This window comes from Bradyrhizobium canariense (assembly GCF_018130465.1).
In the GTDB taxonomy this organism is placed as follows: domain Bacteria; phylum Pseudomonadota; class Alphaproteobacteria; order Rhizobiales; family Xanthobacteraceae; genus Bradyrhizobium; species Bradyrhizobium canariense_C.
This window is the reverse complement of the sequence record NZ_JAFCKJ010000009.1, coordinates 1-56,023: the sequence shown is the minus strand read 5'-3', so window position 1 is coordinate 56,023 and position 56,023 is coordinate 1. Positions and strand designations below refer to the sequence as shown.

Genomic DNA, 56,023 nt, shown 5'->3' with positions numbered 1-56,023 from the left:
CCTCGAAGGCCCGGTTTGCTGTTCGTTACTCATCTCACCTCGCCGGAGGACTGAGTTCCTAAGTGCCAAAGTGGACATTTGTTCCATTGCCGCGCGATAGATCGCCTTTAGTTCAAATGCAGCAAGGCAGATTTGGCAGGACGCAATTTGTTCGCGCCATGCTGGGAAATGTCCCTTGCGAAAGACGCAATCGGGAAAACTTCGGAGAGTCGTCGATGTATTACGTCGCCGCTGCGTTGCTGGTGCTGTCGGGACTGTTCTACTCCGCGAGCCATCACGAGATCGGCTCGTTCGGCGTCACGATGTGTACCTATGGCAGTGCGTTCTGCGACAACCCGCTGATCGTCTTTTCAGGCGCCGCGCTGGCTGGCGCCTGGGGCATGTTCGTCAGCATCAAATAGTCCCGACCGCACGCGCTGAGGGGACAAACACCTCACTGGTGTCCATGCGCACGTTGCGGACTGCGCGACAGCCGTCCATGGTCGCCCGGTTGCGCTCGGGCATGAAGCTCAGCAGCAGCGAACGTCGCCGCGCACCGGAGCGGTTGCGGGTTGCCCCATGCGGCAGATCGGCGTCGAACACCAGGATGTCCCCTGCCTCGCCCGCAATCGTCAGGGACAGAGTCTCGTCCGGCAAGACCTGATCAAGATCCGCTTGATGAAGATCGGCTCGAAGAGGATCGGCTTGATCGCAACGGCCTTGGTCGAGATGGCGCGGAACGAGTCGCGTCGCGCCATTGTCCGGCCCGTAATCGTCGAGGAAGACCAGGGCGGCGACGGCCTTCATGCCTGCGCCATCGCGATGCAGCCGCTGGTGGCCGCCGCCTTGGAGCGGCTCGCGGCCCTCGACCTGGGCGAGAAAGAAAGGTCCGCCCAGCATCTGCGCCCCCGCCGCCAGCAGCAACGGCAGCCGGCAGGTCTGGCGCACCGCCGGATCCAGATCGACGAGGGCGTGGCGCCAGCCGACGCCTCGGGGCGCAGCCCATTGGTCGCCGGCCCCCACGCCGGAATCGAAGGCGGCGCGCAGCGCATCGCGCCAGGCTTCGGGCACCGCGCCCCGCAGCAGCAGATAGCCGTCGCGGTCGAGCGCGGCAGCCTGCTGCGCGTCCAACGGATCGACCTTTGCAGGCGTCAGAAGCTCGCTCATGGCGCTCCCTACAACCTCAACGCGAGGTTCGCAAGGCCCGCCGTCACCGCAAACGGGTGCGAGGCCGGTCCGGACGATCTCGAAAGGAGCAGGACGCTTGAAAGGAGCAAGACGCGCGCAAAAGCCGGCATCGAGTATTGTTGCGATGATGCACTTATACAGGTGTTTTGCCCGACGAGTCAAAAGCGATTAGCATAATCAGAAATAGCACCGCGAGCCCGATCGAGAACCGGCGGGGAACCTTTGGTCCCTCACTAGCATTTGCCAAAAGACGCGCCCCCCCGATCGAGGTCCTTCTTCCATGAGCGACAGTGCCCTCACCCCCACGAAATCCGCGCCGACGTTGTTGCAAAGGCTGGGGCCGGGTCTCGTCACCGGGGCGGCCGACGACGATCCGTCGGGCATCGCGACCTATTCGCAGGCCGGCGCGCAATTCGGCTACGGGCTATTGTGGACGGTGTTTCTGACCACCCCGTTCATGATCGCCATTCAACTCGTCAGCGCGCAGATCGGCCGCGTCACCGGCAAGGGGCTGGCCGCCAACATCATGAAGATCGCCCCGCGCTGGGCGGTGCTGACGCTCGTCGCCATGCTCGTCGCCGCGAACACCTTCAACATCGCCGCCGATATCGCGGCGATGGCGGAGGCGCTTTCGCTGGTGATCGGCGGCCTCAACCACGAGCACGCGCTGATCTTCGCGGCCGGCTCGACCCTGCTACAGGTGTTCATGCCCTATCGGCGCTATTCGCCGGTGCTGAAATTCCTCACTTTGGCGCTGTTCGCCTATGTCGCAACCGCCTTCACGGTAAAGATCCCTTGGAGCACGGCACTGCTCGCGGCGGTGTGGCCGAAGACGAATGTCAGCGCCGACTATTTCATGATGGTCGTTGCCGTGCTCGGCACCACCATCAGCCCGTATCTGTTCTTCTGGCAGGCCTCGCAGGAGGTCGAGGAGATGAACCAGGGCAAGCGTGACAAGCCGCTGCGCGAGGAAACGCAGCGCAAGGGCGATCCGGAGCTGGCGCGCATCCGGGCCGACACCATCGCCGGCATGCTGCTCTCCAACGGCATCGCCTTCTTCATCATCCTCACCACCGCGTCGGTGCTGCACGCCAACGGCGTCACCAACATCGGTTCGGCAACGCAAGCCGCCGAAGCGCTGCGCCCGCTCGCCGGCGACTTCACCTTCGCCCTGTTCGCGCTCGGCATCATCGGCACTGGGCTGCTCGCGATCCCGGTGCTGGCAGGCTCGGCCGCCTACGGCGTGGCGGAGATATTCGGCTGGCGTGCGACGCTCGAGGCCAAGCCGGACGAGGCGGTCGGCTTCTACACCATCATCGCCGCGGCAACCATCATGGGCTTCGGGCTCGGTTTCACCGGGATCGACTCGATTCACATGCTGGTGTGGAGCGCCGTGCTCAACGGCATCGTCGCCGTTCCGATCATGGCGATGATGATGCTGATCGTGTCGAGCAAGGCAATCATGGGCCGCTTCAGGGCCCGGTCATGGCTCGTCGCGCTGGGCTGGCTCGGCACCGCCCTGATGGCGCTGGCCGTGCTCGCTCTGCTGGGCTCGTCCGCGATCGGCTGACTAACCTTGCGACAACCTGCGCATCATGGAAATCGATATCGATCGCCTGGCGTGGGACCGCGAGCTGTTCACGCATGAGCCGGAGATTCAGAACGGGTACCTGGTCATTCCAGACCGCCCGGCTGGGGAGCACCGAGCCGAACGAGGACGCCCTTCGCGCGCATCCGCCAAAGACCAGCGGCGGGCTCCTCAACTACGGTCGCAAGAACTGAGTTGACCAAGAACTGGGCTGACCAAAACTGATCTGACTACGGCGTCACTGGATTGACGGTCGGGGACGTCTTCGGCCCCGGCCGCTCCGGCTCGACCGGCGATTTCTGTTCGGTCGGGAGCACTGCGGCACCTGCGGCGCGCGCAGCTTCTCCCGTGGTCGCATACATCGCAACGTGAGCCGGCTGCGTCTTGGCCCGATTCCATGGCCCATGATCGACGATGAGCATCGCAGCAATCGTCACGCCGGCCACAATCAACGCAATCACGCCGGGATGGCGGAGCGCTGAGGACATGGAGTTTGCGAAGCGACCAGTTGCCATCGAATGACCCATACGTTTTTCCTCTCGCAGGTTAATTCAATGAGGTCCCGCGAGTTCCGCAGTTTGCCTAGGCAAGTTCCGAGCCACCGCGTGGAACCTGACCGCTTCAAGGCAATCACTTTTTGGTATCAGGCCGCGCGTCGCCGACGAACCTGTCGCGGTTCGGCATTTTGACGGCCGCAAGCGATTTTGCATCGAGCGCGGCATCGGCTCCCACCAACCCGTTCAGGTTCAGGATATAGGCGGACACCGCATAGACGTCCTCGTCACTCAGCGATTGCGGCGCGTTCTGCGGCATCGCGCGACGGATGTAGTCGAACAGCGTCGGCGCATAAGGCCAATAGCTGCCGACCGTTCGGATCGGCTTCGGAGTTCCGATCGTGCCCTGCCCTCCGACGAGCCGATCACCCAGTCCGCCCTCGCCTTGGTCGCCATGGCACGAAGCACATTGCTGGGCGAACACCTCGCGCCCATGGCTGACCGAGCCACTTCCCTTCGGCAGATTGCTGCCGTCGCGCCCGATATCGATATTCCAGCCCGCGATCTCCGCAGCCGTCGCGGGGCGTCCGATGCCGTACAGGCTTTGCGCCTGCGCTTCGACTGCAAAGACAGACACCACGATTGCGACGGCGATGCTGCAAATCTCACGCAAGCGCATTGGTCACCTCGCCGTCGGCCGCGATGCGCCAGGGCCAGATCGCGTTGTTGTGGTAGAAATAGTTCTCGCCGCGCACCGCGAGCAGCTCGGAGAGCGTCGGCTGCACATAGTCGGTCTCGTCGATGGCACGGCTCTGGATCACGGCTGGCTTGCCGTCCCATCGCCACGGCAAACGGAAGCGCGTGAGCGCGCGCGTCAGCACCGGCTCTTGCAATCGCGCATCCTGCCAGTTCTTGCCGTCATCGAGGGATACTTCGACGCGCGCGATCTTGCCATGCCCGCTCCAAGCGACGCCGGTGATCTCGTGGAAGCCGGGCGCGCTCAGACGTTGGCCGCCCGAGGGGCGCGTGATGATCGACTTCGCCTCCATGTAGAATGAAAATTCACGCGCGGTGCCGTCCGGCAGGAGGTCGGTGTATTTCGAGGTCTCCTCGCGCGAATAAACCGGCTCCGCCGTCACATGCAGGCGGCGCAGCCACTTCACGCTCATGTTGCCCTCGAAGCCCGGCAGGAACAGCCGCAGCGGATAGCCCTGCTGCGGACGCAGCCGCTCCCCGTTCTGGCTGTAAACCAGCATGGCGTCCTCGAGGCATTTCTCGATCGGGATGCTGCGGGTCAGCGCGGCCGCGTCGGCTCCCTCGGCGACGACCCATTTGGCATCCGGCTTCAACCCGGCCTCCTGGAGCACCAGCTTGAGGCTGACGCCGGTCCATTCTGCACAACTCACCAGCCCCACAAGGTCCGACGCTGTCTTGCCGTAAGGCTTGCTGTAGCCGGGATTGCCGGAGCATTCGAGAAAGTGGACGCGCGATTCCGACGGAAAGCGCCTGAGCTCGTCCATTGTGAAGATCAGCGGGCGCTCGACCAGCCCGTGCAGCATCAACCGGTGCTGGGCCGGATCGATGGTCGGAACGCCGCCATGATGCCGTTCGTAGAACAGTCCGTTCGGCGTGATGATGCCATCGAGCTCCTGCAATGGCGTCCGGCTGGAGGCCGATAGGTACTGCTTGAGAGTCTTCGAGATGTTCTTGACGACGCCCTTCTCGAACGGTGACGGCGCGCCATAAGGGTGGCTTCCCATCGGTTCGCCCGGAGCCTTCATCCATTCCGGGATGTTGGGTGGAAGGTTGTCGGTCTCGGCGGCAGCCGATGCGCCGGCGCCCAGGACAGTACCACCCGCAGCCGCAGCGCTCCCGCGCAGAAAGCGGCGGCGAGTCGTCCCCGCGGATTTGTCGTCGGCGTCGAACGTGCTGCTCATTTGCGGATCCTCGGCTGAAGCGCGACCCGCATGAAACATTCTGCGAAGTGCATTTGCAATTCGCCCCTGTTTCAAAAATAGGCGATTTCGATCTGGACTGACCTAAATCTGGCGGCCGCGACGGCAGTTCTCTTCTTCGCAACGCACAAACGGCTCGTCCGTCACTCGCCCGGGGCGATCGCATTGCTCGGGGTGGGCCGGTCGGCGATCTGCTGGCCGAACAGGCTGCCGATCAGCTCGACCGCGGTGCGCGCGGTGCGGCCCCGCTCGTCGAGGAACGGATTGAGCTCGACGATGTCGACTGATCCGACCACGCCGGAATCGTGCAGAAGCTCCATGATCAGATGCGCCTCGCGATAGGTCGCTCCGCCCGGCACCGTCGTGCCCACGCCGGGTGCGACGCAGGGGTCGAGAAAATCGACGTCGAAGCTGACATGCAGCACGCCGTTGCTGGCCCTGACGCGTTCGATGACCCGGCGGATCAGCACGGCGACCCCGAACTCGTCGATCTGGCGCATGTCGACAACCCTGATCCGGCGCGTGCGCATCAACTCCTTTTCGAGCTTGTCAATTGAGCGCGCGCCGAACAGGTCGAGCCTGTCGGGATCGATCGGGGCGCGCGGATCATCGCCGAGCAATCCGTCGAGGCCGGGTTCGCCGCACAGGAATGCCGCCGACATGCCGTGCATGTTGGCGGTGATCGTCGTCTCCGGCGTGTTGTAGTCGGCATGGGCATCGAGCCAGAGCACGAACAGCTCGCGTCCACGCTCCTGCCAGTGACGGGCCATGGCATTCACCGATCCCATCGACAGCGTGTGATCGCCGCCGAGGAAAATCGGCAGCGCACCGGTTTTTGCGATCTCGTAGCCTCTGCGGCTCAGCACGCGCGTCCAGCGCTGGATCTCGCGGTAGTGATTGGCTTTGTCGGGGGGCCTGTCTGCGAGGTCCCGGACCTCGGCCACCGAAAGATCGCCGTAATCGACGACCTCAAAATCCAAGCTCTCGAGCAGTGTCGCAAGGCCGGCGGTGCGGAGGGCCGCAGGGCCCATCAGGGTACCGCGCTGCGAAGCCCCCATGTCGATGGGAGCGCCGAGCAAGGCGATGCGCCGGGCTCGATCCGTCATGGTCCGGTCGGTCACAGCTGTCTCCCGAGATCAGCAAGATTGAGCCAGCCTAACAGAGATTCGCATCCGTCGTTTCACGGGGTAGGCTCGCGTAAGGGCGTCTCGTCTCGGAACAAAACCTCGCGCGCCGAATTGCTCATCCAAGGCCGGTACCCGCCGTAAAGCCACGGCGCCTGTCGCGGATAGCCAAAGGTCAACTGACCCGCTGTTCAGAACGAGCGCTCGCGCGGATAGCCAAAGGTACCGGCCTCCGTCACATGATCAGCCTGGAGGTCGCGCGCTTGAGCACGGAGATCCCGCAATCCCCTTCCCATCCCGGCATGGCCGAGCGCGCCATCGATGCCGCGACGGACGTATCCCGCACCGTCGGTGAAATCGCAGGTGGCCTGCATGCAGCTGTCGACCGCATGACCTCCGCAATCGACGAAGCGCGAAAGCCCGGAAAGCCCCTCGCGACCGTTGCGGCGATCACGCGCGAAGCGCCGCTTGCCAGCCTGTTCGTTGCTTTCCTGTTCGGCGTCGCGGTGGCGCGTCGGCGCTAGATCGCAAGGGGTGTTCAGGCCGCACTGACAGCGGCGCACTCGGACGCGAGGAATTGCCGCTCGAATGCTTCCGCCGGCATCGGACGGCCGAAGAAATACCCCTGGCCTTCCTCGCATCCCATGCTCACCAGGAAATCGGCCGTAGCGCGGTTCTCGATGCCTTCGGCCACCACCGTGAGTCCGAGCTGCTTGCTGAGACCGATGGTCGACCCGACGATCGCGGCATCGTCGGAATCCGCGAGCAGATCGAGCACGAACGACCGGTCGATCTTGAGCCCGTCGAGCGGAAACTTCTTCAAATAGCTCAGGCTCGCATAGCCGGTGCCGAAATCGTCGAACAGGACGCGGACGCCGAGCTGCTGGATGCGCTTGAACATGTCGAGCACGCGGCCCTCGTCGTGAAGCAGGATGTCCTCGGTGACCTCGAGCTCGAGCAGCGACGGCGTGAGCCCCGTCGCTTCGAGCAGTCCCGCAACCGAATGCGCGAGATCGCCGGAGTGGAGCTGCGAGGGCGACAGGTTGATCGCGACGCGCACACTGTCGCCGGACAATTCCCAGGCGCGTGCCTGCCGGCAGGCGGTCTCCATCACCCAGTTTCCGATCCGCTCGGACAGGGCTGAGCTATTGACCACCGGCATGAACTCTCCGGGCGAAACGTAGCCGCGCACGGGATGCCGCCAACGGATGAGTGCTTCGGCACCGACCAGGCTGGCGTCGATCAGGCGAACCTGGGGCTGGTAGAACAGCTCGAACTCGCCGCGATCCGCGGCAAGCGCCAATTCACTCTCCAGCGTCAGCCGGTTCTCCAGCTCCTGCCTGATCGCGCTCTCGAAGATCACATGGCCGCCTCGCCGCGTCAGCTTTGCCTTGCTCAGCGCGAGATGGCCATTGCTCAGGAGATCGTCCGCGTTGTGCCCGCCTTCCGGATGGACGGCGACGCCGATGCTGATCCTGACGCGATGCTGCCGCGCGCCGGTTGCAAGCGGCGCTTCGAACGCACGCGCAATTCGTTCGGCGAACTCTGCAATCGGCTCGCCGCCATCCGAGCCTTCACGCGCAATGGCGAATTCGTCTCCGCTAAGCCGGGCAACGATAGCGCCATCCCCCGCCTGGCCTTTCAGGCGACCAGCGACCGCCTGCAGCACGAGATCTCCGGCGGAATGACCCAGCATGTCGTTGATGCTCTGGAAGCCGTCGAGCCCGATCACGAGCAGCGCGACCTCGCAAGAGCGCCGCCCCCCATCCGCAATCATGTCGGCCAGTCCGGCATGCAGCGTGTTGCGGTTGGCAAGACCGGTCAGCGCGTCGTACTCGGCGAGATATCTGACGCGTTCGGCCTCGCGCTTGCGCACCGCGATGTCGCGCAGGATGGCCCCGTACTGGAAGCCGTCCGTTCCCTGCCAGCCCGAGAAGCTCGCCTCGACCGCGAAAGTTTCACCGTTCCTGCGCCGCCCTTCGAACTCGACGACGACCGCCCCGCCGGGGACGAGGAGGGCCTGGCGTGCGGCGTCGCGCATGGACGGCCGCGCGTCACCGTCGACCGGCACGGCACACAGCGTTTCGAACGGGCGGCCGATGATCTCGGCGGGCATATAGCCGAAGATCGCACTCGCGCCGGGATTCCACACCGTGATCAGCTGATCTTCGTCGGTGCAGACGAGGCCATCGCCGAGCGACATCGCGATACGATGAAAGCGGCTTTCGGCGATGCGCCCCAGGAGACTACGGAAATCGATTTCGTCCAGTGCGATCGCCGTCAGATAAGCGACAATCGCGATGTGGAACAGCGATGTGTCGATGATGAAGGGCCATCTTGCCTGCACGAGGACTGCGACCAGCTCGAAGGCCGCCCCGGCGGAGATCAGGATTGCGACGCGAATTCCCGGCGCGAAGCGGCGCCACGAATACATCATCAGCAGGCAGATCACACCGAGGCCCAGGATCATGCCGATATCTGACGTCCAGCGCAGCATCCGGTTCTGGAGGATCGATTCTGCTGCCAGCGCCTGGAGGACGGGTCCCGAGACGATGCGCCCGTTAGGAACGCTGAACCGATCACCGAGTTCAAGCGCCGTCGCACCAACGATGATCCTCTTGTCTCTCAGCTTGTCGAGAGTAGCGGTGTCGCCGCGGAGCACGTCGACATAGGAGACGCTCGGAATGGAGGCGGTGCGAATACTGAAATCGATTAGGAAAGGCGGCCGCCGATTGGCGTCCTGCCCGGCTAGCACGACGGCCATCGACGGCATCAAGGCATCGCCGAGCTTCTCGCCGAACGGATAGCGGCGAACGAGCCCGTCGGATTCGATCGCGACATTGACGAGCGCCGGCCACGACTGGTTGCTGAACGGCTTCAGAGGCCGATTGATGTGAGCCACGCCGCCATTCGGCGTCGGTTGCTTGAAGGACGGCAGGATCGTCGAGCCGCCGACGTCACGAAGCGCCGTGACCAACGCCTCGTCCGAGCCCGGATCAGATGGCGTGCTGAAATCGACGTCGAAGGCGACGTCCTGCGCCCCTGCCGCCTCGAGCCTGTGCAACAGCGCCGCATGCAGCCGGCGCGGCCAGGGCCACACCCCGATCCGGTCGATCGAGGGCGCGTCGATGGCGACCACGACGACATTGCCACTCGCGGCACGCGATTGCCATGCGAACCGCAGGTCGGTCAGCGCGTTGCGGAGCGCACCGTGCCACCCCGTGGACAGCACCACCGCGAGCGCGGTCACGACAAGAATATGCGGCCGGTAGCGTTTCACCCGATCCTCCTGCACACCCGCTTCGGCGAGTGCGCCCCCTCATCCCCTAGGAAATCGTCTCAGTGTCTGTTGTGGCCAAAGGCATTGCCGTGGCCATTGCCGCCGCCATTCCCGTTGCCGTTACCGTTGTTGCCCCTGCCGTTGCCGGTGGCGCCGTTGTTGCCGTTGCCGGAATTCCCATTGTCGGAATTGCCGTTGCCGGAGTTGGTCTTGCCACCGGAATTTCCGCTGCCGGCGCCAGAGCCGTCGCTGGACGCACCGGCCGTGGTCGCGGCTATTGTCGTGCTCGCAGCCGACGAGCTGGTGCTGCCAGCCGTCACGCCGCTGCTCGTCGTGATAGCAGTCTGGACGGTGTTGCTGGATGCCGTCGTGCTCGCTTTCGAGTCGCTCCAGACCGTCTCGGTGCTGACGTGCGCGTTGCGCACCTGTCCGGGGGCGCCGCCGCCGTGGGCGAGCCCGTGCGTGACCTTGTGGACGTTCAGCTTGACCTCGCCGAGCGAACTCGAGATGCGCACGACGCCGGCCTTGGCAACGCCAGCGTGGGAGACGTGACCTCCGGCCGCCTGATGCGATTGCCTCGGCGCGCCGGCCGCCTTGGTGCCCTTGTCGATCGGACCGAGCGCATGGATGGCGTGGCCGTTCGCGGCGTTGCGCGGGGCGGACAGGCCCGATTTCGGCACGGGGACGCGCTCGATGCTGGAGGCGCGCGGCTTGCCGTGCTCGATCGGATTGAACGTCCCGGCACCGCTCAGGCTGATACCGGGCTTGCCGTGCTCGAAGGCTGTAGCCGCTTGTCCCGGCATGACCTGAGCAATCTGTCCCGTCTTGAAGTCGGAGACCTCAACCTGGCCGCGGAGCACACCGACCTTGGTGCTGCCCGCATTCACGGTGACGGTGAACTGCGTTCCCTTGACCACGGCGGCGAGATAGGGCGTCTCGACCTCGAAATGCTTGACGTTGCGCTTCTCGACCTCGAGCAGGATCGAACCTGCCTGCTGGATGATAGTGGTCGAGAGACCCTCCTTCTGCTCGGCCGGCAAGCCGACCACCGAGTTGGGAGAGATCAGGATCGTTTCCTCGCCACGGACGAGCAGCACGCGCCCGTTACGTCCGGTGCGAATGGTATCACCGGGCTTGAGCGCCTCCTGCTGGTTCAACGAGACCTGCTGAGCGCCGTTGGTGGCGACCCAGACCTCGCCGGTGGCCTTGCCGACCGACCAGACGCCATCGTCCGCGGCGGATGCGCCGGCGGCCGTTCCCAGGATCAGCGCAGCCACGAAGGCGCACCGCATTCCAACTTTGAACAGCATGACGATCCTCAGTCCGCGTTACAGCCAGTCCTGAGGGGTATCCGAAATCACTCAACATAGAATTAGCGGAAAGCGGCGAGCGGAGCGGACGCGTTAACGGTTCATTGACCATAAAAAATTATGAAAAATCATGTGGCTAACGAATTTTTACCGCCTCACGGGCACGTCTCCGTCAAACTACGGGGATCGGCGCGTTGCGCGCGCTGCGAAGCGGCATCTCGTGGCCACGCTGGTGCTGTTGGCGCCGTTTTTTACGGGAGTTCCTCAGGCTTTCGCGCAACAGGCGAACCAGCCGGGTTTCGATCCGCGCCAACCTGAGAAGTATTTTGAAAACCAAACCGCGCGGGAATCGCTGAGCCGTCCTCCGGTCAGGCTGCCAACAGTCGGCCAGCCCAACACTGGAGGCGATACCAGGCCTCAGTTCGTGCTGCGTGGCGTCAATGTCAGCGGAGCCCAGGCCGTTTCCCCCGATCGCATCGCCGCGGTCTACCAGCCCTATGTCGGCAAGAAGGTTTCGCAGGCGGATCTCGCCGCGATCGCCGGCGCCATCAGCGATCTCTACCGCGCCGATGGATTTCACCTGAGCCGGGCGATCGTGCCGCCGCAGGACATTGCCGCCGGCCTGGTCCGGATCCAGGTGGTCGAAGGCGCCATCGTGCAGGCCGAGCTGAAAGGCGATGGCGCCGAGCAGTTCGGCGTGAGACCGATGCTTGGGCCGGTTCTGGCCGAGCAACCGTCGCGCCTGGCAACGCTGGAACGTCAGCTCTTTCTGATCAACGGCAGACCTGGCGTCCGGATCACCGATACCGCACTGGAGGAGATCGGCGGTGCAACCGGACGTTTTCGCCTCATCGTCTATTTGAAGACCTGGCACGTCTTCTCGTCGCTCGGTCTGGACAATCTCGGCTCATCGTCGGTCGGCCCGTGGCAAACCTACGCGACCGGCGCGTTCAACTCCTACCTCACGCCCGGCGACACGCTGGCGGTCAACCTGTCGACCATCGCCAACGACCCCCGCCAGCTTGGCTTCGCACGGCTGTCCTACGACGCACCGGTTGGCGTCGACGGCGTACGTCTCGGCGGGTCCGTCCTGTACAGCGCGGTCAGGCCGGGCGATGCCCGCCGCCTCGACAGCGACATCACCACGACCGAGGCGTTCGAGCTGCGTGCCAGCGTCGTCCCATTGCAGTCGCAATCCTCCTCGCTGACCCTGACCGCGGCGACGACCTTCAGCAACGTGTCCGAACATGACCTTTACGGGCCCTGGTACAACGACCACATCAGGACCGCGAGCCTGACCGCAGATTACCGGCTCCAGGATCATTTCGGCGGCACCAATTTCGCGACGCTGACCTACCGCCAGGGCCTCGACATCTTCGGTGCTTCGCATTTCGACGACGATCTGTTGTCGCGCGATGGCGCGTCATCGAACTTCTCGGTGCTTAACCTCTGGTTCACGCGCTACCAGACGCTCAATGACGTCTGGTCGCTCAAGCTCTCCGCTGCGAGCCAGACGGCGTCGCGGCCGCTGTTCACCTCGCAGCAATTCTATCTCGGCGGCGCGGCCTTCGGCCGCGGCTATGGCGCAGCCGAGATCAGCGGTGACAACGGTCTTGCCGGCTCGCTCGAGCTGCGCTTCGACCAGAAGCTCAATTTCCGCTACTGGAACGGCTACCAGCTCTACGCCTTCGGCGACGCCGGCGCAGTCTGGAACGACGGTTACCGCCTGAGCGACGGCCTGTCGCTGACCTCGGCCGGAGCTGGCGTGCGATTCTTCCTGCCGGACGATTTCCAGGCGGATCTCGGCGTGGCCGTCCCCCTGAGCTACCGGGCGCCCGACAACGAGCGCCGCAGCCCACGCTTCCTGTTTACTCTGTCAAGTGCGCTGCGGCTCTGCTCCGAACGCGGCAAGGGCGGCTGTCTGTAACCCCTCGGCCTCCGCGCTGCGGCCCCTGACATGCGGCCCTTTTTGGGGCGCGGCTCACAGACTTGCCTAAATTTAATCCCGTAACCTGCTCACGATCGCTCGATCCGGGAGTTCCCAATGGCCATGTTCAGTCAAAAGTGATTTGAGACGGAACCATGAAAAGGGTGTTTGCAATTCTGGCGTTTCTCTGCGTCCTCGGCGTCGGCCAGTATTTCGTCGTCAGCCGGTTCGCGATCCGCCACGAGGTTCTGACCCTGTTCGACGCCGCGCGCCAGCGGCCGATTGCGGTCGAAATCGCTGTACGACGCGATTACGAGACCAAGGCCAATCTCGGCCTCTGGAAGCTCCCGCTCGCCATCATCAGCAACGGCAACACCGTCAAGGCCACCGAGTATTCCTTCCTCGCCAACGTGCTCGCCGCACGCGGTTATCTCGTCGCCAGCATTCAGCAGGATCTGCCGAGCGATCCGCCGCTGATGACCCAGACCGGCCAGCAATATGTCGGCCGGCGCGAGGTCTATATCCGCTGCGAGGCAAACATCCTCTTCACCTTGGGCGAGTTGAAGAGGCGGCAGGAGAACGCCGACTACGACCACATCACGCTCGTCGGGCATTCCAACGGTGGCGACGTTTCGATGTATGTCGCCCATCAGCACCCGGAGCTGGTGTCCAAAGTGATCACGCTCGACAATCTGCGGGTGCCTTTCGTGCTCAGCGACAACATGAAGATCCTGTCGTTCCGTTCGAAGGATCCGCATTTCGTAACCGATCCCGGCGTGCTGCCGACGCCGGAAGAGGCCAAGGCGCGCGGCATCGACATTATCCACACTGGCGCACAGCATACCGAGATGAGCGATCGCGGTCCCGATGCGGTCAAGCAGAAGATCCAGGAGACACTCGACCGCTTCCTGCGCGACAGCGCCAGCAGCGCGCTCGCGCCGGCCGATACACGAAGCCCGATGATCATGAACCCCGGCGACTATTAGTCTGGCCCCCTTGCGGCAGATCAAGGCCGCCCCGAGCCGGCCACGATAGAAAGGGCCTCGCCATCTCGGAGAGGCACGTGTCGCACTCCATCGAAAGCCTTGATACGAAAAGACCCGATACGACAAGCTTGGGCCTGCCCGCGGCAAGGACGCCGAGATTCGCCCGGCATCTCTATCGTTCGGCCCGCAAGCTGCTGCGGTCGATCATCGCCCGCATCGACCTCTCGCAGTTTCCGGGTTCGTGTTGCGGATGAGCACGACGTCGCGAGCCAACACACAGGGTTGCCCTATGCACCGGCATTTGAGACGAATTTGCCTGCTGCTTGCAGTGGCCTCGAGCTTGGGCACGTCGTCCGCTCTCGCCGCCGATGCCGATCACGGCGCGGACCTTGCGAAGCGCTGGTGCGCCAGCTGCCATGTCGTGGCGAACGGCCAGACCCAGGCGAGCGCCGACGTCCCCTCCTTCGCGTCCGTTGCGCGCAGGCCTGACTTCAGTTCGGAGAGGCTCGCCTTTTTCCTGCTCGACCCGCACCCGAAGATGCCGAATTTCCCCTTGAGCCGGACCGAAGCCGGCGACATCGCTGCCTACATCGCATCGCTGCGTTAGCAGAGCGCCGGCCGGTCAAGACACCTGCGATAAATGCAAATCCCTGCCGGAGAACCGACAGGGATCAGCAGAAAGGATGATGGGCGGCGAATGAGGTCCATTCGGCAGCCCATCATGGACCTGCACCAGCATCGGCGTGCGGATCTTCACGCCGCGCAAGTCCAGTCTGTGGACGCGCCGTCAACACACCGAGAATCAGGACTTGCCCTTCCCCGGTTGCATGAGACTGCCCGTCATCTGGCGCATGTGGTCTCCGGCACTGGTGAACTGGCTGCGCAGGAAATCCGATTGGATTCGCATCGCCTCCTGAAGGTCGGTGGCATGAACGAGCTTGCGAGCATGCTCGAACGCCGACTTCATGTTCTGCTCGGTGAAAGCGAGGGCCTGCTTCGACACGTCCGCCCCCGCGCCCGGAACGGTCGTCATCGACTTGGTGGCGGCTTCGAAGAACATTCCGAATGCCTTTTCCGCCTGGTCAATCGTCTTCTCGGCCAGGTCGCGCAGTTCGGCCGGAACTTCGAGCTTCGGTTCGATCATGGTCGCACTCCTCCCTTTTTCTGAACTGAATACCACACTTGCCGGATCGGCTTCCAGCGTCCAGCCCGGGGCAAACGTCGCCCGGCGGCCGGCTTTGGCAGGAAAACGAGGGGCAAGGCGTAGGGCCGGCGCGCTGTCCGGCTCAGGACAGGGGGTGTTCGGGAAGGGTTTCTTCGGTGGCGAGGTCTTCGACGAGCTTGATGACCTCAAAACGCTGCCGGGGCGCGAGCTTCAGAAATGCGCGGAGCAGGCGCAGGCTTTCGACGGTGCCGCTCGCAGGCGCGCCGAGCTTGAGGTGCAGCTCAGCCGCGAAATTGAGGTTTTTCATCTCGCACCTATGACAAGCATCAGCCTTCGTGATCCAACATCGAGGTCCCAACTGACAACCGAACGCCATAACCTGATGCCATGGCGACGGCGAGCTTTCGGCCGGGGAAGCCCGGCGTGTGAGCACGCTGAGCTACATGTCCAAACGTTCGGGCTCAACCGAACAGGTTGCAATTATGCCAAGGAACAACCCTTCCGGCAAGCCCAACAGTTGGCGTAGCGATGCTTCGTCTGCATCGCGCTACGGCAATTCCGGATAACAGGAATATGGCCCTCCGTCACCCACCTGCGTCAAGAAGCGCCATCAATCAGGCACGCGGCCTCGATCGCTGTCAATCGGCGCTGCGTTTCGCCTTGTTTCGGATGTGAATGGACATTGGCGGGCGCGAACACGTGCTACTTCAGCGTATACACGTAATTGTTGAGTCCGACCTCGGCGGTTGTATCGTCGACGAAATAAACGTCGATCTCGCAGCCGATCTCCAGCGTCCGGATGGGGGGGCGGTGAAGCCGAACGAGATGGCAAGCGCTTTGGGATCGACCTCCTTGTCGCCGTTGGACGTGGACGCGGCTCCTCGCATCAGGGGTCATCGGGCGGCATTTTTTCCGGCCATGAACCGTTGTCGAGGAGCGAACGACAAAGCGGTGGCGAAACAGTCACGCAGATCACGGGCGCCATGGCCGATGGACTGATCGATTCGGGCGCGCCCCAGCACCAAAGGACGACGGCATGCTTTCTCGCTGCGATCTCATCAGGGGCGCCGCAGTCGCGCTTCTCACCCTCTCGACACAAGGCGCATGGGCGCAGGAAACCAGGATGAATCTATTCAAGATCGTCACCATCAAGGACGAAATCGTCGTCGGACTGTCGGCGGAGGAGCTTCAGGCGCTCGGCGGCAATGATGCCAGCGCCGTTGCACACGCCCTGGCGCAGAAGGGCGATCTCACCGTCTGGCAATACAACGTGCATCGCGGTCCGAACGGGGAATTGCAGCAGGCGCCGACCGCCAAAATCGGGCTTTTGGCCAACGCCTCGCTGCGCGTCGAGCCCTATACCACGACCTACCAGATCCTGCCGCATCCCTAAGCAGCAGACTGGCGCGCCTGCGGCCGAGGCCGCAGGCGCGCCGTTGTCATCTGCGCTGCCCTGCACGCTGTGTCCCCGTTTCCGTCGCAAAGCCATAGATCAGCGCCAGCCGGTCCAGGCATTCACGAAAACGCCGCGCAAAATAGTCGTTCCAGCGCTGCGTACGGACAGCGCGACGCTGGCCGATCTCGTCCATGGTCAGACCCAGCACCAACACGTCGTGCACCAGCGCGGCGCCGTCGGTGCCGAGTTCGCGCTCGACCCGGTTCAGCCGCAGCACCGCCTGGCGTTGGCTCTCGGTGATGGGCTCGCGCGTGCGCGCGCCATCGACATATTCGCGGGTCGGGTCCATCGCCTGAGGGCCTCGCTCGGCCCTCTCCCAATCGTTCTGGAAGGCGCGCCCGCCGCGATACTGCGCCTCGTCGATCTGATGGTGCGCGTGCAGCCGGCCGAGCGGATCGCTGCGGATCGAGCGCACGGCCACGATCTTCTCTCCGGGGTCGAGCGCCAGCGGATTGTCCACCTCGACTTCCGCCACCTCCGCATTGAACGGTACCTCGCGCGAGCGCCGGTCGTAGACCTTCGCCAATTTGTAGGACCTGTTGCGCCGGACACGTGCCACTCGGATACTCCTTGCAAAAATTGACGATTGAACGGGCGGTCGCCAGGAAGCTCGATGGACTCAGGCGGCAGAGACCAGCCTCAGCACGACGGGACCGGCGGCGCGGGCGGCTGACCCAGCTCCCGAGCGGCGCGTCAGGCGGGCATGCGGCGTGCAATAGCTCGAGCCCGGCTCACGCGGATGGCCGCAGAAGGCAATTTCCTCCCCGTCCTTGTCGCCGCCATAGGGATAGTGACAGTCGTCGCGAGCGAGTTGGACCAACGGCACCAGGCGCGGCTGGATGCCGACGCAGCGCAACTTGACCGGCGCGGCAGGCTTCATCGCGGATTTCGGCGGCAGGTTCAGGAACGCGGGACGGTGCGGGAGGATAAGACAGGCTCCAGACGGCAGCACCGGCACGATCGATGGACTGCTCGTCCGGACCTGCACGATCAGCCCTAGCCGCTTGGCGCGGCCGGCCACCGCGTTGCGCGTGTAAGCCGTTCCAAACCTTGCATTAATCTGTCTTCCGATCTCCGCGTAAGACATTCCCTTGAGAAAATAGTCGCGAAGCGCGTCGGAGTGCTCCGACGGCCAATGACCCGGTTCCATGCTGCTGTCCTGTGATACGCCTCCTCCGATCGCACGATCGCGAGGCGGAGCGCACATTCCGTTATTCCGAAGTCTAAGTCAAGCGATAATTCTGATATTCATAATTGCATCAATTCCGAATTTCGGATTACAAGAGGCGGAACGATGGACAATCGAGGGAATCACCATGTTGGACGCTGCAATGATCGAGCGGGGCCTGGAAAAGACGGGCAAGAGCAAGGGCGGCCTGGCGGCCGCCATGGGCGTACGGCCTGGCGCGGTCTCTGAGATCCTCGGCGGCGAACGCCTGGTGAAGGCCTCGGAAATTATTCCGATCATGGAATATCTCGAGCTCAATCTCGCGCCGATCATGGGCCGCGTCGGCGCCGGTGCCGTGATCGAGCCGGATTATGAGCAGGTTCCCCCGGAGGGGCTCGGCGACATTGCGTTGCCCTTCCCGATCATGGAGGAGACCGTCGCATTCGAGATCGTGGGCGATTCGATGCTGCCCAAATACGAGAGCGGCGACGTGATCGTGGTCTACAAGGAGCAGCGCCATCCGCTGTCGAGCTTCTACGGCGAAGAGGCCGTGGTCCGGCTCAAGACCGGCGAGCGCTATCTGAAGACCATCGAGCGGGGCAAAACCCCTTCCGTCGTCAATCTCACCAGCTTCAATGCCAAGCAGATCGTCGGCGTGAAACTGGAGTGGGTCGGCGAGATCTGCCTGTCCATGCCCAAGGGCCAGCTGGAGCGGCTGCGCGCCAAGTCGGCACGCCCTCGCAAGAAGAGCAGGTAGGCAGCAATTTCCGTTTTTTCGAAATCTACCTTGACTTGATTCCGTTTTTCGGAAATACTCTGCCGTGCCCCTGACCATAGGGCACGGCAGGATCCGTTTCATGCAGTATTTCGTCGTGATGATTGACTATGGGCGGCGCGGCCGCGAGGCGGTCGTCGACCCTGAAATCACCAGGCGCGAGGTCATTTCCCGCGTCGCGTCAGGTGAATATCAGAACATCTCGTTCATCCAGGAAGTCGTGGAGAATTCGGTCGAAGACGTCACCGAGGCGATCCTCGCTGAGGCCGCCCTGCCCCGGATCCCGCCCGACGAAGTCGACCTCCAGGCCATCCGCCTCGATCACGCCCGCGATCTGCGCAAGCACGAGCGGACGTGACGCAGGCCAAGCGGCCTGCGCCACGGCCCGGTCGGAGATCACACCGTGAGGACGGTCGATCCCGTGGTCTTGCGCGCGGCGAGATCGGCATGCGCCTTGGCGGCGTCCTTCAGTGGATAGGTCTGGTGCACCTCGATCTTGACCGCGCCGGACTTGACGACGTCGAACAGCTCGCCCGCCATCGCGACCAGGCTCTCACGCTTGGCGGCGTAGGTGAACAGCGTTGGTCGGGTGACGTAGAGCGAGCCCTTCTGCGCCAGCAAACCGAGATTGAGCGGCTCGACGGCACCCGAGGACGCACCGAACAGCGCGGCGACGCCGAGCGGCGCGAGGCAGTCGAGCGACTTCAGGAACGTATCCTTGCCGACGGAGTCATAGACCACCGGCACCTTCTTGCCGCCAGTGATCTCGTCCACGCGCTTCACGAAATCCTCGCGCGTGTAGATGATGACATGATCGCAGCCATGCGCCTTGGCGAGCTTGGCCTTCTCGTCGTTGCTGACGGTGCCGATCACGGTCGCGCCGAGATGCTTGGCCCACTGGCTCAGGATCAAGCCAACGCCGCCTGCCGCCGCATGGAGCAGGATGGTGTCGCCGGCCTTCACGCGATAGGTCTGCCGGATCAGATATTGCGTGGTGAGCCCCTTCAGCATCATCGCCGCCGCGGTCTTGTCGTCGACACCGTCCGGCAGCTTCAGCAGTCGGTCGGCCGGGATCAGCCGCGCCTCGGAATAGGCCCCGAGCGGCGAGGCGCCGTAGGCGACCCGATCGCCCGGCTTCAGATCGGTGACACCGGGCCCAACCTCCTCGACGACGCCGGCAGCCTCGCTACCAAGCCCGCTCGGCAGTTGCGCCGGGTACAGACCCGAACGGTTGTAGATGTCGACGAAGTTGAGACCGACGGCGGTGTGGCGGATTCGAGCCTCGCCCGGTCCGGGCTTGCCGACACTGACCTCCTCCCAGACCAGGACTTCCGGACCACCAGTCTTGTGAAAGCGAATGGCATGCGTCATGGGCGTTGCTCCCTTGTCGTTGAGGTAAAAGTCCGAAACCCGGATCGGCCTTTCGAAATAGGTATTTGGTCCGCCCGTCACAGTACAGAGACGTAACAAGAATGTCACAGCGAACGACAAACCTCCGCCGTTCCGTCTCTGTTCGAAAGAGTTGATGCCGGCCTTGCGCGGACCGGCAGTAGCCTTCGCGCGGGTTTGGTGGTCGTCTGCGAAGGAGAGCCGAGATGCCAGCTTATGTACAGCATCATCAGGATATCGAGATCGCGCCTGTGATTTGCCCTGCTTGCATGGGGTTCCTTCCGATGTATGTGCGCGAGGTCGAACCGCATTGGAGTCTCGCCAAGATCGACTTCGTCTATGAATGCGCCGATTGCGGCGCCGAGGTCAGGCAGACTATCCGCAAGCCGGAGCTGCTGCGGCACTGATCGCGCGGCCGGTGGGCGCTCAGCTATTTGCGTTGAGCGGAAAAAATCCATTCGCGCGGGTCTGGCCTCTCCCAAACGAGGCTTGTTCTTTGCCGTGAACGCAGGCAGAACAAGCCTCAACAAAGACCTCTTTGGGAGCGCCTTTTCGTGGCTGAACAGAAGCCCTCGACAGCGATCGAGGCAGTGGAGAGCGGCCTCGCGGCGCAAGGCTACATCGCGAGCCGGCAGATCGCGACCGCCGTCTATTTGTCGCAACAGATCGAGAAGCCGATCCTGGTCGAAGGCCCCGCGGGCGTCGGCAAGACCGAGCTTGCCAAGGCGATCGCGGCCTGGCGCGGCCTGAAGATGATCCGCCTGCAATGCTATGAAGGCCTCGACGAGGCCAAGGCGCTCTATGAGTGGAAATACGCCAAGCAGCTTCTCTATACGCAGATCCTCAAGGACAAGCTCGGCGAAGTCCTCGGCGGCGCGCAGACGCTGCACGCCGCACTTGATCAGCTCCACGATTTCGGCGACGTGTTCTTCTCCAAGGAGTTCGTCGAGCCGCGGCCGCTGCTGCAAGCGCTGGAGCAGCCGGGCGGCTGCGTGCTCCTGATCGACGAGATCGACAAGTCGGATGCGGAATTCGAATCGCTGCTGCTGGAGATTCTCTCCGACTTCCAGGTCACGATCCCCGAGCTCGGCACCGTCTCTGCGATCACGCCGCCAACGGTGATCCTCACCTCCAACAGCGAGCGCGATCTCGGCGACGCCCTGAAGCGGCGCTGCCTGCATCTGCACATCGGCTTCCCCGAGCAGCGGCTCGAGGAGCGCATCGTCGAGAGCCGCGTCCCCAACATCTCGCAGACGCTGCGGCGGCAGATGGTCGGCTTCATCCACGAAATCCGCTCGCTCGACCTGAAGAAGCTGCCTTCGGTCAGCGAGACCATCGACTGGGCGCGCGTGCTGGTGCTCTTGCAGGCCTCCGAGCTCGACACCGAGATCGTCAAGGACACGCTCAACGTGCTCCTGAAATACGAGGCCGACATCGAGGCGGCTCAGCCTCAGATTACGACCTTCATTGCCAAGGCAGCACGATCCAACGTCTTCGGTTGACGCCGATGCGCGAGAATATTCATCGTTTCTTCCGTGCGGCACGGGGCGCCGGCGTCCATGTCTCGCCTGCCGAAAGCATCGATGCGATGCGCGCGGTCGCGCAGGTCGGCGTTTCCGACCGGACTATCCTGCGCGATGCGCTCCTTCTGACGCTCGCCAAGTCGCAGGACGAGAAGCTCGCACTCGGTGACTGTTTTGATCTGTTCTTCAGCCAGCCGGAGCCGCGGCAGGAACAGCCTGAAGCCAACGGCAAAGATGCTTCGGAGGACACGGACCAATCGCCGTCGTCCGCCGCGACCAGCGATGCGAGCGGCGGTTCGCCTCCCGCAGAATTGGGGCCCCTCGCGCAGATGCTGCTGTCGCAGGATCGCAACGCGGTCGCCGCCGCGATCGCGAGCGCTGCCGGTGCGGCGTCCCTGTCCGACATCCGCTACTCCACCCAGCGCGGCATCTTCTCCAGCCGCATCCTCGACGCCATGGGGCTCCAGCGGCTACGCGACGATCTCGACGAGCTGACCGCGACCAATCCGGCACTGGCCGAGCGGCTTCGCGCCGCACTGGATGCGTTGCGCGAAGCCGTGCGCGACACCGTCGCGCAGGGGCTTGCGCTCTATGCCCGCGAAGAGGCTGAAAACCTCCGCAACGAGATTCTGCGCAACGCGCCGCTTGCCCGTATCGAGCGGCGCCACGTTGCGGAGATGCGCGCGCTCATCCGCCAGATCGCGCGGCGCCTGCGCGAGCGCTATTCGAAACCACGCAAGCGCCAACGGCGCGGTCATCTCGACGTCCGCCGCACGCTGCGCCGCAACGCCGCCTGGGGCGGCATCCCCTTTCTCACGGCCTGGAAGCGCAAGCATCGCGACCGGCCGAAGATCGTGGCGCTCTGCGACGTCTCCGGCTCGGTCGCGCAGGTCTCGGATTTCTTCCTGCTCCTGATCCACTCGCTGCACGAAGTGGTCGACGACGTCCATTCCTTCGCCTTCTCCTCGCATCTGATCGAAGTCAGCGACATCCTCGAAAAGAAATCGCCGGAAGAGGCGATGGCCGAGATCATGTCCAAGGTCGGCTTCGGCTCCTCCGACTACGGCTCGTCGCTGGTCGATTTCGAGAAGGAGTTTATGAGCACGTTGACACCGCAGACCACGGTGATCGTGCTGGGCGATGCCCGCAGCAACAATCTCGATCCGCGCGCCGACATCCTGCGCCGCATCTCCGAGCGCTCGAAGCGGCTGGTGTGGCTCAATCCCGAAGGACGTCTCGCCTGGGGCTTTGGCGATTCCGAGATGCCGCGCTATGCGACCTTCTGCAGCGTGGTGCGCCAGTGCGCCACCGCGCAGCAGCTCGAGCGCGCGGTGTCCGATATCGTGGCGACTTATCAGTAGCCCTTACCCCGCAGCCGACGTCAGTTCCGCGCCAGCTCCGTCTGAACCACATTGCACTCCCGGAAATGATAGGCGATCTCGTCGAGCGCGCGCTGCTCCCATTCCTGGGCTTGCGCAAGCCAGAAAACCCGGCGCTCGAAATCAAGCGCAGCGCGCTCCCGGCACAAGGATTCTTGACTGCGAATTTCGACCAGCCTGTTCATGCACTCCACTCCTGCCGTGTGAAGCCATTCCCCGCGAATCAGCGTAACAGAATCCCGATCCCTTCGTCTCATGATTTCTGTGCATATTGCGACGCAGAATGGGACAGCAGCGCTTCCCGTGCAGCGCGGTAGCTCGCGGACCAACATCAAGCCCACATCATCAATACGTGATCGAGGCCCGGGACGATATTCGTCATCCGGCGATCTTAACTCTTGTGGCGCAACGACGTGCAGCAATTTGTGAAGAGAAGTTCTAAACACCTCACCGGATTCCCGACTCATTGCCGTCGCACGGTCTTCATGCAGCGCCGCTAACAGAGGCGCACCAACGGCACCATGGCTTGAGGCAACATGAGCAACGACATCGATTTCGATCTTTCGCCGGACCAATGGGAGGTTCTGAAAGCGCTCCGCAATCCCGCGTCGCGTGGTCGCTTCAGGAAGGCCTACGTCGTCGAAGACCTCGTCAAGCTCGGCCTCGTCGCAATCAGGGACAGCGTTCCCGAGATGACATTGACAGGACGCAAGGTTCTGGTGCGAGGATCATGCCACCTGCTGGATCTGGCAGCCTAGGTCTTTCGCGACATCCGGACATCTCAGAAGATCTGTGAGATCACGACTGCATAAGCGATGAACACCACCCCGAGACCCCAGACCATCGCAGGAATCCGTGCTCGCCGGCCCACCGCAACTTCCAGCGCGATATAGCTCAGCGTCCCCAGCGCCATTCCATTGATGAGATTGTTGGTCAGCACGGTGACCAACAGCGTAAGCACGATGGGCACGGCATTGCCGAGATCGGTCATGTCAATGCGGGCGAGGCCTTGCATCATCAGCACGCCGACGAGCACCAGCGCGGGCGCGGTTGCTTGCGGTGGAATGATGACGAAGACCGGCCAGAAGAACAAGGCAAGGCAGAAGAACCCCGCGACCGTCAGCGAGGTCAGACCGGTGCGCCCCCCGGCCTGCACGCCGGTGATCGACTCGATATAGGCCGTCACCACCGACGTGCCGAGCAGCGGGCCGACGATGGACGCCGTCGCATCGGTGGCGAATGCTGCGGTGGCATTCGGGATCGAGCCGTCCGGGCGGCGCAGATTGGCGGCACCGGTCACGCCGATCAGCGTTCCCAGAGTCGAGAAGAATTCGGCGCACAGGAAGTAGAACAGCAGCGGCAGCGCCACGACGAAGTGACTGACGAGGTAGCCGACGTCGAGTGCCATGAAGGTGCTGGTGGGCCAGCGCGGCCATGACAGGATCGCCGACGGCATCGCGGTCACCATCTTGCCGTTTGCGCCGGGAACGAAGAAGCCGATCAGGGTCAGCACGGCGATCGACAGGATGAGTCCGCCGGGAACACGTCGCGCGACCAGCACCGGCGTGAGCAGCAGACCTGCGAGCGTCAACAGCACAGGCGGACTGCGCAGCGATCCCATCGCGATATAGGTCGAGGGGTTCTGCACCACGAAGCCCGCACCGCGCAACGCAATGAACACGATCAGGGTGCCGACCGCGGCCTGGATGCCGATCTTCAACGCTTCGGGAACGTCCCGTGCGACACGCTCGCGCAGCTTCGACAGGCTCAGGATCAGGAACAGCACGCCCGTAAAGGCGACCATGGCGAGCGCCCCTTGCCAGGGCATGCCCATCTGCTTGACGATCACATAGGTGAAGATGACGTTGGAGCCCATCGCGGGCGCAACGGCGAGCGGCAGGTTGGCCCAAAACCCCATCATCACCGAGCCGAAGATCGCCGCCAGCGCCGTTGCGCTGACGAGATCGGCGCGATCCATTCCGGCATTGGACATGATCGCCGGATTCACTGCGATGATATAGGCCATCGCCGCGAACGTGGTCGCACCGGCCATCACCTCGCGTCCAACGGTGGTGCCGCGCTCGGAGAGGCCGAAGAGGCGGTCGATCGGACCTTGCGGGCCCGACGGTCCGACGGATTTTGGTGCGGTGTCCGCGGGAGCCGTTTGCGGCAGCGTCATCTCGTTCATCACCGTTTCCCTCATCCCCGCGCTCACCAGACCACCGGGTGGGCTTCGCCGGTCTGGACGTTGATGAACCCGAGCGGCGCCTGCTCGCAGGGCGCGACCAGCACCCAGCTCCAGGGCGCACAGGTCAGCGTCGCGAACATCAGGCGCTCTGGAAATCCGGGATACCAGCGCGGCCGGAAGGTCGGCTCATACATCCAGTCCACCTTGCGGCCCTCCGCATAGAGCGCCTGCATCTCGGCATCGAGCGCCTGCGCCGAGCGACAGCTCATCAATCCCCCAACCTCGAAGCGCACGGTGGCGACCAGCTCGCCTTCGCGCACCAGCGCCCATCCGCCCTGGCGCTCGACCAGTGCGTTCACGGCCTTGGCCATCGCGGCGTCGGACGAGCCGACCACCCAGATGTTGTGCTTGTCGTGCGCGACCGAGCAGGCAACCGCGGTGTCCGGCGTGCGCGGTCCGCAGCCGCGCCAGAACATTTTTGCAACCCGGCCGTCGCCGGAGAAGCGATCGACGATGGCAAACTTGGTGATGGCCTCGCCCTCATCGCGCTGCACGGCGCCGTCACGGACCGGCAATTCGAGAGTGTAGAACTCCGGATGCCAATGGAACGGCCGGATCACGGCGGCTTTCATCGTGGTGCGGCCGGGTTCGGCCAGCAGCTCGAAGTCCTCCGGCTGGATCGCGCGCTTGATATTCACCGTCCTGGTCGCCCAATCGGGCCAGGAGATTTCAGGGACCTTCCCCAGGTAGCGCTCGCCTTCGGATACTTGCGCGCCGTCGGCCCAGACCTCGGCGATGGTCAATTTGGCGACGTCCGAGAGCAGCACGACATCGCCAAAACGCCCCGGAGCGAGACTGCCGACGAACGGCGTGATGCGCATGTGCCGCGCGGGATTGATGGTGAGACATTGAATCGCGATTTCCGGCGCGAGACCGGCTTCGATCGCGACCCGCGCGTTGTGATCGCTGGCGCCGAGCTCGAGCGTATGGCTGGCGCTGCGGTCGTCGGTGGTGAAGGCGATTTGCGACCAATCCTGCAAGCCCTTGGCGAGCAGCCAGGCGACGATCTCGGGCATGGCGTAGACGCGCAGCTCGATGAAGAGGCCGCGCGTCAGCTTGTCCCAAGTCTCCTCCGGCGTCTGCACTTCATGGTCGGAGGCGAGCCCAGCCGCGGCAAAGGCGTTGATGGATGGCAAGTCCCGCAGACCGGAGGCATGGCCTTCGACGACACCGCGGGCCGCGAACGTGGCCTCGATCATGCCCCAGAGCCGCTTGTAGGACGGATTGTCAGGATTCCAGACCGCCGGCCAGTCCATGACTTCGTCGAGACCGGTGACCATCAGGCTCTCGCTCATGAAGCGCGCCTGCTCGTCGCGACCATACCAGCCGCCGCCCCACTCATAGGCCGTGGGTGGCACCGCTGATCCGGGTTGCGGAAAGATTTTCAACGGCGATCCGCGACGGCGTGCCTCGAACCAAAATTCAAGATTGCGTGCGCCGTTGACATTGGAGAATTCGTGGCTCGCCTCGCACGTCCAGGTATTGCCATGCGGCAGCACCAGCGCGGCCTCCCATTCCGGCGTCAGATGCGAGCTTTCGATATGCTTGTGCACTTCACCGAAGCCGGGAACGGCCGCAAGATCCGGGCGATGCACGCGTTCGCGAACCTCGCCCGGATAGCTCCCGGCAGGTCCGACCCACGCGATCCGACGGCCCTTGAACACGATCTCCTGATCCTCGCTCCAGGTGCGGCTGTGCACGTCAAGCAGCCGGCCGACCCGCAAGCTCCGGTCGGCCGGGCGGCGGCCGAGTGCCGTCAGCACCAGGTCCTGGCGGATGCGAACCTCGTCGGGCGCGTTGATCAGGAGATCGTCGGGTATCGCATTCATGACCTGCCTCACTCTACGCCGGCTCTTTTGGAGCCGTGGTTCGCTTTCGCGGCGATTTGCCGGCTTTGCCGCTGCGCGCCGCGGCGGCATCACGCTGCCGGACATCGTTCAGGAGGGTCGTGAGCGCCCACTCGATCGTGTCAGCAATCTCGGCGCTGGACATACCAAAGTCCTCGCGCATCGCATTCCAGGCCAGCACGTTGTTGAGATAGGACGCCAGCGCTTCCGCCTGGCGGACCTCCTTCGCGGGAAGATGCTGCACCAGCGGCGCCATCGCCTTGCGATGCTGCTCGATCAGGTGACGCCGAAAGCCCGCGCGCACCCTTCGGCCCGCCCGCGTGACTGCAATGGCGCGCGCCAGATGCGGATGACGGTCGAACCGCTTGCACAGCTTGCGGAAGATCTCCGGCAGCTCATCGGGTGACGTGAAGGGAATGTAGCTGAAGACGTTGTCCTCGATCCACTCGCCGGCCGCAGCGGACAGCTCCGCGCGGGTCTTGAAGTGCCGATAGATGGTTCGCTCGGCCACCTTCGCGCGCTTGGCCACCGCAGCCATGGAGATGTCGTCGGCCGCCTCATCCTCCAGCGTCGCGACGAAAGCGGCAACGATGCGCTGCCGCGTCATCTCGGCATATTCGTCACGAAGGCTGGTGATATGTCGCTTTGCTGCACTCATGTCATAAGCCTGACACCAGACGATTTGGGGGGCAAGCCGAGACTTGAGGCACGCCGCGCCGTAACAATAGGCGTCAACCGCCTCTGGGAACGCCCAAGATCCTCGCGCGACCGACTTTCGCCCGCCGCCTGAAAAATGGACTTTTGCGCGTCGCCAAAATCGGATTTGCTCTGCCGAGAACCGCGCGCAACGGCGCCGCGCGGACGGCAAGGGAGCTGATCATGAACGGACTTGGCGGATTGAACAAATCGCCTGAGGGCGTGGTCATCGGGCTCGTTCAACTACAACTGCCGAACGTCGTGACACGGGCCGATCTGACCAGGCAGACCGAACGCATCGTCTGGATGGTCGGCAAGGCGCGCCGCAACCTTTCCACCATGGATCTGGTGGTGTTCCCCGAATACTCGCTGCACGGCCTCTCGATGGACAGCAATCCCGAGATCATGTGCCGGCTCGACGGACCGGAGGTCGCGGCTTTCAAGAAGGCCTGCATCGACAACCGGATCTGGGGCTGCTTCTCCATCATGGAGTTCAACCCGCACGGCAACCCCTACAATTCCGGCCTGATCATCGACGACCACGGCGAGATCAAGCTCTATTACCGCAAGCTCCATCCCTGGATTCCGGTCGAGCCTTGGGAGCCCGGCGACGTCGGCATCCCCGTGATCGAGGGCCCGAACGGCGCGAAGATCGCGCTGATTATCTGCCATGACGGCATGTTCCCGGAGATGGCGCGCGAATGTGCCTACAAGGGTGCGGAGATCATGATCCGCACCGCCGGCTACACCGCACCGATCCGCGACGCATGGCGCTTCACCAACCAGGCCAACTCGTTCCAGAACCTGATGGTGACGGCGAATGTCTGCATGTGCGGATCCGACGGCTCGTTCGATTCCATGGGGGAAGGCATGATCGTGAATTTCGACGGCACCGTGCTGGCGCATGGCACCACCGGGCGCGCGGACGAGATCATCACCGCCGAGGTACGGCCCGATCTCGTGCGCGAGGCCCGCATCAATTGGGGCGTCGAGAACAACATCTACCAGCTCTGGCGCCGCGGCTATGTCGCGGTGAAGGGCGGCGCGATGGATTGCCCCTACACCTTCATGCAGGACATGGTCGCGGGCACCTATCGGTTGCCGTGGGAAGACCAGGTCAAGGTCACCGACGGCACCTCCTGCGGCTTCCCGGCGCCGACACGGATGTTCGGCAGGACAGCGAAGGCGGCCGAATAGGCGATTTTCAGCGAAAACCGCGACAATCTGGCACGGTTGTTGCTCCTTTTGGCGACCGAGACGTCGTTGAAACGGGGGAATCATCATGTCGACCATTGCCGCGGCCCCGGCCGCTGAGCGCAAGCCGCTCTACACCTCGCTGTTCGTCCAGGTCCTGGGCGCGCTGATCCTGGGCATCATTCTCGGCGTAGCCACGCCGGATTTTGCCATCAGCCTCAAGATCCTCAGCGACGCCTTCCTCAAGCTGATCTCGATGATCGTGGCGCCGATCGTGTTCTGCGTGGTCGTGCACGGCATTGCCGGTGCCGGCGACCTCAAGAAAGTCGGCCGGGTCGGCGTCAAGGCACTGCTCTATTTCGAGGTGATGACCACCGTGGCGCTCGTGGTCGGGCTCATCCTCGCCTATGTCTTCGGCCCCGGCCACGGCATGAACATCGATACGTCGACGCTGGATGCCAAGGCGCTCAACACCTACGCCGACAACGCCCACAAGCTGCAGGGCGCGGGCGTCGGCGCTTTCCTGCTCAACGTGATCCCCAGTACCTCGTTCGACGCGCTGTCGCGCAACGACGTGCTCCAGGTGCTGTTCTTCGCGATCCTGTTCGGCGTCGGCCTCGCACTGGTCGGTGGCGAAAAGGGCAAGCTCGTCACCTCGATCATTGACGCCGCCTCGACCGTGCTGTTCCGAGTCATGGGGCTTATCGTTCGCGTTGCGCCACTTGGCGTGCTCGGCGCGGTCGCCTACACCGTCGGCAAATACGGCATCGGCTCGCTGAAGCAGCTGGTCTCGCTGGTGATGCTGTTCTACGTCTCGGTCGGCATCTTCGTGCTCGGCGTGCTCGGCAGCGTGATGGCGCTCGCCGGAATCAACATCCTCAAGTTCCTGTCCTACCTGCGCGAAGAGCTGACCATCGTGCTCGCGACCGCGTCCTCCGACGCGGTGCTGCCCCAGATCATGAAGAAGCTGGAGCGGATGGGCGTGAAGGATTCCGTCGTCGGCCTCGTCATCCCGACCGGCTATTCCTTCAACCTCGACGCCTTCTCGATCTACCTGACGCTTGCCGTCGTGTTCATCGCGCAAGCGACCAACACGCCGCTGTCGTTCGGCGATCTACTGCTGGTGCTCGGCGTATCCCTGATCACGTCCAAAGGCGCGCATGGCGTGCCGGGCTCGGCGATCGTGATCCTCGCCGCCACCCTCAACGCCGTGCCGAGCATTCCCGCGATTGGCCTCGTGCTGGTGCTGTCGGTCGACTGGTTCATCGGCATGGCCCGCGCCATGGGCAACCTCATCGGCAATTGCGTGGCGACTGTCGTTGTAGCCGCCTGGGAAGGCGACCTCGATCGCGCCAAGGCGGCCAAGGTCCTCGACGGTGGCGAGCTTGTGGACGTGACGGCGGGGTAGCGCGGGTCAGTCATTCCAACGGAGGAGCGGCGTTCCATACGCCCTCCTCCAGACGGAGAGGAAACGCGGAAACCAGGAGTGGGCCACGGCGCCCTTGTAGGCCCAGGTGCGATATTTCAGGCCCTGCTCCGAGATCAGTTCCTGATAGCCACCGTGGACTTCGGTCGCGGTGCGGATGTCCTTCAATATTCCTTGCGCGCAGGCGCGGTAGGTAACGCTCCCCGAGAATTCGTCATAGTCCAGCATGCGATCCGCGAACTCGACGTTGAACGTCGGCCAGGACGACCGTCCCTGGTAGGCGGGAGCCGCGATCTTGTGGATCATCTTGTTGCGCGGATTATCCGCGGACACCAGGAAGTGGAACGTGCTGGGGATGCGAAAGCGCGGCTCCGCAATGATCAGATCCGCCGTGGCCGCGAACAGCGCGCGCTCGCTCTCCTCATTCAGATCCCAGAAGCCGCGATGCACGCTGACGAAATCCAGCGCGACCGAGAACACCGGCGAGCCCGCGGGGCTATCCAGGGAATGCCTGATATAGCCGCCCTTGCCGAACAGGCGCAGCAGGTCCCTCTTGTACTGCGCCAGGTCGCGTCCGAGCAGCCGCTTCAGCTCGTTCTCGTCGACGATTCCGAGCTGCACGCCCCACACGAACGTCGTGTAGACGCAGGCATTGGTGACGAAACGCCTGCGCTCGGCGCGCGTGTCGGTTGCCGCGGAGCGCGGAGCGCTGGCGTCGCACAGCAAATACGTGGAGCCATCATCATTGAAAGGTTCGAGCTCGCTTGCGAGCTGGAGGATCGCGCGTTTCAGATCACCGCAATATTCGGCCAGCAGCAGGCGGCCGGCATGCGCGCATTGCGACATCGCCAGATAGGATGACGCTCTCTCCTCGGCAGAGATCATCTGCTGGAGGCCGGCCAGAATGCCGAGCAGCGTATCCGAGGGGCGCGAGAAATAGTTCACGCCGAGATACCGGGCGCGTCCCGCCGGGACGATGGTCGTCGTGACCACGTCGGCGCGAACCGCTTCCAGCAGCAGGCGAACGCTCTTTTCGAGCAGACGTGCCCGCCGTACCGCGTCCTGCGAATCCATGATGGTCTCGGGGTCGAGGACGTCGGGATAGAACCAGGCGAAGTCGCGCGGGTAATAGGCGGATGCGTGCGGCGCCCCCGTGACGAGAAAGGCCTCGGTCACCGAAAAGGCGCTGTCCATCGAGTGCCGGTAGAGGTCCTCGATGGCCGACAACGAATGATGCGATTGTCTCAGGAAGCGATCACCGAGGAAATTGACCGCCTGGAGGGCGTTGGCGACGAAGGTCGCCGCCATGCCTTGGTAAAACCGATTTCCGCGATGTGACGGCAAGGAAATATCGCTGTTCATGTGCGCCTGGTGTCTCGTGATCCCGGCGCTGGCCGGTCACCATTCCAAGCATGGCTGATTCGTGTCTCGCCCCGATGACGTGCGAACTCCTGACAATCAGTTCGAGCCCGCCTATCCCTCCCGCGGCCTGAAATTCTCGATCACCTTGAGCAACACCCGCGCGCCGGCGTCGGCATCGGCGGGCTCGACATGCTCGTCCGGGTGATGGCTGATGCCGCCGCGGCAGCGGACGAAGATCATGCCGACATCGGCGATGTCGATCATGGCCATGCCGTCATGCCCGGCCCCGCTCGGCAGCTCGAACACGGAAAAACCTTCCGCTCCGATCGCCTGCGCGATCTGGTCCCTCAGCCAGGGCGCGCAAGGCGCGGTGCGGTTCTCGTGGGTGACGTCGAGCTGAAGCGCCAGTTGACGGCGCTTTGCGATGGCTTCGATCTGCCTGACGACATCGGCGACCGCGCGCTTGCGGTGCATGTCGGTCGGTGCCCGCATGTCGATGGTGAAGGACACCTCGCCCGGAATGACATTGGTCGCGCCGGGCCTCGCCTGGATGTAGCCGACGGTGCCGACCAGCCCACCCTCGTCGGTGCGGCAAAACTGTTCGATCGCGCCGATGCATTCGGCCGCGCCCGCCAACGCATCGCGCCGCAGCGCCATCGGCACCGTGCCCGCGTGCCCCGCCATGCCAGTCAGCCGCGCGGCAAGCCGTGTCGCGCCCGCGATCGCGGTGACCACGCCAACAGGCAGGTTTTGCGCTTCCAGCACAGGCCCCTGCTCGATGTGCAGCTCAAGATAGGCAAGCAGTTCGCGCCGGGCTCGCGCGGCCGCGCCGATATGATCGGGGTCGAGCCCGAACTGCACCAGCGCATCGCGCATGGCGACGCCATCTCGGTCGCGTGTGTTGAGGACGCTCTCGTCAAAAGTGCCGGCCACCGCGCGGCTGCCAAGCAAGGTCGAGGCGAAGCGTACCCCTTCCTCATCCGCAAAACCGACGATTTCGATCGCGAACGGGAGGCGCTTGCCGCGGCGGTTGAGATCGGCGACGCAGGCGATCGCCGTGATCACGCCCAGTGGCCCGTCCCATTTGCCGGCATCGCGCACGGTGTCGTAGTGCGAGCCAAGCATCAGGCAAGGCGCGCCCGGCCGCTCGCCTTCGTAGCGCCCGCAGACATTGCCGATCGCGTCGAGACGCGCACTCATGCCGGCATCGCACATCCAGCCCAGGATGAGGTCCGCGGCCTTGCGCAGCTCGCTGGTCAGATAGATGCGGGTGAGCTTGTCGCCTTCTTCCGAGATCGCCGCGAGCTCGTTGATCCCTCGCACGATCTCTTCGCCGAGCGATGCATTCTGAACGGCGTTACCAGCAGCCATCTCGGCGAGCTTTCCATCTCTTGGGACCGCGGCGACGGCGATCCTGGCGGCAATCGATACAAGTTCGGTGCCAGCGAAATCGCACTGCCGACACCGTCCCAATCAGCGCGTGGTTAGCATGAATGTGGGTCGCCGGCAGACCGCCCGGCCCTCGTCATGCACACGTCCAAGCTGGTTAAGACTGCTTAACTCCATTGCATACAACTACAAAATACTGCCTATATTTTCATCTGCATATTTCCTAGCATATTTCCTAATCGAGCTCGCGGTTCGTAAAATAATCTTTTATTTTCAATATATTAGATAGAAATGCCCTCTCGGTAACCTCTGGCACGAAGCTTGCGACAATCCATCCCGGGCTCCGCCAGATCGGCGCAGCGCGAGATTAGGCGGTGCATCCGCCAAGGGGAGCAAGCAATGGAATTTGGCAGGATCTCACGACGTCATTTGTTGCAGGGCGGTGCGGCCCTCACCCTCGGCGCGGCGACCGGCGCCCGCCCGTCCTTTGCGGCCGAGACGACCATCGGCTTCATCTATGTCGGCTCGCGCGACGACTACGGCTACAACCAGGCGCATGCGCAGGGCGCGGCGGCGCTGAAGAAGATTCCCGGCCTCAAGGTCGTGGAAGAAGAGAAGGTGCCGGAGACCGACGCGGTCGAGAAGACGATCGAGTCCATGATCAATCTAGACGGTGCCACCCTGCTCTTCCCGACCTCGTTCGGTTACTACAACCCGCACATGATCAAGATGGCCAACAAGTTCCCGAAGCTTCACTTCGAGCACTGCGGCGGTCTGTGGAGCGACAAGGACCCGAAAAACGCAGGCAGCTATTTCGGCTATATCGACGAGGCCCAATACATCTCCGGCATCGTCGCCGGCTACACCTCCACGAGCGGCAAGCTCGGCTTCGTCGCCGCGAAACCGATCCCGCAGGTGCTGCGCAACATCAATGCATTCGCGCTCGGCGCCAGGCTTGCCAATCCCAAGGCCACCACGCAGGTCATCTTCACCGGTGACTGGTCGATGCCGGTCAAGGAAGCCGAGGCCACCAACAGCCTGATCGACCAGGGCGTTGACGTACTGACCTGCCATGTCGACGGTCCGAAGACCATGGTCGAGAACGCCGCGCGTCGGGGCGCCATGGTGTGCGGCTATCACGTCAATCAGTCGCCGCTCGCGCCGAAGGCGTATCTCACGGGAGCCGAGTGGAACTGGGAAGCGCTGTACCCCAAGTTCGTCAAGATGATCGCCGCCGGCGAGAGCATCCCGAACTTCTATCGCGGCGGCCTGAAGGAAGAGATCGTCAAGACCTCGCCCTATGGCGAAGCGGTCTCCGCCGAAGCGCGCAAGCACGCCGACGACGTCAAGGCCAAGTTCTTGTCCGCTGACGGCTACGCCATCTTCAAGGGAGGGCTGGTCGACAACAAGGGCAAGACGGTGATCGCGGCCGGCACCGACCGCGGCCAGAAGGATCCCGAGCTCGAGAAGATGGACTATCTCGTGGAGGGCGTGATCGGAGCGACTTCGTGACAGCGGAGGCGGCGGATTCCACCGAAGCGGTCGGGTCAGTTGCCCCGGCCGCCGATCCGGGATTCCTCCAACGTCACGGCGGAGCAATCGAATATGTCCTGATCCCGGGCGCAGCACTGGCCGGCGCGCTCGGGGTCTTCGGCATCTTCGTCGCGATGTTCGGCAAGAACCCGCTCGACCTCTATTTCTACATGTACTACGGCGCGTTCGGCACCTGGTTCTCATGGCAGAACACGCTGACGCGCGCAGCACCGCTGATCCTCACCGCACTCTGCACGGCGCTGCCCGCGCAGCTCGGCATGGTCATCATCGGCGGCGAAGGCGCACTCCTGATCGGCGCGCTGTCGGCCACCAGCGCCGCGCTGGTGCTTCAGGGCATGCCGCCACTCATCGTGCAGATCGCCATGGTCATCGCCGGCGTGATCGGCGGCGGCCTGTGGGTCATGCACTCGGGCGCGCTGCGGCAATATCGCGGCGTCAACGAGACGATATCGAGCCTGCTGCTCGTCTACATCGCGCTCGCGGTCCTCAACCATCTCGTCGAAGGCGCAATGCGCGACCCCGCCAGCCTCAACAAGCCGTCGACCCGCGAGATCGGCGCGGCCAACATGATCGGATCGATTCCCGGCACCGACGTGCATTGGGGTCTCGTGTTCGGCCTGATCGCCGCGATCGCCGCCTATATCCTGATCTATCACACCGTGTTCGGCTTCGCAGCGCGCGTTGCCGGCGGCAACATCCGCGCTGCGAAGATCGTCGGCCTCAATGTCAGCAAGCTGATTCTGACCATCTGCTTCCTCGCCGGCGGCGCCGCTGGCCTTGCCGGCATGGTCGAAGTCGCCGCCGTGCAGGGACGCACCAACGCCAACCTCGCCGCAGGCTACGGCTTCACAGGGATTCTCGTCGCCTTCCTGGCGCGGCAAAATCCACTCGCCATTATCCCCGTCGCGATCCTGCTCGGTGGCATCAGCGCCAGCGGCGGGCTGTTGCAGCGCCGCCTCGGATTGCCGGATGCATCCGTGCTGGTACTGCAAGGCATCATCTTCGTCTTCGTGCTGGCCAGCGATGCGCTCTACGGCCGCATCAGGTTTCTGAAGGGAAAGTCCTGAGATGGCAGACGGCTCGATCGGACTCTGGACCGTCCCGCTCGCCGTGCTCGGCGGTGCCATTCGCGTCTCGACGCCGTTTTTGTTCGTGAGCCTGGGCGAATGCATCACCGAGCGCTCCGGCCGCATCAATCTCGGCCTCGAAGGCACGCTGGTGATGGGCGCGATGAGCGCCTACGGCATTTCTTACCTCACGGGATCGCCGTGGCTGGGCGTGCTCGCCGCTGGCATCACCGGCGCGCTTCTGGGCGCGCTGCATGCCGGCATCTGCTCGTTGCCGCGCGTCAACGACGTCGCGGTCGGCATCGCCTTGATGCTGTTCGGCACCGGGCTCGCCTTCTATCTCGGCAAGCCGCTGATCGAGCCCACCGCGCCGCGGCTGCCCGCGATCGATTTCGGCTGGTGGAGCGACATTCCGCAGGTGCGCGCGGCATTACGGGTCAACGTGCTCTTCCTGATCGGCGTCGCGCTCGCGCCAATTCTCTACTGGGCCTTCCGGACCACGCGCTGGGGCCTCCTGATCCGCACCGCCGGCGAAAGCTCTGACGCCGCACGCGCCATGGGCCATTCCGTGCTGCTGATCCGCCTGCGCGCCACCATGGTCGGCGGCTTCCTCGCCGGCATCGGCGGTTCGTTCCTGTCGCTGTTCTATCCCGGAAGCTGGAACGAGGGCCTGTCCTCGGGCCAGGGCATCACGGCCGTGGCGCTCGTGATCTTCGCGCGCTGGGACCCCCTGCTGTGTCTGTGGGCCTCGCTCGCCTTCGGCGGCGCCGCGGCGCTCGGCCCGGCGCTGCAATCGGTCGGCGTCACCTCCGGCTACCACCTCTTCAACGCCGCGCCCTACATCCTGACGCTGGCGATCATGATCATCACCTGCTCGCCGAAACGCACGCTGACCGGAGCCCCGGCCGAATTGTCGATCACCCGCTAGAGAGCCAGATCATGCCCGAGCGCACCATCAAGTCAGAGCCCTATGCCTGGCCCTATAACGGCGATCTCCGCCCCGAGAATACCGCGCTCATCATCATCGACATGCAGACCGATTTCTGCGGCGTCGGCGGCTATGTCGACAAGATGGGCTATGACCTCTCACTGACGCGGGCGCCGATCGAGCCAATCAAGAAACTGCTGACGGCAATGCGGAGCCAGGGCTTTCACATCATCCATACCCGCGAAGGCCACCGCCCCGATCTCTCTGATTTGCCCGCCAACAAGCGCTGGCGTTCGCGGCAGATCGGCGCCGGCATCGGCGATCCCGGCCCTTGCGGCCGCATCCTGGTGCGCGGCGAGCCCGGGTGGGACATCATCCCGGAGCTGGCGCCGCTGCCCGGCGAACCCATCATCGACAAGCCCGGCAAGGGCTCGTTCTGCGCCACCGATCTGGAGCTGATCCTGCGCGTGCGCGGCATCGAGAACATCGTGCTCACCGGGATCACCACCGACGTCTGCGTTCACACCACCATGCGTGAGGCCAATGACCGCGGCTTCGAATGCGTGCTGTTGCATGACTGCTGCGGCGCGACCGACAAGAGCAACCACGACCACGCGCTGAAGATGATCAAGATGCAGGGTGGCGTGTTCGGCGCGGTCTCGACCTCCGACGCCTTCATCGGAGCGATTTCGTGATCGTCGGCGAAACGCCGCCGCCATCGGGCGCCTTCGGCGTCGATGCCATTGCCATGACCATGCGTTTCGGTAATTTCCTGGCGCTGGACAAAGTCGCGCTGAAAGTGCGGCCGGGTTCGTTCCATGCGCTGCTCGGCGAGAACGGCGCCGGCAAGTCGACCCTCGTCAAATGCATCATGGGTTACTATCACGCCACCGAGGGCGACATCCTCGTCGGGGGGCGCGAGCAGGCGATCGGCAATCCGAAGGACGCCCACGCACTCGGCCTCGGCATGGTCTACCAGCATTTCACGCTGGTGCCGGCGATGACCGTCGCCGAAAATCTGGTGCTGGCGCGCGATGACGTGCCGGCCGTGGTGAACTGGCCGAAGGAGATGAAGGAGCTCGAGGCATTCCTGGCACGCATGCCCTTCAAGGTGCCGCTCGGCGCAAAGGTCTCCGACATCTCCGCGGGCGAGCGGCAGAAGTGCGAGATCCTCAAGCAGCTCTACCTGAAGCGCCGCTTCCTGATCCTGGACGAGCCGACTTCGGTGCTGACCCCGGCGGAAGCCGACGAAGTGCTCGGTATGCTCCGCGACATGGTCGTCAGGGGCGAGCTGACCATCCTGATGATCACGCACAAGTTCCGCGAGGTCATGGCCTTCGCCGACGACGTCACGATCCTGCGCCGCGGCAAGCTCGCCGGCGCCGGCAAGGTTTCCGAACTGACGCCGGACGCGATGGCGCGCACCATGATCGGCGCCGAGGAGCTGACGGTACAGCCGCCGCGTACCGGTGAGGCCGGTAAGGCGAGGCTGGAGCTGGCGAAGGTGCGCGCGCGCGACGACGCCGGCGCCATCGCCGTACATGACGTCTCCCTCACCGTTCGTGCCGGCGAGATCGTCGGCATCGCCGGCGTCTCCGGCAACGGCCAGCGCCAGCTCGTCGAGGTGCTGGCCGGGCAGCGCGAAGCTGAGAGTGGCGAGATCCGCGTCGCCGGCGATCCCTATCACGCCAGCCGCGAGGAGATGCGGCGGCACAATATGTCCCTCCTGCCGGAGGAGCCCCTGAAGAACGCCTGTGTCGGCGGCATGAGCGTCGCCGACAACATCGCCTTCCGCGAGTTCGACCGCGCGCCCTTCGCAAGCCTCGGCTGGTGGCTCAACCGCGGCGCCTTCCGCGTCGACGCCAGGAAGAAGATCGCCCAGTACAAGATCAAGACCCGCACGCCCGACACGCCGATCTCGGCGCTGTCGGGCGGCAACGTCCAGCGTGCCGTGCTGGCCCGCGAGCTCGGCGGCGACGTCGAGGTGCTGATCGCAGCCAATCCCTGTTTCGGGCTCGATTTCGCAGCGGTGGCGCAAATCCATGCCGAGATCATGGCCGCGCGCAACCGCGGCGCCGCAGTGCTGCTGGTCAGCGAGGACCTCGACGAACTCCTTGAACTCTCCGATCGGCTGGTGGTGATGTTCCACGGCGAATTCGTGTATGAAGCACGGACCAGCGAGGCCGATCTCACCGTGGTCGGTCGGCATATGGCGGGGCATTGACCAGGGAAAAGCGATGAGCGGCGGGACCGAGCGCGACGAGCACTTCCTCCGCCTTTCCTTTGCGGTCGCCCGCCGTTCCCTTACCCATGGCAACCATCCTTTCGGCTGCATCGTCGTCGACGCCGAAGGCAAGGTGCTGATCGAGAGCGAGAACGGCTACATGCCGGATCACGACGGCACCGCGCATGCCGAGCGTCTCGCCGCGACGCAAGCCTGCCGCACGCTCAACCGGGAGCTGTTGGCGAGGGCCACGCTCTATTCCTCCGCCGAGCCCTGCGCGATGTGCGCCGGCGCGATCTACTGGGCCGGCATCGGCCGTGTCGTCTATGGCCTCAGCGAGCATCGGCTGCGCGGCATCACCGGCGATCATCCGGAGAACCCGACGCTCGACCTGCCCTGCCGCGAGGTCTTTGCCAGCGGCCAGCGGCCGACAGAGGTTGCGGGGCCACTGCTCGAAGACGAGGCCGAAGCGCTGCACGACGGCGTGTGGACGAAGTAGGCGGCGCCGAGCGGGCCTTGCCCCGCGCTCACCGAAGGGCCGCCTGACGGTACCCAGCCCATCCCCCAAACGAAGATGACGCCGCGGAGGTTTGACGCGGCGTCATCGTCATTCACCTGAAGAGTGTCAGGTGGTTAGAACTTCACAGTGATACCGGAGTAGAGCGAGGACTCGGTGCAGGACCCGGCGCTCACCTTCGTACCACCGACGAAGGTGGTGCACGCAAAGGCATTGTTGTGATCGAGGCCGAACTTGTTCTGCCAGTAGCGATAGGCGACCCAGACGTCGACGAAGTGCGAATACTTCTCACCCCAGATCGCCTTCGAAGCATCGAGGGTCAGGCGGATCGGCTCGGAATTGAACTCGACCTTGGTCGGATAGACGTTGTTGGCGACGCTGGCGGGAAGCGGCTCGGTGTCGGTGCCCTTCTTGCCGTACCACGCCGCGCGGCCACTGATCGAGAAATACTGCATGTTCGGCGGCAGGAAGCCGAGGTCCATATAGTAGTTGGTTTCGATCGCCCAGGTCGGCTTGAACGACGTGTTGCCGTCGGCAATACACGGAGCGGACCAACCGGCACCGCACTGCGAGAAGGAGTTGTGGTTGGCGAACTCCCAATACACCAGCGGCGCTACGTTGAAGTAGCCCTTATAGGGAAGGTCGAAGGCGAACTGCAGACCGGCGACAACGTCGCGCTTGGCGGCGCCGAAATACCGGTTCTCCGTGTTGGCATCCATGCCAACCTCGAACGAGATGTTATGCAGCGGGCCCTGCGTGAAGGCCTTGGTGTTGAAGATCTCGTTCCAGCCGAAGGTCGAGCGGAAAAGGCCGTAGATTTCCGTCGCGCCGGCACAGCTCGCGGGCGTCGCGGCGAAGCCTGCAGCCGGCGACACGATCACGCCTGTGGCGGTACACGGGCCTGCCGGATCGTTGTGGTCCGACTTGAACATCGAGATGGTGAAAAAGTTGGTGCCGTAAGCCCAGGCATCGAAATGGGTGAAGGAGTAGACCTGCTTCGTCGTCTTGGCGTTGACCACGCCGTTGGTGTTGGTGAACGCACCGGGCTGCGAGGCATTGAAAATGTAGGAGAAGGTGACGCGGTCGTCGATCACCAGGAAGAACGGGAGGTCCGCCGCCTTCTTGGCAGCCTTGACCGGCAGATCCGCTGCCTGAGCCAGGCCACCGGTAGCGAGCGTGGCAAGTGACAGCGCTGCCGCTGCAATCGCCTTCATACGAAACGACATCCTGAATACCCCCAAGTTTGGACACGTAAAAATGAACGTCCCTTGGGTGCGACACTTGCGCCGATCTCCCGGAGTGAGAAGCCTCAACTTGTTTCAAGGCATGCCGCTTGTTTGCGCAGCAAGCGGCGCGTTTCACCGGAGGATCTGCAGGGTTTCTTCGCGCTACGTCACCGCGACGCGGCAAGGCCGCGGCCGGCCGTTGCCGGATATTCCCGTTTGATTTCGCTCGCCTTTCCATGTCGAACGGATGAGGCTGACACGATGGGCGGGAGCTACTGCCGCGTCCATCCGTCCATGCATACGCGTGACGGCGCGTCTCTGCTCAAGTTCACGTCAAGCCTGCATAGCGGGTTCCGATTTGGCTTAAGCCGTCACAAATTTGCAACAGGCGCACACGCAAGCCGGGACTGCAAAGGCTGCTCGGGAGGCCTTTGAGGACGATCGCCGCCCGGCGAGAGCGGCGACTCGCCGACACCACCCGCCTGCCGAAGCGTTGAGCAAGGGATGACGCTTTTTCACACCTTACGCGGCGGTTCAAACTAGCCCACTATTGAGGCACTTCTCCCCATGCAAGCGCATCAGCGAATGTTGGATCCAACGACGAACGGCCTGCATTCCGGCGAGTCCCCGCTCCTCAGGACGATCGGGCTTACCAAGCGCTATGGCGATTTCCTCGCCAACGATGCCATCGACATCGATATCTGGCCCACGGAAATCCACGCGCTGCTCGGTGAGAACGGCGCCGGCAAGTCGACGCTGGTCAAGGCGATCTACGGGTTGATCCAGCCCAGCGCCGGTGAGATCTGCTGGAAGGGCCAGCCGATCGTGCTGTCCGGTCCCTCGGAAGCGCGCAGCCGCGGCATTGGCATGGTGTTCCAGCATTTCTCTCTGTTCGACAATCTCACCGTCGCCGAGAACGTGGCGCTCGGCCTCGACGGGAAAGAATCCTTCAAGGACATGTCGGCGCGGCTTGAGCAGGTGTCGAAGACTTACGGATTGCCGCTCGATCCCAAACGCGAGGTCTGGCAATTATCGGTCGGCGAGCGCCAGCGCATCGAAATCGTTCGCGCGCTGATGCAGGATCCGCAATTCCTGATCCTTGACGAGCCCACCGCGGTGCTGACGCCACAGGAAGCCGACCAGCTCTTCGTCGTGCTGGAGCGGCTCAAGGCCGAAGGTCGCGCCATCCTCTACATCAGCCACAAGCTCGAGGAGGTGAAGCGCTTGTGCGACACGGCAACGATCCTGCGCGGCGGCAAGAAGGTGGAGACCTGCAATCCCAGGCTTGAGACCGCCGCTTCGCTCGCGCGCATGATGGTCGGCGGCGAGATCAAGCAAGTGAAGGCGGCCGCCGGCCGGCAGACCACGGTGCCGCGCCTCGTCGTCAACGACCTTTCGCTCGCCCCCGGCGAAGCGCATGGCGTGCGGCTCGAACACATCTCGTTCGAGCTGAAAGGCGGCGAGATCCTCGGCATCGCCGGGGTCGCCGGCAACGGCCAGGACGAACTGTTCGCCGCGCTGTCCGGCGAACGCCTGTCGAAAGATCCCGGCACGATCGTGATCGAAGGCCTCGCTGCCGGCCATCTCTCGATCACGCAGCGCCGCAAGCTCGGCGCGGCCTTCGTTCCCGAGGAGCGGCTCGGCCACGGCACCGCGCCGCGCATGAAGCTTTCGGAGAATGCGCTGCTCACCGGGCACGCCGCCAGCGGCATGGTCCATCACGGCTTCATCGATACTGCGGCCACTCTGAAGACGGTCGACCGCGCAACCGAGACGTTCGACGTCCGCAAGGCCAAGCGCGACCCGGAAGCAGCATCCCTCTCCGGCGGCAATTTGCAGAAATTCATCGTGGGACGCGAGATCCTGCGCAATCCCGCGGTGCTGGTGGTGAGCCAGCCGACCTGGGGCGTCGACGCCGGCGCTGCCGCCGTGATCCGCCAGGCGCTGCTTGATCTCGCAACCGCAGGCGCCGCCGTGCTCGTGACCAGCCAGGACCTCGACGAGCTCGCGGAAATCGCCGACCGCATCGCCGTGATGTTCCATGGCCATCTGTCGGCCCCGCTCGCCACCAGCGAGGCGACGCGCGAAAAGCTCGGCCTGTTGATGGGCGGCAGCACGCTGGAGCCGAAGGAGGCAGCGCATGCAGTTGGTGCTTGAGAAGCGCGCCGAGCGCTCCAACACGATCGCGCTGATCTCTCCGCTGATCGCGATCGTCCTCACGATCGTGACCATGGTCGTTCTGTTCGCGATCCTCGGCAAGAATCCGCTGCTCGCCCTGCACGCCTATTTCATCGCACCTTTGACCGACAGCTATTCGCTCCAGGAAATCGCGGTGAAGGCGACACCGCTGGTGATGATCGCGATCGGGCTGTCGCTCTGCTATCTCGCCAATGCCTGGAACATCGGCGCCGAAGGGCAGTTCCTGGTCGGTGCAGTCGCCGGAAGCTGGATTGCGGTGAAGACGCAGGGCACCGACGCCGGCGTCTGGGTGCTGCCGGCCATGCTTGTGCTCGCCGCCGCCGCAGGCGCGCTCTACGCGCTGATCCCGGCAATCTGCAAGGTGAAGTTCGGCGCCAGCGAGATCCTGACCAGCCTGATGCTGGTGTATGTCGCCGATCTCTTCCTTGATTATCTCGTGCGCGGCCCCTGGCGCGACCCGCACGGCTTCAACTTCCCGACCACGGCCGAGTTCGATCCGGTCGCAACGGTGCCGCTGCTGATCGAAGGCGGCCGGCTGCATCTCGGCTCCATCATCGCCCTTCTCGTCGTCGCGGCGGTGGCGATCCTGCTCGGGCGAACCATCAAGGGATTCGAGATTCGCGTGGTCGGTGCTGCGCCCCGCGCTGCGCGGTTCGGCGGCTTCAATTCCAACCAGTTGATCATCCTGACCTTCGCCGTTTCGGGTGCGCTGGCGGGCCTCGCCGGGATCATCGAGGTCGCAGGTCCGGTCGGGCATCTCCAGCCCGGCATCTCGCCCGGCTACGGATTTACCGCGATCATCGTTGCCTTCCTCGGCCGGTTGAACCCGCTTGGAATATTAATTGCAGGCCTTTTTCTCGCTTTGACGTTTATCGGCGGCGAGCAGGCGCAGATCGCGATGAAGATCCCGTTGGACGTCACCAAGGTTTTTCAGGGCATCCTGCTGTTCTACGTGCTCGCCTGCGATTCCCTCATTCTCTACCGCTTCAAGCTGGTCTTCCCGAACCGACAGGTGGCTCGTGGAGCTGGTTGAAGCCATCATCCTCGCGGTGCTCGCCGCCTCGACGCCGCTCCTGATCGCGGCGACCGGCGAGCTCGTGACCGAACGATCCGGCGTACTCAATCTCGGCGTCGAGGGCATGATGATCGTTGGTGCCGCGTGTGGCTTTGCAGGTGCGTGGCTGACCGGCTCGATCTTTGTTGGCGCGCTGTTCGGTATCGCCGCCGGCACATTGATGTCACTGGCTTTCGCACTGATGACGCTCGGGCTTGCGGTCAACCAGGTTGCAACGGGTCTTGCGCTGACCATCCTGGGCGTCGGACTCTCCGGCCTGATCGGCGCCGGTTTCGTCGGCGAGCGCATCACGCCGGCGCTGCATCTCAACATTCCCGGTCTCACGGATATTCCGCTGGTCGGCCGCGTGCTGTTCGGCGAGGACGGCTTCGTCTATTTCTCGCTGGCGCTGGTCGTCGGCGTCTGGTGGTTCCTGTACCGCACGCGGACCGGATTGATCCTGCGCGCCTGCGGCGACAACCACGTCTCCGCGCATGCGCTCGGCTACCCCGTGCTGCGCATCCGAACCATCGCCGTGATGTTCGGCGGCGCCTGCGCCGGGCTTGCCGGCGCTTATCTGCCGCTCGCCTATACGCCGTTCTTCATTCCGGGCATGACCGCAGGCCGCGGCTGGATCGCGCTGGCGCTGGTGGTGTTCTCGTCCTGGCGGCCGGGCCGCCTGGTGGTTGGCGCGTATTTGTTCGGCGCGGTGACGATCCTGCAGCTGCACGCGCAGGGCTGGGGCGTCGGCATTCCCTCGCAGTTCATGTCGGCGCTGCCTTACCTTGCGACGGTCATCGTCCTGGTCCTCCTGTCCCGCGCGCGCACGGGCGGGTCGACCGCGCCGGCCGCACTCGGCACTGTGTTCGTGCCGGATCGCTAGCGTTTCATTTCCGCGGCGTGCGCGATGGGGCGCGCACGTTGGGGATCGTGGCTTTCCCCTGATGTTTGGAGATTGATGATGAGGAAATCACTTCTTGCGCTGGCTGCCGGGCTTTTGCTTGCCGGGAGCGTCAGTGCAGCCTCCGCCGCCGACAAGTTGAAAGTCGGTTTCATCTATTTGGGTCCTATCGGAGACCTCGGTTGGACCTACCAGCACGATCTCGCGCGCCAGGCGCTGGTGAAGGAATTGGGCGACAAGATCGAGACCACCTATCTGGAGAACGTGCCTGAAGGTCCCGACGCGGAGCGCGCCATCGAGCAGCTCGTCCGCGCCGGCAACAAACTGATCTTCACCACGTCGTTCGGCTACATGGATCCGACGCTGAAGGTCGCGAAGAAATACCCGAATGTGCATTTCGAGCACTCGACCGGCTACAAGCGCGACAAGAACATGTCGACCTACTCGGCCAAATGGTACCAGGGCCGCTACATCCAGGGCCTGATCGCGGCCAAGATGTCGAAGTCCGGCGTGCTCGGCTATATCGGCTCGTTCCCGATTCCCGAGGTCGTCTCCGGCATCAATGCGACGATCCTCGCCGCGCAGACCATCAACCCGAACATCAAGGTCAAGATCATCTGGGCCAACACCTGGTTCGACCCGGGCAAGGAAGCCGACGCCGCCAAGGCGCTGATCGATCAGGGCGCCGACGTCATCATGCAGCACACGGATTCGCCGGCAGCGATGCAGATCGCCAGCGAACGCGGCAAGCTCGCCTTCGGCCAGGATTCCGAGATGATCAAGTTCGGGCCGAAGACTCAGCTGACCTCGATCCTCGATACCTGGGGCCCCTATTACATCGCCCGCGTCAAGGCCGAGCTCGACGGAACCTGGAAATCCGAGGACACGTGGGGCGGCCTCGACAGCCACATGTTCGCGATGGCGCCCTACACCAACATGCCCGACGATGTGAAGAAGATCGCCGAGGATGCCCAGGCCGCGATCACCGCGGGCAAGCTGCATCCGTTCAAGTGCCCGGTCGTTGGGCAGGACGGCAAGGAGGTCGAGTGCAAGGGCGGCGCCAATCTCGCCGACGGCCAGATTCTCGGGATGAATTTCTACGTGAAGGGCATCGACGACAAGCTGCCAGGCAAGTAGCACGCTTCTTGCATTGTCTAAATCACCTGCTCCTCCCGGAACAGGTTCGGAGGGGGTGGCCAGAAGCACCCGGCACTTGTGGTCGCCCCCTCTTTCTATTTTCGCCTGGATATTATCCGGCCTGCATGGCCCGCGCCGCCGAACTGTGGCGGCGGATGAGGTCTGCCACATCAAGGCCGGGGATTGCGCCGTCGATCACGGCCCATTTTCCTGCCACCATCACCCTGTCGGCCCGATGCGCCCCGCACAGCACCAGTGCGGCCAGGGGATCGCCATGGCCGGAGAAGCGTAGCTCGTCGAGCCTGAACAGCGCGAGATCGGCCGCCTTGCCGACCGCGATCTCGCCGAGTTCCGGCCGGCCGACGCAGGCCGCCGAGCCCTTGGTGGCCCAGCGCAGCGCATCCTTGTGACTGACCTTCGTCACCCCGTAGCGCGCCCGTTGCAGCAGGAACGCAGCCCGGACCTCCTGCATCAGGTTCGATCCGTCGTTCGAGGCCGAACCATCGACGCCGATGCCGATGCCGACACCGGCCTCCTCCATCTCGCAGACCGGGCAGCAGCCGGAGGCCAGAAGCTGATTGCTGCAGGCGCAATGACTGATCGTCGTCTTCGCCTCGCCGAGCCGCTTCATCTCGTCTGCATTGAAGAAGATGCCATGGGCGAGCCACGTCCGCGCATTGAGCCAGCCGCATTGTTCGAGATAGTCGAGCGGACGGCAGCCATACATCTCCTGGCAGAACCTGTTCTCGTCCTCAGTCTCGGCAAGATGGGTATGCAGGCGCACGTCGAGCTTGTCGGCCAGATCGGCGGTGGCTCGCATCAGGGACGTCGTCACCGAGAAGGGCGAGCAAGGTGCGAGCGCGATCTGCACCATCGCATCCGCACCGCGCTGGTGGTGCCTGGCGACCACGCGCGCGCTGTCCGCGAGGATGGTGTCCTCATCCTGCACGACACTATCGGGCGGCAGACCGCCGTCGCGCTGCGACAGGTTCATCGAGCCGCGCGTGAGCAGCACGCGCACGCCCAGCCGTTGTGCGACTCCGACCTCGATATCGACGGCGTCTTCAAGTCCCGCCGGGAACACGTAGTGATGATCTGTCGTGGTGGTGCAGCCCGACAGCAGCAGTTCGGACATCGCCACGGTGACAGCGAGCTCGAGCGCATCAGGCGTCAGCTTCGCCCACACCGGATAGAGCGCCTGGAGCCAGGGAAACAGCTCGCGGTCCATCGCCGCGGGCAGCGCCCGTGTCAGCGTCTGGTAACAATGGTGATGGGTGTTGATGAGGCCCGGCAGCACGACGTGGTCGCCGGCGTCGAACACCGCGACATCCGCGGTTGCGGGCACAGCGTCGGCCGGCACCAGCTCGACGATCCGGCCGCCTTCCACCACGATCCCGCGCTCGGCGCCATCGGCGAGGATGGCTAGGGGATCCCTGATCCAGATCGGCTTTGCGTCGCTCATGAACCTGTTCCTCCTCACATCCGCTGACGACAGGCTTGCAAGGCAGAGGCCGGCCTGATTGGGTTTTTGCTGCGACTTGTTGTTGCGACTTGGCGCTCGTCTTGCAAGACTTTCTCCTGGCTCGATTCACTCGTTGGAAGCGTTGGCGTCGCCATGGACTTGAATACCATCACAGCGGTCGCCCATCCGCAAACGCGCGCGCAGCTGCCCGTTTGGACGCCAGGTGATGCTTGGCTCGCGGGCGGCACCTGGCTGTTCTCGGAGCCGCAAGTTCACCTCACTCGGCTCATCGATCTCACCGACCTGAAATGGCCGGCGCTGACGGTCACCGAGAGCCATTTCAGCATCGCGGCCACCTGCACCGTTGCGCAGCTCGATGGATTCGTCTGCCCACCCGACTGGTTCGCGGCGCCGCTGATCAACCAGTGCTGCCGCGCCTTCCTTGCTTCGTTCAAGATCTGGAAGACGGCGACCGTTGGCGGCAATCTCTGCATGTCGCTTCCGGCAGGACCGATGATCTCGCTCACCGCCGCGCTGGAGGGCATCTGCACCATCTGGAAGGCAGGCGGCGACGAACAGGTGATGCCCGTCGTCGACTTCGTCACCGGCAACCAGCGCAACCTTCTGACGCCGGGTGACCTGCTCCGGCAGATCGATATTCCAATCGCCGCGTTGAAGCGTCGCACCGCCTTCCGCCAGATCTCGCTGGCGCCGGTCGGTCGCTCGGCAGCGCTTCTGATCGGCAGCCTGGATACTGATGGCACACTGACGCTCACTGTCACCGCATCGACGGTGCGGCCGATCCGGTTGTCCTTTCGCAAGGCTCCGGACGCGAAAGCGCTTCGCGACGCCATCGCGCAGCAGATCACGGACGATCTGTACCACACTGACATCCACGGCAAGCCGCTCTGGCGCAAGCACATGACATTACGGCTTGCCGAAGAGATCCGTGACGAACTCCTCGGAGCACCGCTGTCATGAGCTTCGAGGTCAATGGCACGACGTTTGCGCAGGAGCCGCGCGCCGGCCAGTGCCTGCGCACGTTCCTGCGCGAGCTCGGTCATTTCGGCGTGAAGAAGGGCTGCGACGCCGGCGATTGCGGCGCCTGCACCGTGCTGCTGGACGGCGAGCCGGTGCATAGCTGCCTGATCCCGGCCTTCCGTGCCGAGGGGCGCGTCGTCACCACGATCGAAGGTCTCGGCGGAGACAGCGGCGCGCATCCGATGCAGCAGGCTTTCCTCGATGCGCAGGGCTTTCAATGCGGCTTCTGCACCGCCGGCATGATCCTGACCTGCGCCTCGCTGAACCAGGCGCAGCGCACCGATCTCGGCGTGGCGCTGAAGGGCAATATCTGCCGCTGCACCGGCTATCGCTCGATCGAGGATGCGTTGCTCGGCAAGACCAATATCGAGGAGAGCGTCGAGGCCGGCGCCGCATTCGGCCGCAGCCTGCCGGCGCCAGCAGGCCCCGATGTCGTGCGCGGCAAGGCGCGCTACACGTTCGACACGCAGATTGACGGCCTGCTGCATATCAAGCTGCTCCGGTCACCGCATGCCCACGCGAAGATCGTCGCGATCGACAAGTCGGAAGCGCTGAGCGTTCCCGGCGTGCACGCGGTGCTGACGCATGAGGATGCGCCAACGATCCTGATCTCGACCGCGCGGCATGAGAAGGACTGGATGGATCCCGAGGACACCCGTGTCCTCGACCAAATCGTCCGCTTCATCGGCCAGAAGGTCGCCGCCGTCGTCGCCGACAGCGAAGCCGCCGCCGAGGAAGGGTGCCGCCGGCTGAAGGTCAGTTACGAGATCTGGCCCGCGCTGATCGATCCGGAGCAGGCGATGGCACCGGGCGCACCCGTCATTCATCCTGACCGCACCACCGCGAACCGGGTCGCCGACGCCCAGCGCAACCTCGCCGCGGAGACGCATGGCGAGTTCGGCGACGTGGCAGCCGCGCTCGCGACATCCGCCGTCACCTTCGAGGGCACCTTCCACAGTCACCGCGTGCAGCATGCCGCACTGGAGACCCATGGCGGCCTGGCCTGGCTCGATGCTTCAGGCGTGCTCAATGTCCGCACCTCGACGCAAGTGCCGTTCCTGACCCGGCGCGCGCTGTCTGATATCTTCGAGCTCCCCATGGACAAGGTCCGCGTGTTCTGCGAACGCGTCGGCGGCGGCTTTGGCGGTAAACAGGAGATGTTCGTCGAGGACATACTGGCGCTCGCCGCGCTCAAGACTGGGCGGCCGGTGAAGCTGGAGCTCACCCGCGAGGAGCAGTTCATCGCGACCTCGACGCGACATCCGATGCGGGTCCACATCAAGGCCGCAGCCGATGCGGACGGCAGGCTCACCGCGCTCCAGCTCGACGTGCTCTCCAACACCGGCGCCTATGGCAATCACGCCGGCCCCGTGATGTTCCACTCGCTGGCCGAGTCCATCGCCGTCTACAATTGCCCGAACAAGCGGGTCGACGGCTACGCGGTCTACACCAACACGGTGCCGGCAGGCGCGTTTCGCGGTTATGGCTTGCCGCAAACACTGATCGCGGTCGAGGCCGCGATCGACGAGCTTGCCAAGCAGCTTGGCATCAGCCCTTACGAGATGCGCCGGCGCAACGTCGTCAAGCCCGGCGACCCCATGCTGTCGCCGCCGCCGTCGGAATTTCACGACGTGCTCTACGGCTCCTACGGGCTCGACCAGTGCCTCGACCTCGTCGAGCGCGCGATGCAGGCCGATGGTGCGCAGCCGGACCTGTCGCCGGAGTGGCTGATCGGCGACGGCGTCGCACTGACCATGATCGACACGGTACCCCCGGCGGGCCATCTCGCGGATGCGATGGTCGCGCTCAACGACGACGCCGGCTTCGACCTCACCGTCGGCACCGCCGAATTCGGCAACGGCACCAGCACCGTGCACCGGCAGATCGCGGCGACCACGCTTGCGACCACCGTCGACCGGATCCGCCTGCGCCAGTCCGACACCGCCCATGGCGGCCACGACACCGGCGCCTATGGCAGCGCCGGCATGTTCGTCGCCGGCAAGGCGACGCATGCGGCAGCCGTGCAGCTTGCGACCGAGCTGAAGGCGGCCGCCGCCGGCGCATGGCTCTGCGACGTCGGGAGCTGCACGCTCGAGGGCGAGGCCGTCGTCAGTGGCGTGCGGCGGATGTCCTTTGTGGAGCTGGCAAAGCTCGCGCGCGAACGCGGACAGCCGTTCGCAGGCGCCGGCAATTCCGGCGGCACGCCGCGTTCGGTCGGCTTCAACGTGCAGGGCTTTCGCGTCGCCGTGAACAAGGGCACCGGCGAGCTCCGGATTCTCAGGAGCGTGCATGCGGCGGACGCCGGCGTCGTCGCCAATCCCATGCAGTGCCGCGGTCAGGTCGAAGGCGGTGTCGCGCAGGCGCTCGGTGCTGCGCTCTACGAGGAGATGGTGATCGACGCGGACGGCCGCGTCACCAACCCGAAATTCCGCGACTACCACCTGCCCTGCTTCGCCGACGTGCCCCGTACCGAGGTCTTCTTCGCCGAGACGTCCGACACGATCGGACCGTTGGGTGCGAAGTCGATGAGCGAGAGTCCGTACAATCCGGTCGCCGCCGCCCTCGGCAACGCGATTGCCGATGCCACCGGCATCCGCTTCACCGTACCGCCCTACAAGCCGGACCGGCTGTTTCCGGCGCTGCGCGAGAAGTTCGGTTAGTCACATGCCTCGGGGGAGCTATCCATGACCAGCGAAGTCCATCCCGTCGACGAGGTCCTGCCGGTCCCGCGCCTGCTCGCGCTCGGGCTCCAGCATGTGCTGGTGATGTATGCCGGCGCAGTCGCGGTGCCCCTGATCATCGGGCGCGCGCTGAAGCTGCCACCGGAGGATGTCGCCTTCCTGATCAGCGCCGACCTGTTCGCCTGCGGGCTTGCAACGCTGGTGCAATGTCTCGGCTTTCCCGGCGTCGGCATCCGACTACCCGTGATGATGGGCGTGACCTTCGCATCCGTCGGCCCCATGCTGTCGATGGCGGCCGCGCCCGATATCGGCCTGCTCGGCATCTACGGCTCGGTGATCGCTGCCGGCCTGTTCGGCATCATCGTCGCGCCGTTCGTCAGCCGGCTGTTGCCGCTGTTTCCGCCTGTTGTCACCGGCACTATCATTCTCGTCATCGGCATTTCCTTGATGCGGGTCGGCATCAACTGGGCCGGCGGCGGTCTGCCGACGCTGACCAGAATGGTGGACGGCGTCGCCGGCAGCTTTCCCAATCCGGCCTACGGACAGTTGCAGGGACTCGGCATCTCGCTGTTCGTCCTGCTGTTCATTCTCGGCCTGATCAAATGGGGTACCGGCTTCCTCGCCAACGTCTCCGTGCTGCTTGGCATCATCGCCGGCGCCGTGCTTGCGAGCATTCTGGGCGTCATGCATTTCGACAAGGTCGCTGCGGCCTCCTGGGGCGCCGTCGTGATCCCCTTCCGCTTCGGCATGCCGCAATTCCACCTGGTGCCTGTTGTCACCATGTGCGTCGTCATGATCGTGGTGATGATCGAGTCGCTCGGCATGTTCCTCGCGCTCGGCGACATCACCGGGAAGTCGATCGATCGCGAAGCCCTCAGCCGAGGCCTGCGCGCCGACGGCGTCGGCACGCTGCTCGGCGGCATCTTCAACACGTTTCCCTACACCTCGTTCTCGCAGAATGTCGGGCTCGTCTCGGTAACAGGCGTGCGCTCGCGCTGGGTGACGATCACAGGTGGCGCCATCATGCTCGTGCTCGGGCTGTTGCCGAAGCTCGCCGCGCTGGTCGAGGCCGTGCCGCTGGTCGTGCTCGGCGGCGCCGGCCTCGTGATGTTCGGCATGGTCGCGGCGACGGGCGCGCGCATCCTCACCTCGGTCGACTTCCGCAACAATCGCTACAATCTCTTCATCGTCGCAATCTCGATCGGCTTCGGCCTGATCCCCCTCGCCGCACCCGGATTCTTCAGGAATTTGCCGCACGATCTCCAACCGCTGCTGGAGTCCGGCATCCTGCTCTGCGCGATCGTCTCCGTGCTGCTCAATGCCTTCTTCAACGGATTGAGCGGCGGTGCAGCGGCGGAAGCGGATGCAGCAGCGGTCGCCTCATCCGCGCAACATGTTTAACTGCCGCGATAGGTCGAATAGCTCCAGGGCGTGACCAGCAACGGCACGTGGTAGTGGCTTTCCGGCTCGCTGATCGCAAAGCGCAACGGAATCTCGTCGAGGAACGGCGGGTCGGGCAGCTGCACGTTGCGCTCGGCGTAATATTTGGCCACGCTGAACCGGAGCTCGTAGCGGCCGATCGGCAGCGGGCGGCCGCCGATCAGCGGCTGGTCGGTGCGGCCATCCACATTGGTCACCGCGCGCGCAATCAGGCGGCTCTCGCCGAGATTCGCGAGCTCGACCAGCTCGACCGCAATGCCCGGCGCGGGCTTGCCGGCGTGGTTGTCCAGGACATGGGTCGAGAGCCGGCCATGGACCTTGAGCTTGTCGTCGGCTGCGACGAGTTGATCGAGCCGCAGCGCCGAGATACGGCCAATCTCCTCGATCGCACGTCGCGTCTCGGTCTTGGCGATATTGCGCAACCGCGTCTCGAAATCGCGTAGCACGGAATCCCTGGTGTGACGACGCACGCAGACGATATAGGGAAAGCCGAACTTGTCGCGATAGGCGTTGTTGACGCGCTCGAACGCCGTGTATTCGGCATCCGACAGCCGGTCGAGGCCGGCGCTGTTCTGCTCGTCGGTCGATTCCGCGGTGAGCCCCGCCGCGCGCTGGGTCTTGTTGGCGAGGTCGGGATGCGCCCGGATCAGCGCCAATTGCACGTCGGGTTCGGCACTCTGGATCGCTGCCATCAGCGCAGCGTGCAACTGGTTGATGCCGGCGAACGGCCGTTTCCCGGCGAGTTGCCCGGCGATCCACGGCGAATATTCAACGACGTTGGCGAGCGCGGCAACGAAATTGGCTTCATCGGCGGCATTGAGATCGGACAGCGATATCTGCGACATCGTCCTCACCCGATCTCGAATGCGTCGGCCGCAAGGTGCGCGTGCTTGTCGTGCCAATGCTGTGCGATCTGCAACCGCGTCGGCACCCAGACGCGCTCGTGCTCGCCGATGTAGTCGAGGAAGCGGATCAGGCCCGCTGCACGGCCGGGGCGGCCGGCGAGACGACAGTGCAGGCCGACCGACATCATCTTCGGCGCGCTCTCGCCTTCGGCGTAGAGCACGTCGAAGGCATCCTTCAGATAGGTGAAGAACTGCTCGCCTTCGGCAAATCCTTGCGGATTGATGAAGCGCATGTCGTTGGCGTCAAGCGTATAGGGAATGACGAGCTGCTTGCCGCTCACGCCCTTGACCCAATAGGGCAGGTCATCGGCATAGGAATCGCAGAGATAGAGGAAGCCGCCCTCCTCCATCAGGAGACGGTTGGTGTTGATCGAGGAGCGCCCGGTGTACCAGCCGAGCGGCCGCGAACCGGTGGCCGCGGTGTGGACGCGGATCGCTTCCGCGATCTCCGCGCGCTCCTGCGCCTCGGTCATGTCCTTGTGCTCGATCCACTTCAGGCTGTGGCTGGCGATGTCCCAGCCCGCCTCGTTCATGGCAGCCACGATTTCCGGATTGCGCTTCAGCGCTGTAGCAACACCGAACACGGTGGTCGGCCACTTCCGCTCGCTGAACATCCGCCACAGCCGCCAGAAACCGGCGCGCGAGCCATATTCGAACATCGATTCGATATTGGCGTGGCGCTGGCCGGGCCAAGGCTGTGCGCCGAGCACGTCGGACAGGAACGCTTCCGAGGCGCGGTCGCCATGCAGGATGTTGTTCTCGCCGCCCTCCTCGAAATTGACGACGAACTGCACCGCGACCCGCGCGTTGCCGGGCCATTGCGGGTGCGGCGGGTTGCGGCCGTAACCGCGGAGATCGCGCGGGTAGCGGGGCTCCGGCACTCAGACTTCCTCGAAGCGGATCGGCAGCGCGCCCTTCCACAGCACGCTCTTGCCGAGAGTTGCCAGATTCTCCAGGCCAGAGGTCAGCGTGATGAAATGGTTGCCGGCGAGCTGACCCATCTTGCTCGCGAAATGCACGCCGCCATAGGCCATCAGGATCTCGGTCTCGCTGATGCCGCCGGGATAGAGGATGATCTGTCCGGGCGCGGGATAGCTGGTGTGGTTCTCGTAGCCGACACCGAAATCGAGGTCGCCGAGCGGCATCCACACGCCCTCGCCGCTCCAGCGCACGTGGATGATGTGGCTTTCGAACGGCAGCGCCTTGCGGAACGCGGCGACAGTCTTGGGCGCCGCTTGCTCCTCGAAACGTGCATCGAAGGTGAAGTCGCCGGCGCGGATAACGAGTTTGCTCATCTCATCTCTCTGGATCGGGGCGGTGGGCCCCACGGGGAATTTTCAGGCAAAGAGCATTCCATCGAGCTTCGCGCAAGGGGCGCGGCAAGTCACCTCAAGTTACCTGCGGTCGTAGGACCAGCCGAAAACGCCACTCCGCCGCGTCTCCGGCTCTGGCTCGGCGGCGGGCTGCGGCGCCTCCCTCAGTTCCGCCTGCGGCGGCGGGGTCGGCACCGGCAGATTCTCGCATTTCATGGAGTAGACCAGCTTGCCGTCTGCGGTCCGCCCGATCGGCGCGCAGGGGTCCGGATGCGCCGCCGATGTTTTTGGGGTCAGCTTGACCTGCGCCACGGCCGGCGAGGCAATCAGCAGAAGGACCAGCAGATATTTCGACATCATTGTCGCCTGAAAACCAAATTTGGCCCATTGAACCGGATTGCGCAGGTCAAGTCCATCGGGGCTACGGGCGCGAATGCCGAATATTTAGCCGGGACCAGGAAATAGCTTCCGCGGGAAAACTCTGGATTGGTTCGCAGCGTTCGCAATAACAGAGCAAGGGGCATCGTCGGCGCTCACTCGTGTCCCGGACAAGCTGCAGCGCCGCTTGGCGTTGCAGCGCAGAGCCGGGACCCAGGGGCGACACGGTACAATGCGGCGACATGGGCCCCGGCTCAGCAGCGCACCGTCGAAGGGACGCTGCGCTGCGTCCGGGGCACGAGAGCGGAGTGTGGCGTACACTCTCATTGCGAGCGCAGCGAAGCAGTCCAGAATCCCTCAGCGGCGGCAGTCTGGATCGCTTCGCTGCGCTCGCAATGACGGAGTATGAGGCGACGGCTTCGTTCTCCAAGCACCACTGTCATTCCCCGCGAAGGCGGGGAATCCAGTACGCCGCGGCTTCTCGGTTCAACCATAACTGTCTCGGAGTACTGGATCGCCCGGTCAAGCCGGGCGATGACAGCGAGTGTGTAGTTGCAGACACGCTTTCCCGTTCTCGCGGCGCAATTCGCCCGAGCTTTGCCTGGTCACTTCACCCTCTTGTCCAAGAGGGCGCAGGGAAGGCCGGGTGCCGGCTGGCACCCGCGGTCCGCTGCGCGAAGGTGTAGCGCAAAAGAACCGCACAGCAGCATACAGGTGTAGCCAATCACTCGGCCTTCCCTGCGCAGTGGTTTGACGGCTTATGCCGTGCTCTCCCGGGAGCCGAGTTCCTTTTGGCCTCCCTCACTCTCACAGAAGTCGCCGACACCGCGCCGGTTGACGCAAATGCCGCATCCGCCAGGGCTTGACCGTAGCAACGACGGCCAGGACCACACGGTTTTGCCGTACGCACGGCTCGCCATTTCGCCGCAGTTTTTCCAGCCCTGTCGACGGAGCCGAAAACTTACAGACGAGACGAACCTAGCAGCGCCGCTCGTCGGAACGAAGCCTTAGGGCTCACGGAGAGCAATCCGCCCTGCCCTTAGCCTCTCGCACCCGAACGCTGCCGCGTCCACCGCAAGCCCGGCTCGCGAACATGACGACCACAAGATCGCCCCTCAAGGATGGGCCGGGATGGGCGACACATACGC

At 64.2% G+C, this 56,023-nt stretch carries 52 protein-coding genes and 1 pseudogene; 29 read left to right on the top strand and 24 right to left on the bottom strand.

Annotated elements, in window-relative coordinates; all coding sequences use genetic code 11:
* Positions 1-215: 215 nt before the first annotated feature.
* Entirely contained in the window at positions 216-401 is a 186-nt protein-coding gene (locus JQ591_RS22975) for a hypothetical protein (protein WP_211398252.1), read from the top strand.
* Here the strand turns inward: JQ591_RS22975 and JQ591_RS22970 are convergent.
* Positions 394-1,146, bottom strand: coding sequence for a phytanoyl-CoA dioxygenase family protein (locus JQ591_RS22970; protein WP_211398251.1), 753 nt, complete (start codon positions 1,144-1,146; stop codon positions 394-396). The genes JQ591_RS22975 and JQ591_RS22970 overlap by 8 nt on opposite strands.
* Positions 1,147-1,447: 301 nt before the next feature.
* On the opposite strand from JQ591_RS22970, the gene JQ591_RS22965 reads away from it, so the two are divergent.
* Positions 1,448-2,737, top strand: a complete 1,290-nt coding sequence (locus tag JQ591_RS22965; RefSeq protein ID WP_211398250.1) for an NRAMP family divalent metal transporter — start codon at positions 1,448-1,450, stop codon at positions 2,735-2,737.
* Between the two features lie 13 nt (positions 2,738-2,750).
* Positions 2,751-2,949, top strand: a pseudogene (locus JQ591_RS35390) (mandelate racemase/muconate lactonizing enzyme family protein); the annotation flags it as partial.
* A 36-nt stretch (positions 2,950-2,985) separates the two neighbouring features.
* On the opposite strand, the gene JQ591_RS22960 reads toward JQ591_RS35390, so the two are convergent.
* The 4 genes from JQ591_RS22960 to rocF form a co-directional block, all read right to left on the bottom strand.
* Positions 2,986-3,282, bottom strand: a complete 297-nt coding sequence (locus JQ591_RS22960; RefSeq protein ID WP_211398249.1) for a hypothetical protein — start codon at positions 3,280-3,282, stop codon at positions 2,986-2,988.
* A 103-nt stretch (positions 3,283-3,385) separates the two neighbouring features.
* Positions 3,386-3,928, bottom strand: a complete 543-nt coding sequence (locus JQ591_RS22955) for a c-type cytochrome (RefSeq protein WP_211398248.1) — start codon at positions 3,926-3,928, stop codon at positions 3,386-3,388.
* Positions 3,915-5,186, bottom strand: coding sequence for a sulfite dehydrogenase (gene soxC, locus JQ591_RS22950; RefSeq protein ID WP_211398247.1), 1,272 nt, complete (start codon positions 5,184-5,186; stop codon positions 3,915-3,917). The genes JQ591_RS22955 and soxC overlap by 14 nt, the downstream gene beginning before the upstream one ends.
* Positions 5,187-5,347: 161 nt before the next feature.
* Complete coding sequence (gene rocF / locus JQ591_RS22945) at positions 5,348-6,325, bottom strand: arginase (RefSeq protein WP_211398246.1); 978 nt, start codon at positions 6,323-6,325, stop codon at positions 5,348-5,350.
* 242 nt (positions 6,326-6,567) lie between these two features.
* Between rocF and JQ591_RS22940 the strand changes: the two genes are divergently transcribed.
* Complete coding sequence (locus JQ591_RS22940; RefSeq protein ID WP_211398245.1) at positions 6,568-6,852, top strand: hypothetical protein; 285 nt, start codon at positions 6,568-6,570, stop codon at positions 6,850-6,852.
* A 14-nt stretch (positions 6,853-6,866) separates the two neighbouring features.
* On the opposite strand, the gene JQ591_RS22935 is transcribed toward JQ591_RS22940, so the two are convergent.
* Positions 6,867-9,608: an EAL domain-containing protein gene (locus tag JQ591_RS22935; protein WP_211398244.1), complete on the bottom strand. Its 2,742-nt coding sequence runs from the start codon at positions 9,606-9,608 to the stop codon at positions 6,867-6,869.
* A gap of 59 nt (positions 9,609-9,667) precedes the next feature.
* Positions 9,668-10,918, bottom strand: coding sequence for a FecR family protein (locus JQ591_RS22930; RefSeq protein ID WP_211398243.1), 1,251 nt, complete (start codon positions 10,916-10,918; stop codon positions 9,668-9,670).
* Positions 10,919-11,048: 130 nt separating this feature from the next.
* Between JQ591_RS22930 and JQ591_RS22925 the strand changes: the two genes are divergently transcribed.
* From JQ591_RS22925 to JQ591_RS22915, 3 genes are all read left to right on the top strand, one after another.
* Positions 11,049-12,845, top strand: coding sequence for a ShlB/FhaC/HecB family hemolysin secretion/activation protein (locus JQ591_RS22925; RefSeq protein WP_211398242.1), 1,797 nt, complete (start codon positions 11,049-11,051; stop codon positions 12,843-12,845).
* A gap of 155 nt (positions 12,846-13,000) precedes the next feature.
* Complete coding sequence (locus tag JQ591_RS22920; RefSeq protein ID WP_211398241.1) at positions 13,001-13,831, top strand: alpha/beta fold hydrolase; 831 nt, start codon at positions 13,001-13,003, stop codon at positions 13,829-13,831.
* Positions 13,832-14,120: 289 nt separating this feature from the next.
* Positions 14,121-14,438, top strand: a complete 318-nt coding sequence (locus JQ591_RS22915) for a c-type cytochrome (protein WP_211398240.1) — start codon at positions 14,121-14,123, stop codon at positions 14,436-14,438.
* A gap of 195 nt (positions 14,439-14,633) precedes the next feature.
* Here the strand turns inward: JQ591_RS22915 and JQ591_RS22910 are convergent, their stop codons facing one another.
* Complete coding sequence (locus JQ591_RS22910; protein WP_007601491.1) at positions 14,634-14,975, bottom strand: phasin; 342 nt, start codon at positions 14,973-14,975, stop codon at positions 14,634-14,636.
* Between the two features lie 142 nt (positions 14,976-15,117).
* A complete protein-coding gene (locus JQ591_RS22905) occupies positions 15,118-15,303 on the bottom strand; it encodes a hypothetical protein (RefSeq protein WP_007612798.1) in 186 nt (61 codons plus the stop codon).
* Positions 15,304-16,032: 729 nt separating this feature from the next.
* Between JQ591_RS22905 and JQ591_RS22900 the strand changes: the two genes are divergently transcribed.
* The gene (locus JQ591_RS22900; protein ID WP_211398239.1) at positions 16,033-16,389 is read left to right on the top strand and encodes a hypothetical protein; all 357 of its coding nucleotides are present in this window, start codon (positions 16,033-16,035) and stop codon (positions 16,387-16,389) included.
* Between the two features lie 46 nt (positions 16,390-16,435).
* Here the strand turns inward: JQ591_RS22900 and JQ591_RS22895 are convergent, their stop codons facing one another.
* Positions 16,436-17,011, bottom strand: coding sequence for a hypothetical protein (locus JQ591_RS22895; RefSeq protein ID WP_211398238.1), 576 nt, complete (start codon positions 17,009-17,011; stop codon positions 16,436-16,438).
* 60 nt (positions 17,012-17,071) lie between these two features.
* Positions 17,072-17,602, bottom strand: coding sequence for a GcrA family cell cycle regulator (locus tag JQ591_RS22890; RefSeq protein ID WP_211398237.1), 531 nt, complete (start codon positions 17,600-17,602; stop codon positions 17,072-17,074).
* A gap of 166 nt (positions 17,603-17,768) precedes the next feature.
* On the opposite strand from JQ591_RS22890, the gene JQ591_RS22885 reads away from it, so the two are divergent.
* A complete protein-coding gene (locus JQ591_RS22885; protein WP_211398236.1) occupies positions 17,769-18,377 on the top strand; it encodes a S24 family peptidase in 609 nt (202 codons plus the stop codon).
* Positions 18,378-18,477: 100 nt separating this feature from the next.
* Entirely contained in the window at positions 18,478-18,753 is a 276-nt protein-coding gene (locus JQ591_RS22880) for a hypothetical protein (RefSeq protein WP_211398235.1), read from the top strand.
* A 38-nt stretch (positions 18,754-18,791) separates the two neighbouring features.
* Here the strand turns inward: JQ591_RS22880 and JQ591_RS22875 are convergent, their stop codons facing one another.
* On the bottom strand, positions 18,792-19,766 hold the full coding sequence (locus tag JQ591_RS22875) for a quinone oxidoreductase family protein (RefSeq protein WP_211398234.1): 975 nt from the start codon (positions 19,764-19,766) through the stop codon (positions 18,792-18,794).
* Between the two features lie 224 nt (positions 19,767-19,990).
* Here JQ591_RS22875 and JQ591_RS22870 point away from each other — a divergent pair, with 224 nt between their 5' ends.
* The 3 genes from JQ591_RS22870 (at position 19,991) to JQ591_RS22860 (ending at position 22,668) form a co-directional block, all read left to right on the top strand.
* A complete protein-coding gene (locus tag JQ591_RS22870; protein ID WP_007612817.1) occupies positions 19,991-20,191 on the top strand; it encodes a hypothetical protein in 201 nt (66 codons plus the stop codon).
* 147 nt (positions 20,192-20,338) lie between these two features.
* Entirely contained in the window at positions 20,339-21,286 is a 948-nt protein-coding gene (locus JQ591_RS22865; protein WP_211398233.1) for an AAA family ATPase, read from the top strand.
* Positions 21,287-21,291: 5 nt separating this feature from the next.
* The gene (locus JQ591_RS22860) at positions 21,292-22,668 is read left to right on the top strand and encodes a vWA domain-containing protein (protein ID WP_211398232.1); all 1,377 of its coding nucleotides are present in this window, start codon (positions 21,292-21,294) and stop codon (positions 22,666-22,668) included.
* Positions 22,669-22,688: 20 nt separating this feature from the next.
* Here the strand turns inward: JQ591_RS22860 and JQ591_RS22855 are convergent, their stop codons facing one another.
* Positions 22,689-22,871 (bottom strand): hypothetical protein, encoded by a 183-nt coding sequence (locus JQ591_RS22855; protein WP_211398231.1) that lies wholly within the window; start codon positions 22,869-22,871, stop codon positions 22,689-22,691.
* A gap of 351 nt (positions 22,872-23,222) precedes the next feature.
* Here JQ591_RS22855 and JQ591_RS22850 point away from each other — a divergent pair, with 351 nt between their 5' ends.
* Complete coding sequence (locus JQ591_RS22850) at positions 23,223-23,444, top strand: hypothetical protein (RefSeq protein ID WP_211398230.1); 222 nt, start codon at positions 23,223-23,225, stop codon at positions 23,442-23,444.
* A 23-nt stretch (positions 23,445-23,467) separates the two neighbouring features.
* Here JQ591_RS22850 and JQ591_RS22845 read toward each other — a convergent pair whose 3' ends face one another.
* From JQ591_RS22845 to JQ591_RS22835, 3 genes are read right to left on the bottom strand one after another with little or no spacing between them, the layout of a single operon-like run.
* Positions 23,468-24,874, bottom strand: a complete 1,407-nt coding sequence (locus JQ591_RS22845; RefSeq protein ID WP_211398229.1) for an NCS2 family permease — start codon at positions 24,872-24,874, stop codon at positions 23,468-23,470.
* 23 nt (positions 24,875-24,897) lie between these two features.
* Positions 24,898-26,763: an adenine deaminase gene (locus JQ591_RS22840; protein ID WP_211398228.1), complete on the bottom strand. Its 1,866-nt coding sequence runs from the start codon at positions 26,761-26,763 to the stop codon at positions 24,898-24,900.
* Between the two features lie 13 nt (positions 26,764-26,776).
* A complete protein-coding gene (locus JQ591_RS22835; protein ID WP_211398227.1) occupies positions 26,777-27,439 on the bottom strand; it encodes a TetR/AcrR family transcriptional regulator in 663 nt (220 codons plus the stop codon).
* Between the two features lie 221 nt (positions 27,440-27,660).
* Here JQ591_RS22835 and JQ591_RS22830 point away from each other — a divergent pair, with 221 nt between their 5' ends.
* The gene (locus tag JQ591_RS22830; RefSeq protein WP_211398226.1) at positions 27,661-28,674 is read left to right on the top strand and encodes a formamidase; all 1,014 of its coding nucleotides are present in this window, start codon (positions 27,661-27,663) and stop codon (positions 28,672-28,674) included.
* A gap of 85 nt (positions 28,675-28,759) precedes the next feature.
* Complete coding sequence (locus JQ591_RS22825; RefSeq protein WP_211398225.1) at positions 28,760-30,079, top strand: dicarboxylate/amino acid:cation symporter; 1,320 nt, start codon at positions 28,760-28,762, stop codon at positions 30,077-30,079.
* Between the two features lie 6 nt (positions 30,080-30,085).
* Here JQ591_RS22825 and JQ591_RS22820 read toward each other — a convergent pair whose 3' ends face one another.
* Entirely contained in the window at positions 30,086-31,459 is a 1,374-nt protein-coding gene (locus JQ591_RS22820; RefSeq protein ID WP_211398224.1) for a hypothetical protein, read from the bottom strand.
* Positions 31,460-31,570: 111 nt separating this feature from the next.
* Positions 31,571-32,830: an allantoate amidohydrolase gene (locus JQ591_RS22815; RefSeq protein ID WP_211398223.1), complete on the bottom strand. Its 1,260-nt coding sequence runs from the start codon at positions 32,828-32,830 to the stop codon at positions 31,571-31,573.
* 417 nt (positions 32,831-33,247) lie between these two features.
* On the opposite strand from JQ591_RS22815, the gene JQ591_RS22810 reads away from it, so the two are divergent.
* The 6 genes from JQ591_RS22810 to JQ591_RS22785 are packed head-to-tail and all read left to right on the top strand — an operon-like array spanning position 33,248 to position 39,120.
* Entirely contained in the window at positions 33,248-34,360 is a 1,113-nt protein-coding gene (locus JQ591_RS22810; RefSeq protein ID WP_211398222.1) for a BMP family ABC transporter substrate-binding protein, read from the top strand.
* Positions 34,357-35,469, top strand: coding sequence for an ABC transporter permease (locus tag JQ591_RS22805; protein ID WP_211398221.1), 1,113 nt, complete (start codon positions 34,357-34,359; stop codon positions 35,467-35,469). Before JQ591_RS22810 ends, JQ591_RS22805 begins: the two co-directional genes overlap by 4 nt.
* A gap of 1 nt (position 35,470) precedes the next feature.
* The gene (locus JQ591_RS22800; RefSeq protein WP_007612833.1) at positions 35,471-36,397 is read left to right on the top strand and encodes an ABC transporter permease; all 927 of its coding nucleotides are present in this window, start codon (positions 35,471-35,473) and stop codon (positions 36,395-36,397) included.
* An 11-nt stretch (positions 36,398-36,408) separates the two neighbouring features.
* Positions 36,409-37,092, top strand: a complete 684-nt coding sequence (gene biuH / locus JQ591_RS22795; RefSeq protein WP_211398220.1) for a biuret amidohydrolase — start codon at positions 36,409-36,411, stop codon at positions 37,090-37,092.
* Entirely contained in the window at positions 37,089-38,621 is a 1,533-nt protein-coding gene (locus JQ591_RS22790; protein WP_211398219.1) for an ABC transporter ATP-binding protein, read from the top strand. Before biuH ends, JQ591_RS22790 begins: the two co-directional genes overlap by 4 nt.
* A 13-nt stretch (positions 38,622-38,634) precedes the next feature.
* Positions 38,635-39,120 carry a nucleoside deaminase gene (locus JQ591_RS22785; RefSeq protein ID WP_211398218.1) on the top strand — a complete coding sequence of 162 codons (486 nt, stop codon included), beginning with the start codon at positions 38,635-38,637 and terminating at the stop codon, positions 39,118-39,120.
* A 134-nt stretch (positions 39,121-39,254) separates the two neighbouring features.
* On the opposite strand, the gene JQ591_RS22780 is transcribed toward JQ591_RS22785, so the two are convergent.
* On the bottom strand, positions 39,255-40,364 hold the full coding sequence (locus JQ591_RS22780; RefSeq protein WP_211398217.1) for a hypothetical protein: 1,110 nt from the start codon (positions 40,362-40,364) through the stop codon (positions 39,255-39,257).
* Between the two features lie 585 nt (positions 40,365-40,949).
* Between JQ591_RS22780 and JQ591_RS22775 the strand changes: the two genes are divergently transcribed.
* The 4 genes from JQ591_RS22775 to JQ591_RS22760 all read left to right on the top strand — a co-directional run bounded on the left by JQ591_RS22775 (position 40,950) and on the right by JQ591_RS22760 (position 45,655).
* Positions 40,950-42,521, top strand: a complete 1,572-nt coding sequence (locus JQ591_RS22775; RefSeq protein ID WP_211398216.1) for an ABC transporter ATP-binding protein — start codon at positions 40,950-40,952, stop codon at positions 42,519-42,521.
* Positions 42,505-43,596 carry an ABC transporter permease gene (locus tag JQ591_RS22770; protein WP_211398215.1) on the top strand — a complete coding sequence of 364 codons (1,092 nt, stop codon included), beginning with the start codon at positions 42,505-42,507 and terminating at the stop codon, positions 43,594-43,596. Before JQ591_RS22775 ends, JQ591_RS22770 begins: the two co-directional genes overlap by 17 nt.
* On the top strand, positions 43,583-44,500 hold the full coding sequence (locus JQ591_RS22765; protein WP_211398214.1) for an ABC transporter permease: 918 nt from the start codon (positions 43,583-43,585) through the stop codon (positions 44,498-44,500). Before JQ591_RS22770 ends, JQ591_RS22765 begins: the two co-directional genes overlap by 14 nt.
* A gap of 78 nt (positions 44,501-44,578) precedes the next feature.
* Complete coding sequence (locus JQ591_RS22760; RefSeq protein ID WP_211398457.1) at positions 44,579-45,655, top strand: BMP family ABC transporter substrate-binding protein; 1,077 nt, start codon at positions 44,579-44,581, stop codon at positions 45,653-45,655.
* Between the two features lie 112 nt (positions 45,656-45,767).
* On the opposite strand, the gene JQ591_RS22755 is transcribed toward JQ591_RS22760, so the two are convergent.
* A complete protein-coding gene (locus JQ591_RS22755) occupies positions 45,768-47,117 on the bottom strand; it encodes an 8-oxoguanine deaminase (RefSeq protein WP_211398213.1) in 1,350 nt (449 codons plus the stop codon).
* 153 nt (positions 47,118-47,270) lie between these two features.
* Between JQ591_RS22755 and JQ591_RS22750 the strand changes: the two genes are divergently transcribed.
* Genes JQ591_RS22750 through JQ591_RS22740 form a run of 3 tightly spaced genes read left to right on the top strand, consistent with a single transcriptional unit; the run spans position 47,271 to position 52,240 of the window.
* Positions 47,271-48,098, top strand: coding sequence for an FAD binding domain-containing protein (locus tag JQ591_RS22750; RefSeq protein ID WP_211398212.1), 828 nt, complete (start codon positions 47,271-47,273; stop codon positions 48,096-48,098).
* Positions 48,095-50,818 carry a molybdopterin-dependent oxidoreductase gene (locus JQ591_RS22745; protein WP_211398211.1) on the top strand — a complete coding sequence of 908 codons (2,724 nt, stop codon included), beginning with the start codon at positions 48,095-48,097 and terminating at the stop codon, positions 50,816-50,818. Before JQ591_RS22750 ends, JQ591_RS22745 begins: the two co-directional genes overlap by 4 nt.
* Before the next feature lie 24 nt (positions 50,819-50,842).
* Positions 50,843-52,240, top strand: a complete 1,398-nt coding sequence (locus tag JQ591_RS22740; RefSeq protein ID WP_211398210.1) for a nucleobase:cation symporter-2 family protein — start codon at positions 50,843-50,845, stop codon at positions 52,238-52,240.
* On the opposite strand, the gene uraD is transcribed toward JQ591_RS22740, so the two are convergent.
* The 4 genes from uraD to JQ591_RS22720 form a co-directional block, all read right to left on the bottom strand.
* A complete protein-coding gene (gene uraD, locus JQ591_RS22735) occupies positions 52,237-53,124 on the bottom strand; it encodes a 2-oxo-4-hydroxy-4-carboxy-5-ureidoimidazoline decarboxylase (RefSeq protein ID WP_211398209.1) in 888 nt (295 codons plus the stop codon). The genes JQ591_RS22740 and uraD overlap by 4 nt on opposite strands.
* A 5-nt stretch (positions 53,125-53,129) precedes the next feature.
* Entirely contained in the window at positions 53,130-54,065 is a 936-nt protein-coding gene (gene puuE, locus JQ591_RS22730) for an allantoinase PuuE (RefSeq protein WP_211398208.1), read from the bottom strand.
* Entirely contained in the window at positions 54,066-54,479 is a 414-nt protein-coding gene (locus tag JQ591_RS22725; protein ID WP_027566580.1) for a DUF3830 family protein, read from the bottom strand. It lies immediately after the preceding gene.
* 99 nt (positions 54,480-54,578) lie between these two features.
* Entirely contained in the window at positions 54,579-54,857 is a 279-nt protein-coding gene (locus JQ591_RS22720) for a hypothetical protein (RefSeq protein WP_211398207.1), read from the bottom strand.
* Positions 54,858-56,023 lie beyond the last annotated feature (1,166 nt).

Excerpts from the sequence above, each read along its gene's own strand:
- JQ591_RS22770 (WP_211398215.1), top strand. The coding sequence starts at position 42,505 with ATGCAGTTGGTGCTTGAGAAGCGCGCCGAGCGCTCCAACACGATCGCG.
- JQ591_RS22855 (WP_211398231.1), bottom strand. The coding sequence starts at position 22,871 with ATGAACAGGCTGGTCGAAATTCGCAGTCAAGAATCCTTGTGCCGGGAG.
- JQ591_RS22780 (WP_211398217.1), bottom strand. The coding sequence starts at position 40,364 with ATGTCGTTTCGTATGAAGGCGATTGCAGCGGCAGCGCTGTCACTTGCC.
- JQ591_RS22750 (WP_211398212.1), top strand. The coding sequence starts at position 47,271 with ATGGACTTGAATACCATCACAGCGGTCGCCCATCCGCAAACGCGCGCG.
- JQ591_RS22745 (WP_211398211.1), top strand. The coding sequence starts at position 48,095 with ATGAGCTTCGAGGTCAATGGCACGACGTTTGCGCAGGAGCCGCGCGCC.
- JQ591_RS22920 (WP_211398241.1), top strand. The coding sequence starts at position 13,001 with ATGAAAAGGGTGTTTGCAATTCTGGCGTTTCTCTGCGTCCTCGGCGTC.
- JQ591_RS22810 (WP_211398222.1), top strand. The coding sequence starts at position 33,248 with ATGGAATTTGGCAGGATCTCACGACGTCATTTGTTGCAGGGCGGTGCG.
- JQ591_RS22900 (WP_211398239.1), top strand. The coding sequence starts at position 16,033 with ATGCTTTCTCGCTGCGATCTCATCAGGGGCGCCGCAGTCGCGCTTCTC.
- JQ591_RS22785 (WP_211398218.1), top strand. The coding sequence starts at position 38,635 with ATGAGCGGCGGGACCGAGCGCGACGAGCACTTCCTCCGCCTTTCCTTT.
- JQ591_RS22860 (WP_211398232.1), top strand. The coding sequence starts at position 21,292 with ATGCGCGAGAATATTCATCGTTTCTTCCGTGCGGCACGGGGCGCCGGC.
- JQ591_RS22940 (WP_211398245.1), top strand. The coding sequence starts at position 6,568 with ATGATCAGCCTGGAGGTCGCGCGCTTGAGCACGGAGATCCCGCAATCC.
- JQ591_RS22910 (WP_007601491.1), bottom strand. The coding sequence starts at position 14,975 with ATGATCGAACCGAAGCTCGAAGTTCCGGCCGAACTGCGCGACCTGGCC.
- JQ591_RS22960 (WP_211398249.1), bottom strand. The coding sequence starts at position 3,282 with ATGGGTCATTCGATGGCAACTGGTCGCTTCGCAAACTCCATGTCCTCA.
- soxC (WP_211398247.1), bottom strand. The coding sequence starts at position 5,186 with ATGAGCAGCACGTTCGACGCCGACGACAAATCCGCGGGGACGACTCGC.
- uraD (WP_211398209.1), bottom strand. The coding sequence starts at position 53,124 with ATGTCGCAGATATCGCTGTCCGATCTCAATGCCGCCGATGAAGCCAAT.
- JQ591_RS22760 (WP_211398457.1), top strand. The coding sequence starts at position 44,579 with ATGAGGAAATCACTTCTTGCGCTGGCTGCCGGGCTTTTGCTTGCCGGG.
- JQ591_RS22825 (WP_211398225.1), top strand. The coding sequence starts at position 28,760 with ATGTCGACCATTGCCGCGGCCCCGGCCGCTGAGCGCAAGCCGCTCTAC.
- JQ591_RS22970 (WP_211398251.1), bottom strand. The coding sequence starts at position 1,146 with ATGAGCGAGCTTCTGACGCCTGCAAAGGTCGATCCGTTGGACGCGCAG.
- JQ591_RS22975 (WP_211398252.1), top strand. The coding sequence starts at position 216 with ATGTATTACGTCGCCGCTGCGTTGCTGGTGCTGTCGGGACTGTTCTAC.
- JQ591_RS22875 (WP_211398234.1), bottom strand. The coding sequence starts at position 19,766 with ATGACGCATGCCATTCGCTTTCACAAGACTGGTGGTCCGGAAGTCCTG.
- JQ591_RS22775 (WP_211398216.1), top strand. The coding sequence starts at position 40,950 with ATGTTGGATCCAACGACGAACGGCCTGCATTCCGGCGAGTCCCCGCTC.
- biuH (WP_211398220.1), top strand. The coding sequence starts at position 36,409 with ATGCCCGAGCGCACCATCAAGTCAGAGCCCTATGCCTGGCCCTATAAC.
- JQ591_RS22885 (WP_211398236.1), top strand. The coding sequence starts at position 17,769 with ATGTTGGACGCTGCAATGATCGAGCGGGGCCTGGAAAAGACGGGCAAG.
- JQ591_RS22870 (WP_007612817.1), top strand. The coding sequence starts at position 19,991 with ATGCCAGCTTATGTACAGCATCATCAGGATATCGAGATCGCGCCTGTG.
- JQ591_RS22845 (WP_211398229.1), bottom strand. The coding sequence starts at position 24,874 with ATGAACGAGATGACGCTGCCGCAAACGGCTCCCGCGGACACCGCACCA.
- JQ591_RS22925 (WP_211398242.1), top strand. The coding sequence starts at position 11,049 with ATGTGGCTAACGAATTTTTACCGCCTCACGGGCACGTCTCCGTCAAAC.
- JQ591_RS22830 (WP_211398226.1), top strand. The coding sequence starts at position 27,661 with ATGAACGGACTTGGCGGATTGAACAAATCGCCTGAGGGCGTGGTCATC.
- JQ591_RS22840 (WP_211398228.1), bottom strand. The coding sequence starts at position 26,763 with ATGAATGCGATACCCGACGATCTCCTGATCAACGCGCCCGACGAGGTT.
- JQ591_RS22890 (WP_211398237.1), bottom strand. The coding sequence starts at position 17,602 with ATGGAACCGGGTCATTGGCCGTCGGAGCACTCCGACGCGCTTCGCGAC.
- JQ591_RS22880 (WP_211398235.1), top strand. The coding sequence starts at position 18,478 with ATGCAGTATTTCGTCGTGATGATTGACTATGGGCGGCGCGGCCGCGAG.
- JQ591_RS22965 (WP_211398250.1), top strand. The coding sequence starts at position 1,448 with ATGAGCGACAGTGCCCTCACCCCCACGAAATCCGCGCCGACGTTGTTG.
- JQ591_RS22835 (WP_211398227.1), bottom strand. The coding sequence starts at position 27,439 with ATGAGTGCAGCAAAGCGACATATCACCAGCCTTCGTGACGAATATGCC.
- JQ591_RS22915 (WP_211398240.1), top strand. The coding sequence starts at position 14,121 with ATGCACCGGCATTTGAGACGAATTTGCCTGCTGCTTGCAGTGGCCTCG.
- JQ591_RS22955 (WP_211398248.1), bottom strand. The coding sequence starts at position 3,928 with ATGCGCTTGCGTGAGATTTGCAGCATCGCCGTCGCAATCGTGGTGTCT.
- JQ591_RS22850 (WP_211398230.1), top strand. The coding sequence starts at position 23,223 with ATGAGCAACGACATCGATTTCGATCTTTCGCCGGACCAATGGGAGGTT.
- JQ591_RS22755 (WP_211398213.1), bottom strand. The coding sequence starts at position 47,117 with ATGAGCGACGCAAAGCCGATCTGGATCAGGGATCCCCTAGCCATCCTC.
- JQ591_RS22720 (WP_211398207.1), bottom strand. The coding sequence starts at position 54,857 with ATGATGTCGAAATATCTGCTGGTCCTTCTGCTGATTGCCTCGCCGGCC.
- JQ591_RS22930 (WP_211398243.1), bottom strand. The coding sequence starts at position 10,918 with ATGCTGTTCAAAGTTGGAATGCGGTGCGCCTTCGTGGCTGCGCTGATC.
- JQ591_RS22905 (WP_007612798.1), bottom strand. The coding sequence starts at position 15,303 with ATGAAAAACCTCAATTTCGCGGCTGAGCTGCACCTCAAGCTCGGCGCG.
- JQ591_RS22725 (WP_027566580.1), bottom strand. The coding sequence starts at position 54,479 with ATGAGCAAACTCGTTATCCGCGCCGGCGACTTCACCTTCGATGCACGT.
- JQ591_RS22800 (WP_007612833.1), top strand. The coding sequence starts at position 35,471 with ATGGCAGACGGCTCGATCGGACTCTGGACCGTCCCGCTCGCCGTGCTC.
- JQ591_RS22820 (WP_211398224.1), bottom strand. The coding sequence starts at position 31,459 with ATGAACAGCGATATTTCCTTGCCGTCACATCGCGGAAATCGGTTTTAC.
- JQ591_RS22740 (WP_211398210.1), top strand. The coding sequence starts at position 50,843 with ATGACCAGCGAAGTCCATCCCGTCGACGAGGTCCTGCCGGTCCCGCGC.
- JQ591_RS22815 (WP_211398223.1), bottom strand. The coding sequence starts at position 32,830 with ATGGCTGCTGGTAACGCCGTTCAGAATGCATCGCTCGGCGAAGAGATC.